At 58.7% G+C, this 57,671-nt stretch carries 46 protein-coding genes and 1 riboswitch (2 of these 47 only partly in view); of the genes, 27 read left to right on the top strand and 19 right to left on the bottom strand.

Features of this window, described 5'->3' with window-relative positions:
• Positions 1 to 478 carry the 3' portion of an NUDIX hydrolase gene (locus F2P67_RS03855; protein WP_166217520.1) on the top strand. Its footprint begins 86 nt before the window's first position, so only the last 478 of its 564 coding nucleotides appear in the window; its start codon lies beyond the left edge, outside the window; its stop codon occupies positions 476 to 478.
• Between the two features lie 109 nt (positions 479 to 587).
• On the opposite strand, the gene F2P67_RS03850 is transcribed toward F2P67_RS03855, so the two are convergent.
• Complete coding sequence (locus F2P67_RS03850) at positions 588 to 887, bottom strand: DUF1330 domain-containing protein (protein ID WP_166217517.1); 300 nt, start codon at positions 885 to 887, stop codon at positions 588 to 590.
• A 68-nt stretch (positions 888 to 955) separates the two neighbouring features.
• Between F2P67_RS03850 and ribBA the strand changes: the two genes are divergently transcribed.
• The 5 genes from ribBA (at position 956) to F2P67_RS03825 (ending at position 6,396) form a co-directional block, all read left to right on the top strand.
• Positions 956 to 2,065 (top strand): bifunctional 3,4-dihydroxy-2-butanone-4-phosphate synthase/GTP cyclohydrolase II, encoded by a 1,110-nt coding sequence (gene ribBA, locus F2P67_RS03845; protein ID WP_166217514.1) that lies wholly within the window; start codon positions 956 to 958, stop codon positions 2,063 to 2,065.
• 373 nt (positions 2,066 to 2,438) lie between these two features.
• Positions 2,439 to 3,464 carry an ABC transporter substrate-binding protein gene (locus tag F2P67_RS03840; protein ID WP_166217511.1) on the top strand — a complete coding sequence of 342 codons (1,026 nt, stop codon included), beginning with the start codon at positions 2,439 to 2,441 and terminating at the stop codon, positions 3,462 to 3,464.
• The gene (locus tag F2P67_RS03835) at positions 3,461 to 4,408 is read left to right on the top strand and encodes an ABC transporter permease (protein WP_166217645.1); all 948 of its coding nucleotides are present in this window, start codon (positions 3,461 to 3,463) and stop codon (positions 4,406 to 4,408) included. The genes F2P67_RS03840 and F2P67_RS03835 overlap by 4 nt, the downstream gene beginning before the upstream one ends.
• A gap of 6 nt (positions 4,409 to 4,414) precedes the next feature.
• Complete coding sequence (locus tag F2P67_RS03830; protein ID WP_007918021.1) at positions 4,415 to 5,224, top strand: ABC transporter permease; 810 nt, start codon at positions 4,415 to 4,417, stop codon at positions 5,222 to 5,224.
• A gap of 17 nt (positions 5,225 to 5,241) precedes the next feature.
• Entirely contained in the window at positions 5,242 to 6,396 is a 1,155-nt protein-coding gene (locus F2P67_RS03825; protein WP_166217508.1) for an ABC transporter ATP-binding protein, read from the top strand.
• Positions 6,397 to 6,607: 211 nt separating this feature from the next.
• On the opposite strand, the gene map is transcribed toward F2P67_RS03825, so the two are convergent.
• Genes map through F2P67_RS03810 form a run of 3 tightly spaced genes read right to left on the bottom strand, consistent with a single transcriptional unit; the run spans position 6,608 to position 7,921 of the window.
• Entirely contained in the window at positions 6,608 to 7,399 is a 792-nt protein-coding gene (gene map, locus F2P67_RS03820) for a type I methionyl aminopeptidase (protein ID WP_166217505.1), read from the bottom strand.
• Complete coding sequence (locus tag F2P67_RS03815) at positions 7,396 to 7,623, bottom strand: ParD-like family protein (RefSeq protein WP_166217502.1); 228 nt, start codon at positions 7,621 to 7,623, stop codon at positions 7,396 to 7,398. Before F2P67_RS03815 ends, map begins: the two co-directional genes overlap by 4 nt.
• Positions 7,624 to 7,660: 37 nt before the next feature.
• Positions 7,661 to 7,921, bottom strand: coding sequence for a hypothetical protein (locus F2P67_RS03810; RefSeq protein ID WP_166217500.1), 261 nt, complete (start codon positions 7,919 to 7,921; stop codon positions 7,661 to 7,663).
• Here F2P67_RS03810 and F2P67_RS03805 point away from each other — a divergent pair.
• The 8 genes from F2P67_RS03805 to yecR all read left to right on the top strand — a co-directional run bounded on the left by F2P67_RS03805 (position 7,920) and on the right by yecR (position 16,281).
• On the top strand, positions 7,920 to 8,855 hold the full coding sequence (locus F2P67_RS03805; RefSeq protein ID WP_166217497.1) for a Ppx/GppA family phosphatase: 936 nt from the start codon (positions 7,920 to 7,922) through the stop codon (positions 8,853 to 8,855). The two genes, F2P67_RS03810 and F2P67_RS03805, sit on opposite strands and share 2 nt — an antisense overlap.
• Positions 8,856 to 8,897: 42 nt before the next feature.
• A riboswitch (cobalamin riboswitch) is annotated at positions 8,898 to 9,091 on the top strand.
• 147 nt (positions 9,092 to 9,238) lie between these two features.
• Positions 9,239 to 10,252 carry an ABC transporter substrate-binding protein gene (locus F2P67_RS03800; RefSeq protein ID WP_166217495.1) on the top strand — a complete coding sequence of 338 codons (1,014 nt, stop codon included), beginning with the start codon at positions 9,239 to 9,241 and terminating at the stop codon, positions 10,250 to 10,252.
• Entirely contained in the window at positions 10,249 to 11,265 is a 1,017-nt protein-coding gene (locus tag F2P67_RS03795) for a FecCD family ABC transporter permease (protein ID WP_166217492.1), read from the top strand. The genes F2P67_RS03800 and F2P67_RS03795 overlap by 4 nt, the downstream gene beginning before the upstream one ends.
• A complete protein-coding gene (locus F2P67_RS03790) occupies positions 11,262 to 12,026 on the top strand; it encodes an ATP-binding cassette domain-containing protein (RefSeq protein ID WP_166217489.1) in 765 nt (254 codons plus the stop codon). Before F2P67_RS03795 ends, F2P67_RS03790 begins: the two co-directional genes overlap by 4 nt.
• Before the next feature lie 298 nt (positions 12,027 to 12,324).
• Positions 12,325 to 13,701, top strand: a complete 1,377-nt coding sequence (locus tag F2P67_RS03785) for a pyridoxal-phosphate dependent enzyme (protein ID WP_166217486.1) — start codon at positions 12,325 to 12,327, stop codon at positions 13,699 to 13,701.
• Positions 13,698 to 14,870 carry a cystathionine gamma-synthase gene (locus F2P67_RS03780; protein WP_166217483.1) on the top strand — a complete coding sequence of 391 codons (1,173 nt, stop codon included), beginning with the start codon at positions 13,698 to 13,700 and terminating at the stop codon, positions 14,868 to 14,870. Before F2P67_RS03785 ends, F2P67_RS03780 begins: the two co-directional genes overlap by 4 nt.
• Before the next feature lie 554 nt (positions 14,871 to 15,424).
• Positions 15,425 to 15,760 (top strand): hypothetical protein, encoded by a 336-nt coding sequence (locus F2P67_RS03775; RefSeq protein ID WP_178120904.1) that lies wholly within the window; start codon positions 15,425 to 15,427, stop codon positions 15,758 to 15,760.
• A 191-nt stretch (positions 15,761 to 15,951) separates the two neighbouring features.
• The gene (gene yecR, locus F2P67_RS03770; protein ID WP_166217480.1) at positions 15,952 to 16,281 is read left to right on the top strand and encodes a YecR family lipoprotein; all 330 of its coding nucleotides are present in this window, start codon (positions 15,952 to 15,954) and stop codon (positions 16,279 to 16,281) included.
• A 7-nt stretch (positions 16,282 to 16,288) separates the two neighbouring features.
• Here yecR and F2P67_RS03765 read toward each other — a convergent pair whose 3' ends face one another.
• The gene (locus tag F2P67_RS03765; protein ID WP_166217477.1) at positions 16,289 to 17,920 is read right to left on the bottom strand and encodes an ATP-binding response regulator; all 1,632 of its coding nucleotides are present in this window, start codon (positions 17,918 to 17,920) and stop codon (positions 16,289 to 16,291) included.
• A 114-nt stretch (positions 17,921 to 18,034) separates the two neighbouring features.
• On the opposite strand from F2P67_RS03765, the gene F2P67_RS03760 reads away from it, so the two are divergent.
• Positions 18,035 to 18,640 carry a LuxR C-terminal-related transcriptional regulator gene (locus F2P67_RS03760; RefSeq protein WP_166217474.1) on the top strand — a complete coding sequence of 202 codons (606 nt, stop codon included), beginning with the start codon at positions 18,035 to 18,037 and terminating at the stop codon, positions 18,638 to 18,640.
• Positions 18,641 to 18,716: 76 nt separating this feature from the next.
• Here the strand turns inward: F2P67_RS03760 and F2P67_RS03755 are convergent, their stop codons facing one another.
• Positions 18,717 to 20,957, bottom strand: coding sequence for a TonB-dependent receptor (locus F2P67_RS03755; RefSeq protein WP_166217471.1), 2,241 nt, complete (start codon positions 20,955 to 20,957; stop codon positions 18,717 to 18,719).
• 168 nt (positions 20,958 to 21,125) lie between these two features.
• On the opposite strand from F2P67_RS03755, the gene F2P67_RS03750 reads away from it, so the two are divergent.
• The 7 genes from F2P67_RS03750 (at position 21,126) to F2P67_RS03720 (ending at position 29,518) form a co-directional block, all read left to right on the top strand.
• Positions 21,126 to 22,370, top strand: a complete 1,245-nt coding sequence (locus F2P67_RS03750) for an MFS transporter (RefSeq protein ID WP_166217468.1) — start codon at positions 21,126 to 21,128, stop codon at positions 22,368 to 22,370.
• A gap of 88 nt (positions 22,371 to 22,458) precedes the next feature.
• A complete protein-coding gene (locus F2P67_RS03745) occupies positions 22,459 to 22,974 on the top strand; it encodes a sigma-70 family RNA polymerase sigma factor (protein WP_166217465.1) in 516 nt (171 codons plus the stop codon).
• Positions 22,975 to 23,952 (top strand): FecR domain-containing protein, encoded by a 978-nt coding sequence (locus tag F2P67_RS03740; protein WP_166217463.1) that lies wholly within the window; start codon positions 22,975 to 22,977, stop codon positions 23,950 to 23,952.
• 97 nt (positions 23,953 to 24,049) lie between these two features.
• Positions 24,050 to 26,470, top strand: a complete 2,421-nt coding sequence (locus F2P67_RS03735; protein ID WP_166217460.1) for a TonB-dependent receptor — start codon at positions 24,050 to 24,052, stop codon at positions 26,468 to 26,470.
• A 62-nt stretch (positions 26,471 to 26,532) separates the two neighbouring features.
• Positions 26,533 to 27,711: an ABC transporter substrate-binding protein gene (locus tag F2P67_RS03730; protein WP_166217458.1), complete on the top strand. Its 1,179-nt coding sequence runs from the start codon at positions 26,533 to 26,535 to the stop codon at positions 27,709 to 27,711.
• The gene (locus tag F2P67_RS03725; RefSeq protein ID WP_166217455.1) at positions 27,708 to 28,769 is read left to right on the top strand and encodes a FecCD family ABC transporter permease; all 1,062 of its coding nucleotides are present in this window, start codon (positions 27,708 to 27,710) and stop codon (positions 28,767 to 28,769) included. The genes F2P67_RS03730 and F2P67_RS03725 overlap by 4 nt, the downstream gene beginning before the upstream one ends.
• A complete protein-coding gene (locus tag F2P67_RS03720) occupies positions 28,763 to 29,518 on the top strand; it encodes an ABC transporter ATP-binding protein (protein ID WP_166217453.1) in 756 nt (251 codons plus the stop codon). Before F2P67_RS03725 ends, F2P67_RS03720 begins: the two co-directional genes overlap by 7 nt.
• Positions 29,519 to 29,528: 10 nt before the next feature.
• Here F2P67_RS03720 and F2P67_RS03715 read toward each other — a convergent pair whose 3' ends face one another.
• Positions 29,529 to 30,527: a bile acid:sodium symporter family protein gene (locus F2P67_RS03715; protein ID WP_166217450.1), complete on the bottom strand. Its 999-nt coding sequence runs from the start codon at positions 30,525 to 30,527 to the stop codon at positions 29,529 to 29,531.
• Between the two features lie 84 nt (positions 30,528 to 30,611).
• Here F2P67_RS03715 and F2P67_RS03710 point away from each other — a divergent pair, with 84 nt between their 5' ends.
• On the top strand, positions 30,612 to 31,400 hold the full coding sequence (locus F2P67_RS03710; RefSeq protein ID WP_166217448.1) for an AraC family transcriptional regulator: 789 nt from the start codon (positions 30,612 to 30,614) through the stop codon (positions 31,398 to 31,400).
• Between the two features lie 138 nt (positions 31,401 to 31,538).
• Positions 31,539 to 33,251, top strand: coding sequence for an amidase (locus F2P67_RS03705; protein ID WP_166217445.1), 1,713 nt, complete (start codon positions 31,539 to 31,541; stop codon positions 33,249 to 33,251).
• A 36-nt stretch (positions 33,252 to 33,287) separates the two neighbouring features.
• On the opposite strand, the gene F2P67_RS03700 is transcribed toward F2P67_RS03705, so the two are convergent.
• Positions 33,288 to 34,232, bottom strand: coding sequence for a Dyp-type peroxidase (locus tag F2P67_RS03700; RefSeq protein WP_166217443.1), 945 nt, complete (start codon positions 34,230 to 34,232; stop codon positions 33,288 to 33,290).
• 174 nt (positions 34,233 to 34,406) lie between these two features.
• Here F2P67_RS03700 and F2P67_RS03695 point away from each other — a divergent pair, with 174 nt between their 5' ends.
• Complete coding sequence (locus F2P67_RS03695; protein ID WP_166217440.1) at positions 34,407 to 35,381, top strand: TerC family protein; 975 nt, start codon at positions 34,407 to 34,409, stop codon at positions 35,379 to 35,381.
• 121 nt (positions 35,382 to 35,502) lie between these two features.
• Here F2P67_RS03695 and F2P67_RS03690 read toward each other — a convergent pair whose 3' ends face one another.
• Together F2P67_RS03690 and F2P67_RS03685 are read right to left on the bottom strand one after the other, a co-directional pair.
• Positions 35,503 to 36,603, bottom strand: coding sequence for a polyamine ABC transporter substrate-binding protein (locus F2P67_RS03690; protein WP_166217438.1), 1,101 nt, complete (start codon positions 36,601 to 36,603; stop codon positions 35,503 to 35,505).
• 295 nt (positions 36,604 to 36,898) lie between these two features.
• Entirely contained in the window at positions 36,899 to 38,320 is a 1,422-nt protein-coding gene (locus F2P67_RS03685) for a purine-cytosine permease family protein (RefSeq protein ID WP_166217436.1), read from the bottom strand.
• A 324-nt stretch (positions 38,321 to 38,644) separates the two neighbouring features.
• On the opposite strand from F2P67_RS03685, the gene F2P67_RS03680 reads away from it, so the two are divergent.
• Positions 38,645 to 39,130 carry a flavin reductase family protein gene (locus F2P67_RS03680; RefSeq protein ID WP_016987069.1) on the top strand — a complete coding sequence of 162 codons (486 nt, stop codon included), beginning with the start codon at positions 38,645 to 38,647 and terminating at the stop codon, positions 39,128 to 39,130.
• A 160-nt stretch (positions 39,131 to 39,290) separates the two neighbouring features.
• Positions 39,291 to 40,334 (top strand): LLM class flavin-dependent oxidoreductase, encoded by a 1,044-nt coding sequence (locus tag F2P67_RS03675; RefSeq protein ID WP_166217433.1) that lies wholly within the window; start codon positions 39,291 to 39,293, stop codon positions 40,332 to 40,334.
• Positions 40,335 to 40,419: 85 nt separating this feature from the next.
• Here the strand turns inward: F2P67_RS03675 and F2P67_RS03670 are convergent, their stop codons facing one another.
• The 9 genes from F2P67_RS03670 to F2P67_RS03630 form a co-directional block, all read right to left on the bottom strand.
• Complete coding sequence (locus F2P67_RS03670; RefSeq protein ID WP_166217431.1) at positions 40,420 to 41,427, bottom strand: glycosyltransferase; 1,008 nt, start codon at positions 41,425 to 41,427, stop codon at positions 40,420 to 40,422.
• Positions 41,428 to 41,709: 282 nt separating this feature from the next.
• Entirely contained in the window at positions 41,710 to 42,192 is a 483-nt protein-coding gene (locus F2P67_RS03665; protein ID WP_166217428.1) for a hypothetical protein, read from the bottom strand.
• A 165-nt stretch (positions 42,193 to 42,357) separates the two neighbouring features.
• On the bottom strand, positions 42,358 to 42,891 hold the full coding sequence (locus tag F2P67_RS03660; RefSeq protein WP_166217426.1) for a hypothetical protein: 534 nt from the start codon (positions 42,889 to 42,891) through the stop codon (positions 42,358 to 42,360).
• Positions 42,892 to 42,997: 106 nt separating this feature from the next.
• The gene (locus tag F2P67_RS03655; protein WP_166217423.1) at positions 42,998 to 43,531 is read right to left on the bottom strand and encodes a hypothetical protein; all 534 of its coding nucleotides are present in this window, start codon (positions 43,529 to 43,531) and stop codon (positions 42,998 to 43,000) included.
• A 73-nt stretch (positions 43,532 to 43,604) separates the two neighbouring features.
• Complete coding sequence (locus tag F2P67_RS03650) at positions 43,605 to 44,297, bottom strand: transposase (protein ID WP_166217421.1); 693 nt, start codon at positions 44,295 to 44,297, stop codon at positions 43,605 to 43,607.
• A gap of 434 nt (positions 44,298 to 44,731) precedes the next feature.
• Positions 44,732 to 45,265: a hypothetical protein gene (locus F2P67_RS03645; protein WP_166217418.1), complete on the bottom strand. Its 534-nt coding sequence runs from the start codon at positions 45,263 to 45,265 to the stop codon at positions 44,732 to 44,734.
• 682 nt (positions 45,266 to 45,947) lie between these two features.
• On the bottom strand, positions 45,948 to 46,409 hold the full coding sequence (locus tag F2P67_RS03640; protein ID WP_166217416.1) for a hypothetical protein: 462 nt from the start codon (positions 46,407 to 46,409) through the stop codon (positions 45,948 to 45,950).
• On the bottom strand, positions 46,409 to 56,566 hold the full coding sequence (locus F2P67_RS03635) for a two-partner secretion domain-containing protein (protein WP_166217414.1): 10,158 nt from the start codon (positions 56,564 to 56,566) through the stop codon (positions 46,409 to 46,411). Before F2P67_RS03635 ends, F2P67_RS03640 begins: the two co-directional genes overlap by 1 nt.
• Positions 56,567 to 56,590: 24 nt before the next feature.
• Positions 56,591 to 57,671, bottom strand: partial view of a ShlB/FhaC/HecB family hemolysin secretion/activation protein gene (locus tag F2P67_RS03630; RefSeq protein WP_166217411.1) — the 3' portion only. Its footprint extends 626 nt past the window's final position; only the last 1,081 of its 1,707 coding nucleotides appear in the window; its start codon lies off the right edge, out of view; it ends in the stop codon at positions 56,591 to 56,593.

The raw sequence follows: 57,671 nt of genomic DNA, 5'->3' as shown, positions 1-57,671 counted from the left end.
GTGCCGCGGCTGCGGCTACATCCATTACGTTAATCCGAAGATCATCGCCGGCTGCATCATCGAGCAGGATGGCAAATACCTCTTGTGCCAACGGGCAATCCCTCCCCGCCCCGGCACCTGGACCCTGCCCGCAGGCTTCATGGAAAGCGGCGAGACCACCGAGCAGGCGGCGCTGCGCGAAGTCTGGGAAGAAAGCGGCGTGCGCGCGGAAATCGTCTCGCCGTATTCGATCTTCAGCGTGCCGAAGATCAGCGAGGTCTACATCATCTTCCGCGCCCTCGCGCTGGAGATCACCGGGCAGTACGGGCCGGAAACGCTGGACTACAAATTCTTCGCCCCTGAAGACATCCCGTGGGAGCAGATCTATTACCCGGCGATCCGGCAAATCCTCGAACGCTACATCGAGGAACGCCAGGCTGGGGTTTACGGGATCTACATGGGCAATGACGACAGCGGCAAGATCCACTTCATGCGCTGATGTCTTGTGGGAGGGGGCTTGCTCCCGAATGAGGTGTGTCAGTCGACATTGATTTACCTGACCCACCGCTTTCGGGAGCAAGCCCTCTCCCACAGGAGTCAGGCGGTGCTTATGAAATCGGGGCGATGCCTTCGACGATGATGATTTCAGCCCGCGCCCATTCTTCGCGATAACGTTTCGCTTCCTGATACGCCGCCGAGTGGTAGCACGCCACGGCGTTTTCGTAGCTTTCAAACTCGATCACCACGCTGCGTTGCGGTGTCTCGCGCCCTTCCATCGCCTCGCTGCGCCCGCCTCTCGCCAAGAACTTTGCACCGAACGCGGCGAATGCCGCCGGCGCACGCTGGGTGTATTGGCTGTAGTGGTCGGCATCGGTGATGTCTACGTGGGCAATCCAGTAAGCCTTCATAGTGACCTCTTTGTTTAAATTGTATTATGGTATACCAATATATTTCCAACAAACCCTGAGAGTCCAGCATGGCCTTCAACAGCATCGAAGAAATCATCGAAGATTATCGCCTCGGCAAAATGGTTCTGCTGGTCGATGACGAGGACCGCGAAAACGAAGGCGACCTGCTGCTGGCCGCCGACCGTTGCACGCCCGAGGCGATCAGCTTCATGGCTCGTGAGGCCCGGGGGCTGATCTGCCTGACGCTGACGGACGATCATTGCCAGCGCCTGGGGTTGGAGCAGATGGTGCCAAGCAATGGCAGCGTGTTCAGCACTGCGTTCACGGTATCGATTGAAGCCGCCGTTGGCGTGACCACCGGCATTTCCGCTGCTGACCGCGCCCGCACCGTTGCCGCAGCGGTAGCGCCAAACGCACGCGCCGAAGATTTGGTGCAGCCCGGACATATCTTCCCGCTGCGCGCCAAGGAAGGGGGCGTGCTGACCCGTGCCGGTCACACCGAAGCTGGTTGCGATCTTGCGCGTCTGGCGGGTTTCACGCCCGCCTCGGTGATCGTCGAGGTAATGAACGACGACGGCACCATGGCCCGGCGCCCTGATCTGGAAGTCTTCGCGCGCAAGCACGGGATCAAGATCGGCACCATTGCTGACCTCATTCACTATCGTTTGAGCACCGAACACACCATCGAGCGTATCGGCGAACGCGAGTTGCCGACGGTGCATGGCACCTTCCGTTTGATCACTTTCGAAGATCGCATCGAGGGTGGCGTGCACATGGCGATGGTCATGGGCGAATTGCGCCGTGAAGAGCCGACGCTGGTGCGCGTGCACGTGATCGATCCGCTGCGCGATCTGGTCGGCGCCGAGTACAGCGGGCCGACAAACTGGACGTTGTGGGCGGCGCTGCAACGGGTCGCGACCGAAGGGCATGGGGTTGTGGTGGTGCTGGCCAATCATGAGTCGTCACAGGCGTTGCTGGAGCGCATTCCGCAACTGACTCAACCGCCACGGCAGTTCAGCCGTTCGCAATCGCGGATTTATTCAGAGGTCGGCACCGGGGCGCAGATTCTGCAGAACCTGGGCGTTGGCAAACTGCGCCACCTCGGCCCGCCGTTGAAATACGCCGGCCTGACCGGCTATGACCTGGAAGTGGTGGAGAGCATTCCCTTCACCGATTAAAGCTGCCCTCACCCCAGCCCTCTCCCGGGGGGAGAGGGAGCCGACCGCGTTGTTTAGTAGCGACACATCGACCTGAGACCCCGAGTCGAACTCAGGTTTTGAACGGCATAGAGATCGGCTCCCTTTCCCCTCTCCCATTGGGAGAGGGCTGGGGTGAGGGGCTGGATCTAAAATTTTCCACATCTCTCAAAACAAACACCTCAAAAACCCGATTCGCCAGATAACCGGTAAGGCAAAGTGCTTGCACAAAGCTTGGAATACCATAATATGATATTCCATAGACCGGGCGACCTGAAAAACCGTCCAGCTACTGCTCCCGTCAGGCGGGCAACAACGCAAGCCCGCTCAAAAACACAACAATGAGGGCGTAAAAATGGTGTTGAATAAAGCTGCAACCGCGATCTTTCTTGCGGGACTGCTCAGCGTCACCGGCCAGGCTGCAATGGCTGCCGAAAGCGTGAACTTCGTCAGCTGGGGCGGAAGCACCCAGGATGCGCAGAAACAGGCCTGGGCCGATCCGTTCAGCAAGGCCAGCGGCATCACCGTCGTACAGGACGGCCCGACCGACTACGGCAAACTCAAAGCCATGGTCGAAAGCGGCAACGTTCAATGGGACGTGGTCGATGTCGAAGCCGACTTCGCCCTGCGTGCCGCCGCTGAAGGCCTGCTCGAACCCCTCGATTTCAAACAGATCCAGCGCGACAAGATCGACCCGCGTTTCGTCAGCGATTACGGCGTCGGCTCGTTCTTTTTCTCCTTCGTCCTCGGCTACAACGAGGGCAAGCTCGGCGCCAACAAACCGCAGGACTGGAGCGCGCTGTTCGACACCAAGACCTTCCCCGGCAAACGCGCCCTGTACAAATGGCCAAGCCCGGGCGTGCTCGAACTGGCACTGCTCGCCGACGGCGTGCCTGCCGATAAGCTCTACCCGCTGGATCTGGACCGCGCCTTCAAGAAACTCGACACCATCAAGAAAGACATCGTCTGGTGGGGCGGCGGCGCACAGTCGCAGCAACTGCTGGCGTCCGGTGAAGCGAGCATGGGCCAGTTCTGGAACGGTCGTATTCATGCCCTGCAAGAAGACGGCGCGCCGGTTGGCGTGAGCTGGAAGCAAAACCTGGTCATGGCCGATATTCTGGTCATCCCCAAAGGCTCGAAAAACAAGGACGCAGCGATGAAGTTCCTGGCCAGCGCCAGCAGCGCCAAAGGCCAGGCCGACTTCTCCAACCTGACCGCCTACGCCCCGGTCAACGTCGACAGTGTGCAGCGTCTGGACTCGACGCTGGCCCCGAACCTGCCGACTGCCTACGCTAAGGATCAGATCACTCTCGATTTCGCGTACTGGGCCAAAAACGGCCAGGCCATCGCGACACGGTGGAACGAATGGCTGGTCAAATGAAAATGGCGGCCACCGCGTCCCGTCCCTCCACTGCCACCGGGAGCGCCCAAAGCGCTGCCGGTTCGGCCCACGGAACCCAGGCGGTTACGATGCAGCAAGCCCCGTCCCTCCGACAACGCTGGCGTGGTGCCGGCAACCTCGCGCCGGCGCTGCTGTTCATCGGCCTGTTTTTTCTCGCGCCGTTGATTGGTCTGTTACTGCGCGGCGTGCTGGAACCGGTGCCGGGCCTTGGCAACTACGAACAACTGTTCGCCAACTCGGCCTATGCCCGAGTGCTGCTCAACACCTTTTCGGTGGCCGGGCTGGTGACGCTGTTCAGCCTGCTGCTCGGCTTTCCGCTGGCCTGGGCGATCACCCTGGTGCCGCGTGGCTGGGGTCGCTGGATCCTCAACATCGTGCTGCTGTCGATGTGGACCAGCCTGCTCGCCCGCACCTATTCGTGGCTGGTGCTGCTGCAAGCGTCGGGGGTGATCAACAAGGCGCTGATGGCGCTGGGCATCATCGATCAGCCGCTGGAAATGGTGCATAACCTGACCGGCGTGGTGATCGGCATGAGCTACATCATGATCCCGTTCATCGTGCTGCCACTGCAGGCGACGATGCAGGCCATCGATCCAATGATCCTGCAGGCCGGTTCGATCTGTGGCGCAAGTCCCTGGACCAACTTCTTCCGGGTGTTCCTGCCGCTGTGCCGGCCGGGGCTCGCGTCCGGCGGGTTGATGGTGTTCGTGATGTCGCTCGGGTACTACGTGACCCCGGCGCTGCTCGGCGGCGCACAGAACATGATGCTGCCTGAATTCATCATTCAGCAGGTGCAATCGTTCCTCAACTGGGGGTTGGCCAGCGCCGGCGCCGCGTTGCTGATCGCGATCACGCTGGTGCTGTTCTACTTCTACCTGAAGCTTCAGCCGGAATCCCCGGTTGGCGCCAGTAACGCGAGGTAAGCCGACATGCTCCTGACTCCCAATGCCATGAGCCGGCGCATGCGTTTCGGCCTCTACGCCACCACCGGGCTGATCGGTCTGTTTCTGCTGTTGCCGATCGTCTTCATCGTGTTGCTGTCGTTCGGCTCCTCGCAGTGGCTGGTGTTTCCGCCACCGGGCTGGACGCTGAAATGGTACGGCCAGTTCTTCTCCAACCCCGACTGGATGAACGCGGCTGCGGCCAGCCTCAAGGTTGCCGTGCTGACCACGATCTGCGCCGTCGCTCTCGGATTGCCGACAGCCTTTGCGCTGGTGCGCGGGCGGTTTCCCGGCCGGGAAATGCTCTACGGCCTGTTCACCCTGCCGATGATCGTGCCTTTGGTGATCATCGCCGTGGCGGTGTACGCGCTGTTTCTCAAACTCGGCTACACCGGGACGATGTTCGCCTTCGTCGTCAGCCATGTAATCGTCGCGCTGCCGTTCACCATCATCTCGATCATCAACTCGCTGAAGCTGTTCGACCAGTCGATTGAAGACGCGGCGGTGATCTGCGGTGCCTCGCGCCTGCAAGCGGTGTTCAAGGTGACGTTCCCGGCGATTCGTCCGGGCATGGTCGCCGGCGCCCTCTTCGCCTTCCTCGTTTCGTGGGACGAAGTGGTGCTCAGCGTGATGATGGCCAGCCCGACCCTGCAAACCCTTCCCGTGAAAATGTGGACCACCTTGCGCCAGGACCTGACCCCGGTAATCGCCGTCGCTTCGACGCTGCTGATCGGCTTGTCGGTGTTGGTCATGGTCATCGCCGCCGCGCTGCGCCGGCGCAACGAAATCAGCGCCTGAGCGCCCAGGAGTACGACATGAGTGCCGTGATCAAAGACGCCTCCCAGCAGAACGACAAACCCCTGGTCAGCCTGCGCAACCTGAACAAGCACTACGGCGACTTTGCTGCCGTCGACAACATCTCGCTGGACATCAAGGACGGCGAGTTCCTGACCTTTCTCGGCTCCAGCGGCTCGGGCAAGAGTACGACACTGTCGATGCTCGCCGGTTTTGAAACGCCGAGCAGCGGCGAGATCCTGGTCAACGGCCAGTCGCTGGTCAACGTGCCGCCGCACAAGCGCGATATCGGCATGGTGTTCCAGCGCTACTCGTTGTTCCCGCACCTGTCGGTGCGCGACAACATCGCGTTTCCGTTGGCGATTCGCAAACTCGCGGCGACTGAGCGTGACAAGCGTGTCGATGCCATGTTGAAACTGGTGCAACTCGAGCAGTTCGCTCATCGCCGTCCTTCGCAACTGTCCGGCGGCCAGCAGCAACGTGTGGCCATTGCTCGGGCGTTGGTGTACGAACCACGCATTCTGTTGATGGACGAACCGCTCGGTGCGCTGGACAAGAAACTGCGTGAAGACTTGCAGGATGAACTGCGCCAGTTGCACCGCCGCCTCGGCATCACCATCGTCTACGTGACCCACGACCAGGAAGAAGCCATGCGCCTGTCCCAGCGCATCGCGATTTTCAGTCACGGCAAGATTGTTGGCCTCGGCAGCGGATATGACCTTTACCAGAATCCGCCGAATGCGTTTGTGGCGTCGTTCCTCGGCAACTCGAACTTCCTCAAGCTCAAGGCTCAAGGCAATGCGGCGGCGAGTTTCGAGGGGCAGTCGTTGTCGATACGGCTGACCGCCGGGTTACACACCGATCAGGATGTGTTGCTGATGGTGCGGCCGGAAAAAGCGCTGGCGTTGAGCGTGACGCAGGCCATCAGCGAACCGCTGGCTGCCGGTTGGAACGAGGTGGCTGCGAAGGTGGTAGAAGTGCTGTTCCTCGGCGAAAGCCAGACCTGCAGCGTGGTGACGTCGGGCGGAACTTCGATGACGGTGAAAGCATTGTCGGCAGCGGGGATGCCGCTCAAGGCCGGTGACCCTGTGCGAGTGCGTTGGGCGACGGCCGATGCGTGCGTCTACACCGAGTGGACCGACAGCGACCTGAACAAAGCGGCCGGTTCTCACTGAGAACGAGTCGTCTGCTCCCCTCACCCCAGCCCTCTCCCGGAGGGAGAGGGAGTCGACCGAGGGTGTCTTGCGTCTGACATCGACCTGAAAGATCAGTGGCGATTATGGAATCACTGAGCAGTTTCAGGTCGGCATACCTCTCCAACATCCCCCAATCAGTCCCCTCTCCCTCCGGGAGAGGGCTAGGGTGAGGGAAACAGACGACGCGGTATCAAACTATCGCACAATAGCCTTCGATCTGATCCGGCCACGCCGTGAGGATTTCGAAGCCGGTTTCAGTCACCGCGACCATATGCTCCCACTGCGCCGACAGCGAGCCGTCCTTGGTCAGCACGGTCCAGCCGTCCGGCATGTTTTTCACATGACGCTTGCCGGCATTGAGCATCGGCTCCACGGTAAAAATCATCCCGGCCTTGAGCTTCATGCCCTGGTTCGGAAAGCCATAATGCAGAATCTGCGGCTCATCGTGATAGACCTTGCCGATGCCGTGGCCGCAATACTCGCGCACCACGCTGAAGCCTTCCTTCTCCGCCAGCGTTTGAATCGCGTGACCGATATCGCCCAGCGTGGCGCCCGGTTTGACCACGCGAATGCCGGCACACATCGCCTCGTAAGTCGTCTTGATCAGGTGCTGCGCCTCAGCCGAGGCCTCACCGACCACGTACATGCGGCTGGTGTCGCCGAACCAGCCGTCCTTGATCACCGCGATGTCGAGGTTGACGATGTCGCCATCCTTCAACGGCGTGCCCGACGGAATCCCGTGGCAGACCACGTCGTTGACCGAGGCACAGACCGTTTTCGGAAACCCGTGATAACCGACGTTGGCTGGCACGGCTTTTTGCACATTGACGATGTAGTCGTTGCACAACCGATCCAGCTCGTCGGTGGTCACACCAGCCTTGACGTGCGGCACCAGCATCGCCAGCACTTCGGCGGCGAGTTTGCCGGCGGCGCGCGATTGTGCGATGTCGGCCGGGGTGTTGATCTTGATCTGGTTTCTCATGCGGTGACTGCTTCCTGAGTCAGTTGTTGCAGATCCAGCCCACCGTTCTGCTCGGCGCGGATCAGCAAGCGGCAAATGGCACTGTGGTCGAGGTTGGGGTGCAGCTCGGCGAGCATGCCGATGCGCATCCAGTGCTCGGCCTGCGCGTTGATCGAGCGGCTGAGTGCATTGCTGGAAATGCGCAGATTCTCGTGCATGTCTTCTGAAATCTTTACGATGCCCATGGGCCAAATCCGATACGAAGTGTATATGGATCGTATATTAGCCAAGCAGGGACGCCGATTGCAAACTTTGCCCGGCCGGCCAAATCGCAGGCAAAAAAAAGCTGCCGAAAATGGCAGCCGAAACTTTAAGAACACGCGATGTATTGAGCTCAATATAGACGCCGGATAATGACAGTGTCATGACAGCCAGAAATTCATCGAAGCATCCCTGCCCCGTCATCAGGATGTCATCAACCGAGCGGCAGAATCCTCGCAAACCGTCTTGAGCCTTCGACGGATGATTTGCAAGGATTCCCATGAAAGAAGACGCCCCGCTGTTTGCCGCCATCGACCTGGGTTCGAACGCGTTTCGCCTGATGATCGGTCAGTCGGTGCGCAGCCGGAAGGGCTTGCTGATTCATGAAGTGAAAACCCTGCGTGAGCCGGTGCGGCTGGCCGAAGGTTTTGACGGTGGCGCACTGGATGCGCTGGCACTGGATCGCGGCTGGCAGGCCTTGGCGCGATTCGGCAAAAAACTGCGCGGTTTCGAAGCCGGCAGAGTGCGCGCGGTGGCAACCAGCGCGGTGCGCGAGGCAGACAATGCGCAGTTGTTTCTCGACAGTGCGCAAAGGCATCTGGGCTTTCGCATTGATGTCATCGACGGCCATGAAGAGGCGCGGCTGGTCTACGCCGGCGTCGCGCACACGTTGCCCGACGTCGCGGACATGCGCCTGGTGGTCGATATTGGTGGCGGCTCCACCGAGTTGATTCTCGGCCAGGGCTCGCAACCGCTGCTCACCGAAAGCATCGCCATCGGCAGCGGCACGTTGAGCACACGCTTTTTTCGCGGCGGCGACGTTTCCCCCGGTGCGCTGCAGGAAGCCGAGCGCGTCGCCATCCTGCAATTTGAAAAGGTCGCCCGGCGTTATCGCGCGCAAGGCTGGCAGCAAACCATCGGCTCGTCCGGCACCGCGCGCATGTTGGCCAAAGTGCTTAAGGCCAATCGACTCAACGACTACGGCCAGGACGGCATCACTTACGGCGGCCTGCTGCGCCTGTCGTTGTTGCTGCTGAAGGTGAACAACGTCCAGCAGCTCAAACTGGCCGGCCTGCAGCCACATCGCCAGAACATCCTCCCCGGCGGCCTGGTGCTGATGCTGGCCGCCTTCAAAGTGTTTGGCATTTCACAGATGGCGCCCTCCGAACCGGGCCTGCGTTTAGGCGTTTTGCACGGTTTGATGAGCCAGCACTAACGCCCTCCCCGGCAGATTCGTCTCCCCTTCAGCGGCTCGATCGACTACCATGCCGCCGCCGGTTCCCGCACGGGACTAATAGGGAATCCGAGGTGCTCACGCAGCATCAATCGGAACTGCCCCCGCAACTGTAGGTGCTGAGCCTGCTCCCTGACTGCCACTGGGTGTTTCCCGGGAAGGCCGGAGCATGGCGATGACGCATCAGTCAGGAGACCTGCCGGCCAAGCAAATCACTAACCGGCGGGGTGTCCGGGAAGGACATCGTGCCGTGCGCGTCTTTGTAAGATGACCGGCCTTGCGCTGTTTTCCGTGACCGCGCTCGAGGGTGTATTTCCGATCCGTACCTTGCCGCTCCCCGTACGGTTCCATCGGAGATACGACTCATGTTGCTGCCTCGCGTTGCCACCCTCATCACCGGTTTGAGCCTCTGCGCGTTCGCCCAAGCGACGCCCACCAACTATCCGCTGACCCTTGAAAACTGCGGCAGCAGCCTGACCTTTCAGCACGCCCCCGCCCGTACGGTGACCATCGGCCAGGCCGGCACGGAAATGCTCTACGCCCTCGGGCTGGGCGACAAGGTGGTCGGCACCTCGCTGTGGTTCAACGATGTGCTGGCTGAATACAAGGCGCAGAACGACAAGATCGAGCGCCTGGCCGACAACGAACCGAGTTTCGAAGCGGTGATCGGCAAGCGCCCGGAACTGGTTGCCGTAGAGCTGGAATGGATGGTCGGCCCGCAAGGTGCGGTGGGCACCCGCGAGCAGTTTCATGAGCTGAAGATTCCGACTTACCTGCTGCCCTCCGATTGCGAAGCCAAGGACAATCTCGTCGGCGCCGACGGCACGCGGCTGGAGCCTTTTCGCATCGACAGCATTTACAAGAGCGTGAGCCAACTGGCGCAGATCTTCGATGTGCAGGCACGCGGTCAGCAACTCAACGACGAACTCAAGGCCAGCCTCGCCCGCTCGATTGCCAAGGCGAAACACCAGCAGCGCAAGGACGTCAGCGCACTCGTGTGGTTCTCCAGTGCGCAAATGGACATCGAGCCCTTCGTCGCCGGACACAAAGGCATTCCCGATTTCATGCTCAGCACCCTCGGCGTGCGCAACGTCGTCGAATCCGCTGAAGAATGGCCAACCGTCGGTTGGGAAACCATCGCCAAGGCCAACCCGACCTTTCTGGTGATCGCCCGCATGGATCGCCGGCGTTTCCCCGCAGACGACTACGAAAAGAAACTCGCGTTTCTGCGCAGTGACCCGGTGACCCGTAACATGGCAGCGGTGAAGAACAACCGCATCATCATTCTTGACGCCATGGCGATGCAGGCCAGCCTGCGAATGTTTGACGGACTGGAACAATTGGCCACGGCCATCAACGGCTACGACCTGTCGAAATGACCCGACGCCTGACGCAACTGATGCTGGCCCTGACTACGCTGTCGATTGCGCTGATCGCCGGTGTGGCCATCGGCGAAACCCAAATCGAACCGGGCGTAGTGCTGCAAGTGCTGGCCAACAAACTGTGGGCCGCCGGGTACGCGCTCGACCCCATCGATGAAGGCATTGTCTGGAATTATCGCCTGACCCGCGCACTGGTCGCGGCCGCTTGCGGCGCCGGTCTGGCGACCTGCGGCGTGATTCTGCAATCGCTGCTGCGCAATCCGCTGGCCGACCCATATCTGCTGGGCATTTCCGCTGGCGCCTCGACCGGCGCGGTGATGGTGGCATTGCTCGGTGTCGGTGCCGGAGTGATTTCACTGTCGGTCGGTGCGTTCGCCGGCGCGGTGACCGCGTTCGTTCTGGTGATTCTGCTGGCGCGGGTCAGCGGTTCGGCCAACGGCACCGGGCAGATCATTCTTGCCGGGATCGCCGGTTCGCAGTTGTTCAACGCGCTCACGGCGTTTCTGATTACCCGTTCGGCGAGTTCCGAACAGGCGCGCGGCATCATGTTCTGGCTGCTGGGCAATCTCGGCGGCGTGCGTTGGCCGTCGGTGTGGCTGGCCGTGCCGGTGGCCGTGGCAGGTCTGGTCGTTTGCCTGTGGCATCGGCGGGCGCTGGATGCGTTCACCTTCGGTGCCGATTCGGCGGCGTCCCTCGGCATTGCGGTGCGGCGGGTGCAGATTCTGCTGATCGGCTGCGCAGCGCTGGTGACAGCGGTGATGGTGTCGATTGTCGGCTCGATCGGTTTTGTCGGTTTGGTGATTCCCCATGCTGCGCGCTTGCTGTTGGGCACCGGCCATGCGCGCCTGCTGCCGGCCAGCGCGTTGGGCGGCGCGGTGTTTCTGATTGCCGCCGATGTGCTGTCACGAACCCTGATCAAGGGCCAGGTGATTCCGGTCGGAGTGATTACCGCACTGGTCGGCGCGCCGGTGTTTGCCTTGATTCTGATTGGCCGCAGAGGTGCCCGGTGAACAGTGTATTGAGTTGTTCGGGATTGGCCTTCAAGGTGCGCGGCGCCGAGTTGCTCAACGGCGTCGGTTTTGCCGTTCAGCGAGGCGAAACCCTCGGCATCGTCGGGCCGAACGGTTCGGGCAAATCCACTTTGCTGAAGCTGCTCGCCGGTGTGCGCGAACCCAGCGCCGGCGAGGTGCTGCTGGATGGTCAACGGCTCGCCAAAATGTCTCGCCGCCACATTGCGCAGACACTCGCGGTGGTTGAACAACAGGCTGACACCGACGATGGCATTCGCGTGTTCGACGCCGTTGCATTGGGGCGCACGCCGTGGCTGTCAGCGCTGAAGCCGTGGTCGGCCACAGACACCGCTATCGTCGAGCAGGCATTGCTCGATGTCGACGCGATGCACCTGCGCAATCGTCTGTGGCGCGGTCTGTCCGGCGGTGAACGGCAACGGGTGCACATCGCCCGGGCACTGGCCCAGCGCCCGCAAATCCTGCTGCTCGACGAACCGGCCAACCACCTCGACATCCAGCATCAATTGAGCATTCTGAACGTGGTGCAGACGCTGCCGGTGACCACAGTGATCGCCCTGCACGACCTTAATCAGGCGCTCAATTGCGATCGTCTGGCGGTGCTCGAACGTGGCCGATTGGTGACGCTGGGCAAACCGCTGGATGTGCTCACACCTGAGCGCTTGCACGAGACTTTCGGGGTCAGGGCGCACTACCTGACGGATCCGTTCGACGGGGCACAGATCCTTCGATTCCATTCCTGACGGCGCGCATCTGCGTCGCCTGCCCTGCCCGCCACAAAATCCGTTTGCGCTGCAGGAATTCTTTGCAGAGATCAAGCGTTGAGCGACCGTAAAGACGCCCTTTGGAAACTCAATGGCGCCTCCCTGTAAACGTGGCAAAAACCTGTCCTGCAAGTCTTTGATTTCGATCTATCGTTAGATCGAAATGGCAGCATTTACGGCCCGTTAAAGGTTGCGACAGACCCTGTCTGAGCCTATGTTGCACCCGAGCTTTTCCCCCGCGACTGGAACGCGATCAACACCACTATGAGGTGAAGAAATGTCAAAGGAATCACGCCCTGCCGTACTTGGGCTGATAGGCAATACCCCACTGGTGCGCGTCACCCGCTTTGATACCGGGCCGTGCACACTGTTTCTCAAACTCGAATCACAGAACCCCGGCGGTTCGATCAAAGATCGCATCGGCCTGGCAATGATCGACGCGGCCGAGCGTGACGGCCGCCTGCAACCGGGCGGCACGATTGTCGAAGCCACCGCCGGCAATACCGGCCTGGGCCTCGCCCTGGTCGGCCGCGCCAAGGGTTACCGGGTGGTGCTGGTGGTGCCGGACAAAATGTCCACCGAGAAAGTCCTGCACTTGAAGGCTATGGGCGCCGAGGTGCACATCACCCGCTCCGATGTCGGCAAGGGCCACCCCGAGTACTACCAGGATGTCGCCGCGCGATTGGCGAAAGACATTCCCGGCGCATTCTTCGCCGACCAGTTCAACAACCCTGCCAACCCGCTGGCCCACGAATGCAGCACCGCGCCGGAAATCTGGGCGCAGACCGAGCATGATCTGGACGCCATCGTCGTCGGCGTCGGTTCGGCCGGCACCCTGACCGGCCTGAGCCGGTTCTTCAAACGCGTGCAGCCGGATCTGGAAATGGTACTCGCCGATCCGGTCGGCTCGGTGATGGCGCAATACAGCCGCGACGGCACGCTGACCCAACCCGGCTCATGGGCGGTGGAAGGCATCGGCGAAGACTTCATTCCATCGATCACCGATCTCTCCAGCGTGCGTCACGCCTACTCGATCAGTGATGAAGAAAGCTTCGATCACGCTCGTCAATTGCTCAAGGCCGAAGGCATTCTCGGTGGTTCCTCCACCGGCACCCTGCTCGCCGCTGCGCTGCGTTACTGCCGCGAACAGACCGAGCCGAAACGTGTGGTCAGCTTTGTCTGCGACACCGGTACTCGCTACTTGTCGAAGGTCTACAACGACCAGTGGATGACCGATCAGGGCCTGTTGCAGCGCAAAGGTTATGGCGACCTGCGCGACCTGATCGCCCGCCGCTTCGAGGACGGCCGCGTCATCAGCGTCGGACCCGATGACACCCTGCTGACCGCGTTCCAGCGCATGCGTCTGGCGGACGTTTCGCAACTGCCAGTGCTGGTGGAAGGCAAAACACTCGTCGGGGTGATCGATGAATCGGACATTCTGCTGGCCGTTCATGAGGACGCCGCACGTTTCAGCCAATCGGTCTCCAGTGTGATGACTGACAAACTGCAAACCCTCGCGCCCGGTGCCACGCTTGCCGAGCTGGAGTCGGTGCTCAGCCGTGGCCTCGTCGCCATTATTGCTGACGCCTCGGGCTTCCATGGCCTGATCACCCGCACCGACATGCTCAACCAATTACGGAGATCCCTCGCATGAGTCAGCACGACGATAAATCCCAAGGCTTCGCGACCCGGGTGATCCACGCCGGGCAGGCGCCGGACCCGACCACCGGCGCGCTGATGCCGCCGATCTACGCCAACTCCACTTACCTGCAAGACAGCCCCGGCGTGCACAAGGGTTTCGACTACGGGCGCTCGCACAACCCGACGCGCTTTGCCCTAGAGCGTTGCGTGGCGGATCTTGAAGGCGGCACCCAGGCGTTTGCTTTCGCCTCCGGGCTGGCGACGATTTCCACGGTGCTCGAACTGATCGATGCCGGTTCACACATCATTTCCGGCAATGATCTGTACGGCGGCACCTTCCGTCTGTTCGACAAGGTGCGCCAGCGCAGTGCCGGGCACCGTTACAGCTACGTCGACCTGACCGATCTATCGGCGTTCGAAGCAGCACTGCAGGACGACACGCGCCTGGTGATCGTCGAATCGCCGACCAATCCGCTGCTGAGCCTGTCCGATCTGGCCGCGATTGCGCGCATCTGCCGTGCACGCGGGATCATCAGCGTGGCCGACAACACCTTTGCCAGCCCCTATATCCAGCGGCCGCTGGAGCTGGGTTTCGACATCGTGCTGCACTCGACCACTAAATATCTGAACGGCCACTCCGACGTCATCGGTGGTATTGCCGTGGTCGGGCAGAACGTCGAACTGGCTGAGCGCCTGGGCTTTTTGCAGAACGCCGTCGGCGCGATTTCCGGGCCATTCGATGCGTTTCTCACGCTACGCGGCGTGAAAACCCTGGCCCTGCGCATGGAGCGCCATTGCAGCAACGCCCTGGACCTGGCGCAGTGGCTGGAGCAGCAACCGCAAGTCAAACGCGTCTACTACCCGGGCCTGGCGTCGCATCCGCAACATGAATTGGCGAAGCGGCAAATGCGCGGTTTCGGCGGAATGATTTCGGTGGATCTGAACACTGATCTGGCCGGCGCACGACGTTTTCTCGAGAACGTGAAGATATTCGCACTGGCGGAAAGCCTCGGCGGTGTGGAAAGCCTGATCGAGCATCCGGCGATCATGACCCACGCGACCATTCCACCTGAAACCCGCGCGAAATTGGGTATCGGCGATGGTCTGGTGCGGCTGTCGGTCGGCGTCGAAGACATCGAAGACCTGCGCGCCGATCTGGCGCACGCCTTGACGAAAATCTAACCCTGCAAGAACGACAAAGCCCGCACGAAGCGGGCTTTGGTGTTCGAGTAGGCGGCCAGTGCTGGTCTCTGGCTTACAAGGTTTCTCAGGCTTCCCACAGTACCGGACCAAAGTGAAAAGATACGGCCTCGGCTGCTTCACACGGCGTAAGGGCTGGATCTCAGCGCGGAGATCTTTCTAACCGTGTACCCTTCGGAACGCGCCCCACGTCCCCTTGCTATCCGCTTGCGCATCAGTCTGCGTCTTCGCCTACATCTTTGAGCCTAGCAAAGGGTTCGGCAGCCGCCCCGCTGTTTTTAGACTGATTTCAACTGTGCCGACCCGCTGAAGGAAATAAATCGCCTGACAGCCGTCGATCCCCTCGCCGCGCCCCGTCCTGACAGCGACCTATACTTATCCAGTTCGATAATGATTACGTCGACACCCGTGCGCCTGAGGGTGCGCCCGTGCCTTTCGCCAACCAGATCAACCCCGAGCCAATGCGTCGTAGCGTCAGCCATTGTGCAGCGCGCGACGGGTTATCGCGTTGTGGCTGTCGGGTCGTGGAGAAAATCATGAAATACAAGCTTTTGTCAGGCGTGGTTCTGGCCATTGCGGCAGCCGTCGTGGTGCCAGGAGTCTGGGCTGCACAACCGCAGGCACTGGCTTCGGACGGAGCTGATCATGTGGGCGCCGGGGCCGTGGCTTCTGACGGCTCCGATCACGTCGGCGCCGGGGCCGTGGCCTCTGACGGCTCCGATCACGTCGGCGCCGGGGCACTCGCAGCTGATGGTGCTGATCGAATCGGCATCAATCGCGTTGCCTATTCGCGTGTCGGCGTCGGCTCTGATCGGGTCGCCTCGGCCCTGATGACCGGCAGCTATTCCGACCAGTTCAACAACCCTCAATAACGTGTCCTGAAGAGCGGCGGCTCCCATCGAGCCGCCTCTGCGCCAGCGCACTAGCACATTTGTGCTAATCGACCGTCCCGCCGCGCGGCGCTATATTCCCCTGCAACCCCCCGATGTTCCCCAACGCTGCCCTTTCGCAGCCTGCGGGATCGTTGTGCCCGGAAAAAGAACAACACCAAGGAAGAGACACCATGAAACCCAGCTCGAACATCAAAAAAATCGCTTGCTGCAGCGCCCTGCTCAGCGCCCTGTTGCTCACCGGCTGTGCCACGCCAAAACAATGGGAAGCCACCGGCGGCAGTAAAAACGATGGCGTCGTCCAGGTCTCCTATGAACTGGGCCAGTTCGAAAGCGGCCAGACCAGTGCCGAACAAGGCCTGACTGTCGCCGCGCAACGCTGCAAGACCTGGGGCTACAAAAATGCCGAGGTCACCGGCTCGGAGAAAAACATCTGCCGCACCATGGGTCAGTACAACTGCCTGCAGACCACCATCACGCAGGACTACCTGTGCAAACGCTGATGCGGAGTTAAGTCACTGCACCTTCGGCGGGCTCGTGCACGCGGTCACGCAAGGCCCGCAAGGTTGCGCGCAGCTCGGCCGGGCGCACCGGTTTCGATAGAATGGCAATCTGGCGGTCGTGCAGGGCCGCCTGAATTTTTTCGATGTCATGCCCGGTGATGATCATGGCCGGAACCGCCCGGCCACGTTGCCGGCGCACAGCATCGATGCACTCGATACCGGTGGCGTGGGTGCCGAGGTCATAGTCGGCAACGATGATGTCGCAATCGGTGACCAGATCCTCAGCCGTCAACTCGGCCTGCACCTCGCATCCCCAGCGCTCCAGCAGGGCCGACGTTGCTGACAGCACGTTGCGGTCATCCTCCACCAGACACACCTTCAGACCCGTCAACAGCCCGACCTGACGCGCCTCATCACGGTTGACCACCACCGCTGGCGGCGCGGCGATAGGCAGACCCTGCAAGGTGACTGCCGTGCCTCTGCCAGGCTGCGACCGCAGGGCAACGTCCACCCCGATCAGCTCGCCGAGACGCTTGACGATCGACAAGCCCAGCCCCACGCCTTCGACGTCTTTGTCGCGCACCTGACGCACGCGATAGAACTCCTCGAATACCTTCGGTAAATGCTCTTCGGCGATACCGTTGCCACGGTCATAAATCATGATCGCCAGCCCTGGCCCACGGCGGCGCACGCCAATCAATACGGGGCGATGCGCGCCGTATTTGAAGCAATTGGAAAGCACGTTTTGCACCATGGTCGCCAACAGCGTCGGATCGGTCTGAACCCAGAACCGGCAGGGACGCAAACGCAATTCCACTCCCGCCCAGCGCGCAGCCTCGGCATTCTGGCGAACCAGATCCGCCAGCCATTCACCCAGGTTGATGAGTTGCAGCTTCGGCAAAATCCGCCCGTTATCGAGGGTGTACAGGTCAAGAATCGAACGGAACAACTGCGACACGTTCAGCAGCGAACGGTCGATATTGTCGACCAATCGACGCTCCTCCTGGCCCAGGCGCGACTCGCGCAGGCAGGCGGTAAACAGGCCAATGGAATGAATCGGCTGGCGCAAATCGTGACTGGCCTGAGCGAGAAACCGCGACTTCTCCAGATTCGCCGCCACCGCCTCTTCGGAAGCCTTGCGCGTACGCTCCAGCAACAAGTGCGCATAAAACGGGATCACCGTGCTGGTGATCATCAGCATCAGCACCATGAACGGCTGCGCCTGCCATACCGGCGTCAACCGATAAACACACAACAACGCGAGCAGCGCCAGCGCCGTGGCAATCGCCAGATAACGCGAACCGTAGCGCATGCCGTTGCCGAGGTTGACCCAGATGATCACCGCGTACAGCGGCAACGCCGCCTCGCCCCCCACCACCAGCCCGAAACAGGTGCCGGTGTAGTCGTGGATCATGGCGAAAATCCGCCGTGCCGGATAATGCCCCGGCCAACGTGCAATCGCCTGGCGCAGCCCGATCGAGGCCAGCAAAAACAGGATGATGTAGGTGATGACCGGCAGGTAAGTATCGAAGCGCTGCCCCGGCAGAAAACCGAGGATGAGCATGTAAACAACGGCAATACTGGCGATGATAATGCGCAGATTGGCCTGGTCGAGCTCGGTGTTTTTTTCGAACTTCATCGTCAACGTCCTTGTGCGGCAATCGTCAGATTGCGAATCCGCCTGCAGGCAATTTTCTCGCCCGGTGATAAGGTGCAGGCCTTGAGCAACGCCTGACCCAGGGAGGGTCACGCCATGACATGCCGAATTATCATAGCCGACGATCACCCGTTGTTTCGCGAGGCAATGCTGCGCACGGTGCAGCGTTTGCTGCCCGAAGCCGACATCGAAGAAGCAGGCGATCTCGATGCGGTGCTGGCTCTGCTGCCGTTGGGTGACGAACCGGACACGTTGATTCTCGATCTGCGCTTTCCGGGGCTCACCTGCGTCAGCCAGCTCGCCGACCTGCGCCGGCGTTTGCCGCGCACCACGCTGATTGTGGTGTCGATGGTCGATGATGAGTCACTGATCGGCGAAGTGATGACCGCCGGTATCGACGGCTTCATCGGCAAGAACATCGCCCCCGATGAAATCGGTCAGGCGATTCTGGCAATCCGTGAGGGTGAAGTGCTGGTGAGGTTTGCGCCGTCGGGCTTGTTGCCACTGGAAACCGGCGCCGCCCTCACACCGCGTCAACAGGACGTGCTGAGGCTGATCGCCCAAGGCAAGACCAACAAGGAGATCGCCCGTGAACTGGATATTTCACCGTTCACGGTGCGCATTCATGTGTCTTCGTTGCTGCGCACCCTGAACGTGCCCTCGCGCGCGGCCGCCGCAGTGAAGTATTCGGGGGGCTTCTGATGCCGGCGGGCCGTAACTGCCTCCCGCCGGCCGGATCACACGTTGGGGAGCAATGCCAGTGCGCTCCCCACCCGCGTCAGAAATCGACCGTGGCCGACAACTGCAAGGTGCGTGGATAGCCCGGAGAGAAGGCACCGTAGGAAGCAACACCCGACCAGTACTCACGATCAAACACGTTTTGCACGGTGGCGCGGAATGTCGTGGGGCGGCCTTCGATCTTTGTCGCATAACGCGCGCCGGCATCGAACCGGGTCCAGGAATCCAGCTCTTGCGTATTGGCCTGGTTGACGTACTGGCTGTCGGTGTAGATCGCACCGCCAGTGAGGGTGAAGCCTTGCAGCCATGGCGTATCCCATTCGGCCCAGAGGTTGGCTTGCACGTCTGGCACGCCGACCGGTTTATTGCCACGGTTGGCTTTGGTGGCCGAGTCAGTCAGTTCGCCGTCGAGCACCGTGACGCCCCCCATCAAACGGGTACCCGGTGCGACTTCGCCGAACATGCTCAATTCAACGCCACGGTTTCGTTGTTCGGCTTGTACCGAGAACACGTTACCGGCACCGATTTCGCCACTTGGCTTCTCGATCTGAAACAACGCCAACGTGGTCATGAACGTGCCGTGTTCGTACTTGACGCCGAGTTCATGCTGCTTCGATTCGTACGGCGCGAAAGTCTCGCCGGCATTGGCTGCGGTGCCCGGCGCAATGTCACCCTTGCTCAAACCTTCGACGTAGTTGTAGTAGAGCGAAACGTCTTCCCAAGGCTTGACCACCACACCCACCAGTGGGGTCGTGGCGTTGTCTTTGTATTTCGAGCTAACGGCACCGCTCGCGTTGTAGTTGCGCGATTCGATGTCCTGGCGACGCACGCCGAGGGTCAACTGGAAGCGGTCTTCGAGCATCGACATTGTGTCGGTCAATGCCACACCGGACAGGTCCGATTCGGACACCCGCAATACTTTCGGCGCATTGATGTACTGCTGCGGCCGGTCGATCGGATGATAGATATTCGACAGGATCGGCGTGCCGTTGTTGATCCCGCGCGACAACTCATCCTGATACCGGGTGGCCATGACCGTGGTGGTGTGAGTGATCGGGCCGGTGGCGAATACGCCTCGCATACCGACGTCTGCCGTCGAGCGATCAACGTTGAATTTGTAGTAACCGGGAATGTTGCTGGTATCGCCGGCGTCGTTGAGGATTCTTGGCACCTGATCGGACAGGCGCTTGACGTCGGATCTGCCGCCACCGGCATGGGCGAACACGGTGACGTTATCCGTCAGGTCATATTCGCCGCCGAGCAACGCCGACTGCTCCTTGGTATCCGACCAGCCCCAGTCCTGCGAGTGGTTAGTGCGACCGTTTGGTGCGGACGGAACATCGACACCCGGTGCGATAGTGAACGGCCGCGAAGCACCCTCCCAACTTTCTTTCTGGCTGATGTAATCGAGGTTCAGGCGCAGTCGCTCGCCGCGATAATCCAGAGCGATTGCACCAATACCGAGATCGCGATGCTGATCATCAACCGCCGTATCGCCGCCCTGCAGATTGCCATTGAAACGCACGCCGAACTGGTTTTCCGAACCAAAACGCCGGCTCAGATCCAGATGCCCGCCCACTTGCGAATCCGAGGCATAAGTGCCGGTAAACCGTGTCAGGTCTTCATCCAGCGGACGCTTGGGCACGATGTTGATCACCCCGCCAACGCCGCTGTTCGGCGAGATGCCGTACATCAGTGCGCCCGGCCCTTTGAGCACTTCGACGCGTTCGGCGTATTCGGTAAACACGCGGTAGTTCGGCGCGACGCCGTAGACACCGTCGAATGCCAGCTCACCGAGGTTGCCTTCGCCGATCGGGAAGCCACGAATGAAAAACGAATCGACAATCCCGCCAGTCTGCCCGGTAGAACGCACCGATGGGTCGCGTTCCAGCGCATCGGCAACCGTGACGGTTTGCAGGTCGGCCAGGGTTTTGGCGGTGTAACTGGTGACGCTGAACGGTGTGTCCATGACGTCTTTGTTGCCCATCATGCCCAACCGTGCGCCGCGCGCTACCTGGCCTCCGGCGAGGGTGTCCGGCAAGGCAGTCGCGCCGTTGTAGCGGGCATTGACGTTGGTGGTATCGAGGGTCAGCGCATCCGTGCTGTCGTCGGCCAGCGTGACTGGCGCAGCGTTCGGGGTCTGGTCGGCGCCAGCGTTTTGCTGCACCGGGCTTGCAGCCCAGGCGTTGGCGCTTCCTGCGACCAGAACGAAATTCAACAGGGCGGTACGCACGGCGAGTGTTAACACCCGCTCACCGCAAGGACGACTGACAACAGGCATGACGTGAGGATCCTTTTCATCGAGGGAAAATGGTAATCACTCCTATTGCCAGTCGATCTGCGAAAAAGTATCACCGTCGAGAAAGTTTTTTTGCAGCCCTGTGATCCGGGTTTTCCCGACGCGGCAAAGCAAGTAGTCTCGCCAGCGTTCAACCATCGAGATTGCCCCATGCCCAACGCCGGAGTCGCTCAGGGTTCCTCTGCAAGAATTCTGGTTTCCCTTCTGTTCGCGATCCAGTTGGTGTCGATGGGCGCGATGGAAATGAGCGGGCCGTTCTGGCCCGTACACCTGCGTGGCATGACGTCTTCGCAAACGCTTTTGAGCTTCGCCAGCATCGCCGTGTATGTCGGGCCGATGCTGGGGATCATGCTGACCAGTGCATTCTGGGGCCGTATCGGCGACCGCTACGGGCACAAGTGGATGATGATCCGCGCCCTCGCCGGCTTGTCGCTGACCCAACTCGGACTGGCGTTGTGCAACGACATTTGGGTCATCCTGATCTTGCGTTTTCTGCAAGGGGCGTTTGCCGGCTACATCGCGCCGGCACAGGCTTATGGCGTGAGTATCGAAGCACCGTCGAGACGCGCAAGGCTGTTTGCCCTTCTGCAGATTTCGACCAATGTCGGTTCGTTGCTCGGGGCTGTCATCGGCGGTTTGATACTCGATCATGCGACGTTCTTCTGGATCAACATGGTCGCCGCCGCTCTGTGCGCGATTTGCACCGTCATCGCGGCGCTGACATTGCCCAATGTGCCGGCGGTGAAGAAACCGATGGCCAGCGACAAGACATCGACTGCGGGCGGTTCCGCCAGTGCCTGGAAAGACTCGCTTCTGCTCCCGCTGCTCTGCGTGATGGGCATTCTGCTGTTGGCCAGAATGTTGCCGCAGACCTCGTTCTCGCTGTACATCAGCGCGGTGTTCGAGGTCAGCAATTCTGTGGCCGGTCTGTGTTATGGCTTGCTGGCACTGGGTTTCATTCTGTCGGCGACGGCATGGGCGGGTTACTTCGAACATCGCAGTGCACAGCAAACCCTGCAGCGCATCAGTTGGATTGTTGTCGGCTGCATCGCCCTGACGGCGGCTGCAGGTGTAACGCGCAACCCGGTGGTGTTCATAACGGCCTACTTCATCTGGGGCGTTTTGCTGGGGGCGACCACTCCGGTGCTGATGGCACTGATCTCAAAATCTGCAGACAGCTCGCAACAGGGCCAAGTGCTGGGGATTGCCCAGAGTTCGACGCAATTTGCCTCCATTACCGGTATCTGCGCCGGCGGTTTGCTCAGCCAGATTTATGGCTTGCAATACATCTACCTGTTCGTGTGCCTGGCTTACGCTTTAGCACTGATCCCGCTGCTCGCCTTGCGTTACTGGCCGAACCTTGTGCCCACCCGCCAGGCAGGTCAGGGCGATTGACCGCGGCAAACAGATTCGGCGCTTGCGTGTTGGCATCTGAGTAAACTAGCATTGGGAATACTTCTCAATTGCATGAAAATCTGCAGCCATGAGCGAAACCCTTCCCGCGAATAATGACAATCACCTGCGCGCGATCGAAGCCCTGTACAGCGGCCATCACGGCTGGCTGTATGCGACGCTGAGAAAAAAACTGGGTAACGCCATGGATGCGGCGGATCTGGCGCAGGACACCTTTACCCGGATCCTCGCTTCCCGGGTGACCGTCATCGAACAGCCACGCGCCTATCTGAGCTGCGTGGCCAAGGGCATTCTGGTCAACTGGTATCAGCGCAAGGCGCTGGAACGTGCTTATCTGGATGCCCTCGCCCATGTCCCCGCGCAGGAAGTGCCGTCGCCGGAACTGCGTTTCATGGTGCTGGAAACCCTGCACGAAATCGACGCGATGCTCGACGCCCTGCCACCCCTGGTCAAACGTGCGTTCCTGCTGTCGCAGATCACCGGGCTGAAATACGACGACATCGCCGAGCAACTGGGCGTGTCGTTGATCACCGTCAAGCGCTACATGAAGCAAGCCTTCGTGCAGTGCCTGCTGCTGGTGGAGTGAATGCTCGCATCACGCGATGAATCGCAGTTCGATTACCAGGCGCTCGAAGAGGCAGCCGACTGGTTGATCCGCATGAGCGAAGGCGAACTCAGCGGCACCGAACAAGCGCAATGGGAAGTCTGGAAAATCAGCACGCCCGAGCGCTCCAAAGCGTGGGCTCGCGCACAGTTGCTGCAGACCAAACTGGGTGGCTTGCCACCGTCGCTGGCAATGTCGGCACTTGATCGTCCAAGCAGTCCTGAACGACGTGCGGCCTTGGGCAAACTGGCGATGATTCTGGCGATTCTCCCGGCCGGTTGGGGCAGCTGGAAACTCGCAGAGTCGCAGCAATGGTCGGCCGACTATCGCACCGCCGTTGGCCAGCAACGCGAGCTGACGCTGGCCGACGGCTCGAAAATCACCTTGAACACCGACACCGCCATCGACGTGCTGTTTGACGCCAATCAGCGACTCATTCATCTGCGCGAAGGCGAAATACTGGTGCAAACCGCGCCGGACGTTTCCCCACTGCCCCGCCCCTTCCTGGTCAGCACCCGTCAGGGTCGCATGCAGGCGCTGGGCACCCGTTTTACCGTCAGGGAGCTGCAACCGCGCACTCACCTTGCGGTGCTCGAAGGGGCGGTAAAAGTTGAACTGGCAGAGAATCGCCAGGGCGCGTCGCTGATCATCAACGCCGGGCAACGCACGGATTTTTCAGCCAACACTTTCGGTCAGTTGGCCGTCGCCGACCGCAACGCCGGCGCCTGGAGCCAGGGCATGCTGATGGCCGACAACATGCGCCTGGCTGACTTCGTCGCCGAACTGACGCGTTATCGTCGGGGCTTCGTACGGCTCGATCCGGCCATTGCCGATCTGCGTATTTCCGGCGCCTATCCCATCAGCGACAGCCGGCGCACGTTGAACATGCTCGCGCAAACCTACCCGATTCTCGTCAGCGGCCATTTGAATGGCTACTGGGTCATGCTTTCCCCCGCCTGAGTCAAAAAATATTGACCGCACCGGTGATACTTTTTTCGATCTCGACTGGCTAGGAGGAAGAAGCACTTTTCCGTCCTGTTCATAGGCTCACCCATCCATGCTTGCCGCACGCCTCCTGCGCCCGGATCGTCCGTTCAAACCCGTTGTTCGCAGCGCGTTGCTAAGCCTTGTCCTGAGCGCTGCGATTTGCCCGTTGGCCTTGGCCGTGGCCGTGGCGCCGGTGCAACTGGATTCTGTCGCGGTTCGGGCCTACAACATCACCGCCGGGCCGCTCGGCGCGACCTTGTCGAGCTTCGCGGTGGATGCCGGTATCGCATTGTCGTTTCAGCCATCGTTGACCGAAGGCCTGAGCAGTCCTGCGCTGATCGGCAAGTACTCCACGCAAGAGGCGGTCAATCGTCTGCTGGAAGGCAGTGGTCTGGACATGGTCTTGCGCAGCGACGGCACTTACACATTGGTGCCACGCCGGGTAACGCTGGATGAAACCGCGGTGATCGGCACCGACAAACGCACCGATGCGCTGCCACCTGTGTACGCTGGCGGCCAGGTCGCCAACGGCGGACGACTGGGCATTCTCGGCAACACGGATGTGATGGACGCACCGTTCAGCGTCAGCACCTACACCTCGGCACTGATCAAGGATCAACAGGCCGTGACCGTCGGCGATGTGCTGGAGCGCGACTCGTCGGTACGCTCCACCGGCCAGACCGGCGGCATCGTCGACTCGTTCTTCATCCGTGGTTTTCCCGTGGGCGAAGGCAATCTCGGCGAACTGGCATTCGACGGTGTGTACGGCGTGGCGCCCAATTACCGTGTATTCACCGAATATGCCGAGCGAATCGAACTGGTCAAAGGCCCCGGCGCCCTGCTCTACGGCATGTCCCCCAACAACGCGGTCGGTGGCGTTATCAACGTGGTGCCCAAGCGCTCCCTCGATGAAGACCTGACCCGTTTCACCGCCAGTTACGCCATGGATTCACAGCTCGGCGGACACCTGGACGTCAGTCGGCGCTTTGGTGAAGAGCGCCGTTTCGGCGTGCGAATCAATGGCAGCACGCAACGGGGCGACACCGTGATCGACGATCAATCGCGCCATGTCGACATCGGCGCGATGTCCCTCGACTACCAGGGCGAACGCCTGCGCACCACGTTTGACTGGCTCAATCAGAAAGAAAGTTTCGACGCTGCCTCGCGGCCATTCCTGATCGCTTCGGGCGTAAACATTCCCTCCGCCGCCAACGGACGCACCAACGTCAGCCAGGATTGGGGCTGGTCGCAGACCCGCGACACCTCGGCGCTGCTCAGCGGCGAATACGATCTCAGTGATGCGCTGACCGTGTTCGCCCACGCCGGTGGCGGCAGATCGGATGTGGCGCGAATGTCCGACCAGACCCCGACCATCATTAACGCGGCGGGTGATACGTCATCGATCCCCGGTTATTACAAATTCGAAGTCGAGCGTTACACCGTGGACGCTGGCGCGCGCCTGCGCTTCGATACCGGGCCGATCACGCACCGCACTGCCCTGCAGGTCAGTCGTTATCGTGATGTGTTGTCGCGCGGGATCATTTCCGGCGCGCCGATTCTGTCGAACATTTATCACCCGGTAGACCGGCCAAAACCGTACATCCCCAAACCGGACACGCCGAAAGTATCGGAAAGCGAGCTGACTGGCGTCGCGCTGGCGGACACCTTGTCGGTGCTCGATGATCGAATCCAGGTGACCCTCGGTCTGCGCAAACAGAACATCAAGTCCGACAATTACAATGCGCGCGGCATCGTCACTACGTCCTACGACGACGGCCGGACCACGCCGCTGTTCGGCGCAGTGCTCAAGCCGTGGGAGCATGTTTCGCTCTACTACAACTACATTGAAGGCCTGAGCAAGGGCGACATTGCGCCCTCCACCGCGTCCAACGCCGGTGAAATTTTCTCCCCTTATGTGTCCCGCCAACACGAGTTCGGGATCAAGGCCGATTACGGCACTTTTACCTCCACGCTGAGCCTGTTCCAGATCACCAAACCCAGCGGCGAGCTGGCCGCCGGGGTGTTCTCGGTGCAAGGCGAACAACGCAATCGCGGCCTTGAGCTGAACGTTTTCGGCGAAGTCAGTCCCGGTACTCGCGTGCTCGGCGGCGTGACCTTGCTCAATGCGGAGTTGACCGAAACCGGCGTGGCCGCCAACCGTGGCAATAAACCGGTCGGCGTGCCAGAAGTCCAGGCCAACCTCTGGGCCGAATGGGACACCTCCTGGGTTGAAGGCCTGACGTTGACCGGCGGTGCGATTCACACCGGTAGCCAATACGTGAATCAGGCCAACACACAAAAACTCGATGACTGGACGCGCTTCGATGTCGGCGCGCGCTACACCACGCGCATCGACGAGCGGCCAACCACGTTCCGCGCCACCGTGCAGAACGTCTTCGACCACGAATACTGGTCGGGCGTCGCCTCTTATGGCGCGTTCTCCCAAGGTTCACCGCGCACATTACTACTCTCGGCAACTGTCGATTTCTGAAACGCTCAGGCAAGTCGCAGCGTGAGCTGTCGGCCGATCTGACCTTTGCAAAGGCTTTGACCATGGTGACTTTTGATCGACGCAGCCGCGCTTTGGCTGCTGTGTTACTGGCAGGAGTGCTGAGCCTGTGCGCCCTCGCCCCGCGCAACGCCGACGCTGCAACGGATGCGGCGCGCACCGAGGTCACCGATTTGCTCGGACGCAAGGTCAAGGTTCACCTGCCGGTCAGACGCGTCATCCTCGGTGAAGGTCGGCAGTTGTACCTGGTCGCGGCGCTCGACACACAAAACCCGATCGAGCGCATCGTCGGCTGGCGCAAAGACCTGATTCAGTCGGATCCGGACACTTACAACGCTTATCGCCGCAAATTCCCCGATATCGCCAAAATCCCTACGTTCGGCGGATTCGAAGACGGCACGTTCGACATCGAGCAGGCGATTTCGCAGCGCCCTGACGTGATCATCCTCAACATTGAGGCGCAGCACGCCACCGAGGATGCTCGCTACATCGAGAAACTGGACGCCCTCGGCATTCCCGTGGTGTACGTGGATTTTCGCAATAACCCGATCCAGAACACCGAGCCGACCATGCGCCTGTTCGGTCAGTTGTTCGGCAAAGAACAACGAGCTGAAGCCTTCATCGACTTTCGCAACCAGCAGATTCACCGCGTCACCGATGTCATCGAAAAACAGCACCCGGCTCGACCCGATGTGTTTATCGAGCGCATCGGCGGCTACACCGATGATTGCTGCCTGAGTTTCGGCAATGAAAACTTCGGCCTGTTTGTCGACATGGCCGGCGGCAACAATATCGCCCGGGACATCATTCCAACGACTTTTGGCCAGTTGAATCCCGAGCAAGTCATCGTCGCCAATCCCGCCCATGTCGTCGTGACGACCGCCAACTGGGAAGCTTTCGCCCCCGGTGGCCACTGGGTCGGCGTCGGCCCCGGTGCCGACATGAACCAGGCGCGAAAAAAAATCGCGTGGTACACCCGGCGCCCGGCCTATGCCGGGATCAAGGCGCAGGACAGGCAAGCCTTCCACGCCATCTGGCATCAGTTCTATAACAGCCCCTACCAGTTCGTGGCCATTCAGCAATTGGCAAAATGGTTTCACCCGGATCTTTTCGCCGACCTTGATCCCGAGGCGTCCTTTCGCGAACTGCACGAACGCTTCCTGCCAGTGCCGTACGAATCGGGTTACTTCGTCAGCCTGCACGATCCCGAGGTCAAGCCATGAGTTCGTTGAACGACGCGGTGGTTGTGCAGCGCGAAACCTATCGCCGACTGGTGCTGCGCAAACGCTTGATCCTTGCCGGGCTGGTGATTCTGTTGCTGTGCAGCGTACTGCTCGACCTGGCGCTGGGGCCGGCGAGCTACAGTTTCAGTGAAGTGCTCGGCGCACTGTTTTCGCCAGATACCGCGTCGCCGCAAGTGCGCGTGGTGATGTGGGACATTCGCCTGCCCGTGGCATTGATGGCGGTTGCCGTCGGCGCGGCGTTGTCGCTGGCCGGAGCGCAGATGCAGACGATCCTCAACAACCCGCTGGCCAGCCCGTTTACGTTGGGTATCTCCGCCGCCGCCAGTTTCGGGGCGGCATTGGGGCTGGCATTTGGTGTAGCGCTGTTCCCGTTGGCAGCGCAATTCATGGTGCCGCTGAACGCGTTCATCATGGCCATGCTCTCGGCGCTGTTGATCCACTTTCTGAGTATGCGCCGTGGCGTCACCGCCGAAACCATCGTTTTGCTCGGCATCGCATTGGTGTTCACCTTCAATGCACTGCTGGCGCTGGTGCAGTTCTTCGCCACCGAGCAAGCCGTCGCCGCTGTGGTGTTCTGGACCATGGGCAGCCTGACCAAAGCGACCTGGCCCAAACTCGGCATTATCTGTCTGGTGATCCTCATTACTTTGCCGGTGTTTGCCAAACGCGCGTGGGCACTGACCGCCCTGCGCCTGGGCGACGACAAGGCCGCCAGCTTCGGCATCAACGTCCGCAGCCTGCGTTTTCAGACGCTGATCATGGTCAGCCTGCTGGCTTCGTTTCCTGTGGCATTCGTAGGCACCATCGGCTTCATCGGCCTGGTCGGCCCGCACATCGCACGCATGTTGATTGGCGAGGATCAGCGCTTCTTCCTGCCCGCCTCCTTGCTCACGGGCGCGTTGATCCTGTCGGCGAGTTCGGTGGTCAGCAAAACCCTGATTCCCGGGGCGATTTTCCCCATCGGCGTGGTCACGTCGCTGATTGGCGTGCCGTTCTTCATTTCACTGATTCTCGGCGGGAAGAAAAACTCATGGTGAAGCTGCAACTGGAGAATCTTGGCGCCCGTTACGGCCAGCGCGAGATCATTCGCGGCGTCTCGACGGCGACGTTTTCTGGCGGTCAGGTGGTCGCCGTGGTCGGCCCCAATGCGGCAGGCAAATCCACGCTGTTCAAGCGCATGGCCGGGCTGATCGACGGCCCCGGGCAAGTGATTTTGCAGGACTCGAAAAAAGGCCCGACCGGCATCAGTTACATGCCCCAGGGCCTCAACGCCAGTGCGCGATTGACGGTCTACGAATCTGTGCTGCTCGCGCGCAAACAATTGACGCCCGGCTGGGTCGTGCACGATGACGAGCTGAAACTGGTCGATGAGATTCTGGCGGCGCTGGGCATTACCGAACTGTCTTTTCGCAACCTCGGAGAACTCAGCGGCGGCCAGCAACAATTGGTGTCCATTGCGCAAACGCTGGTGCGCGAGCCGGAAATCCTGCTGATGGACGAGCCCACCAGCGCCCTCGACATGCATCGACAGGTGCAGGTGCTGAACTTCATGCGCAGCCTCGCGCGCCAACGCCAGGTGATTGTATTTCTCGCCATCCACGATCTGAATCAGGCACTGCGTTTTGCCGATCAGGTGCTGGTCATTGCCGAGGGCACCGCTCAGGGTAGCGGCCCGAGCCAGGAAGTGATCACCGAACAGATGCTGCGCCACGTCTACAAGGTCGAGGCACGGATCGAACAGTGCAGCCGAGGGCTGCACCATATCCTGATCGACGATATCGTTTGATTCGCTGCGCTTACGGATCCACCTGCGCCATCAGCTCCGGCACCGACTCCGGCCGTTTCGCATAACGCTGCGCCAGCACCGCACAGACCATCAGCTGGATCTGATGGAACAGCATCAGCGGCAGAATCAGCACGCCAATCGTGCTGCCGGCAAACAACACCTGGGCCATCGGAACGCCGGTGGCCAGGCTCTTTTTCGAGCCGCAGAACAGGATCGTGATGCGGTCTTCCTGATTGAAGCCGAACGCTTTGCCGAGCACGGTCGAGGCAACCAATACCAACGCCAGCAAGATGCAGCAGACGACCACCAGACCGAGCAGTTCATAGAGCGGAATCTGATGCCAGATGCCTTCGTTGACCGCTTCGCTGAATGCGCCGTAAACCACCAGCAGAATCGAACCCTGATCGACGAATTTCAACCAGTTTTTGTTGCGCCCGACCCATGCGCCGATCCAGCGACGGGCGATCTGCCCGGCAATAAAGGGCAGGAGCAATTGCACGCTGATTTTCAGGATGGCGTCGAGGGTCGAACCGCCGTCGCCGTGGACGTTGAGCAGCAATGTGACCAGCAATGGCGTGAGGAAAATCCCGAACAGGCTCGACGCCGCCGCGCTGCAGATCGCCGCCGGAATGTTGCCACGCGCCAGCGACGTGAAGGCGATGGCCGATTGCACCGTGGCGGGCAGCGCGCAGAGGTAGAGCATGCCCATGTACAAACTGTCGCCGATCAACGGCGACAGCAGCGGCTTCAATGCCAGACCGAGGAGCGGGAACAACACAAAGGTCAGGCCGAACACCAGCAAGTGCAGGCGCCAGTGGCCGGCGCCGGCGATGATCGACTCACGAGACAGTTTCGCGCCGTGGAGGAAAAACAGCAGCGCGATGGCGATGTTGGTCAGCCAGCCGAAGCCGACCGCGACCTGGCCGCTGGCCGGTAGAAAACTGGCCAGCAGGACGACGCCGACCAGCGTCAGGGTGAAGTTGTCGGGCAAGAAGCGTGGGCGAATCATGGTTTGGTTATCCGGGGGTTGCCAGTGCGTGCCTGCGACTCTAACGTGTCAGGCAATTACCGACTAACGCCGAAGATCCTCCAGATGCCGCCAAAAGGACACGAGAAAAGCGTCAGACGCAGCATTCCCGGGCTACCCAGCCTGCCGCGTCCGCTGTACGGACGCACCGAATCGCTGCCCAATCGTGCGCTGACCCGCCGCCACAGTCATCCATGGGTGCAATTGTCGTACGCGATTCAAGGCGTGCTTGAAGTGCAGACCAGCGCCGGACGCTTTGTCGCGCCGCCGGAGCGCGCCGTGTGGATTCCGGCGGGCATGCCGCACCGGGTGTTCAGCTCGCCGCACACCGAGATGCGCAGCCTTTATATCGATTGCAGCGTGGCGGGCTGGGCGATCGAACGCTGCCATGTGCTTGGGGTAAGTGATTTATTGCGCGAACTGATTCGCGCCTTCAGCCAAGTGCCGGTGGAGTACGATCAGGACGGCGCTCATGGGCGGCTGGCACAAGTCATCCTCGATCAATTGGCCGAAGCGCCGCAGATCGACCTCATGCTGCCACTGCCCCAGGACGCGCGCTTGCGTCAGATCTATCAAAGCCTGGAGCAACATCCGGAACAACAGACCACACTCAGTCACTGGAGCGACAAGTTCGGCGTGACCGAGAAAACTCTGACTCGACTGTTCCTGCGCGACACCGGCTTGACCTTCCGCACCTGGCGTCAGCGTCTACGTCTGCTGGGTGCGCTCACACCGCTGGAACGCGGCGAACGCGTCACCGACGTGGCTTTGGCCTGTGGTTATGACTCGACGTCAGCCTTTATCGCGGCGTTTCGCCAACAGTTCGGCGAGACACCAGGAGAGTTTTTCCGATGAAATTAACCGATATTTATCGACTTTATGCATGCCATTGAGCAAATTTCAGGGTAGAGTTTCGCCCATCAAGAATCTTTGACATCTTTCGACGATAACAATGATCAACCACCCTTTAGCGAACCTGTCGGCGGTAACAGCATGATCGAAGTCACTGAAGTTTCCATTGCCCAATTGCGCGCGGCGCTCGAATCCGGCCAGACCACGGCGGTTGAACTGGTCCAGGCCTACCTGGCGCGCATCGACGCCTTTGACGGCCCGGACACCGCCACTGCCTTGAACGCAGTGATCGTGCGCAACCCCGAAGCCCTGAAAGAAGCGCAAGCTTCCGATGCCCGTCGCGCCAAGGGCGAAACCCTCGGTCCGCTCGACGGCATCCCCTACACCGCCAAGGACAGCTATCTGGTCAAAGGCCTCACGGCAGCGTCCGGCAGCCCGGCCTTCGCGGATCTGGTGGCCCAGCGCGACGCGTTCACCATCGAGCGCCTGCGTGCAGGTGGCGCGATCTGCCTGGGCAAGACCAACATGCCGCCGATGGCCAATGGCGGGATGCAGCGCGGCGTCTATGGCCGCGCCGAAAGTCCCTACAACGCTGATTACCTGACCGCGCCGTTTGCCTCCGGCTCGTCGAACGGTGCCGGCACCGCCACCGCTGCCAGCTTCTCGGCATTCGGGCTGGCGGAAGAAACCTGGTCGAGCGGTCGCGGCCCGGCGTCGAACAACGGTCTGTGCGCCTACACGCCATCCCGTGGCGTGATCTCGGTTCGCGGCAACTGGCCGCTGACGCCGACCATGGACGTGGTCGTGCCGTACGCGCGCACCATGGCCGACTTGCTGGAAGTGCTCGACGTGGTGGTGGCTGAAGACACCGATACCCGTGGCGATCTGTGGCGCCTGCAACCCTGGGTGCCGATCCCGAGCGTCGCCTCGGTGCGCCCTGCTTCTTACCTTGAACTCGCCGTGAAAAGTGATGCACTGGCCGGCAAACGCCTGGGCGTGCCGCGCATGTACATCAACGCCGACCCTGAAGCCGGCACCAGCGCAGCGCCGGGCATCGGCGGCCCGACCGGGCAGCGCATCAACACCCGCGCTTCGGTGATCGACCTTTGGAAACAGGCTCGTCAGGCCCTCGAAGCGGCCGGCGCCGAAGTGGTCGAAGTGGATTTTCCGCTGGTCTCCAATTGCGAGGGCGACCGTCCCGGTGCGCCGACCGTGTTCAATCGCGGCATCGTCTCCAAAGAGTTCATGCACCACGAACTATGGGACTTGTCGGCCTGGGCCTTCGACGATTTCCTGCGCGCCAACGGCGACCCGAAACTCAACCGCCTGGCGGACGTCGACGGGCCGAAAATCTTCCCGCACGACCCGGGCACCCTGCCCAACCGTGAAGGCGACCTCGCTGCCGGCATGGACGAATACGTGCGCATGGCCGAGCGTGGCATCACGCCGTGGGATCAGATCCCGACGCTGCCAGACGGTCTGCGCGGTCTGGAAAAAACTCGCAAGCTCGACCTCGAAGACTGGATGGATCGCCTCGGCCTCGACGCCGTGCTGTTCCCGACCAACGCCGACGTTGGCCCGGCCGACGCCGACGTCAACCCGGCCTCGGCGGACATCGCCTGGAGCAACGGCATCTGGGTCGCCAACGGCAATCTCGCGATCCGCCACCTCGGCGTGCCGACCGTCACCGTGCCGATGGGCGTGATGGCCGACATTGGTATGCCGGTGGGGCTGACGTTTGCCGGGCGGGCCTATGACGATTCGACACTGCTGCGCCTGGCAGCGGCGTTCGAGGCGACCGGTTCCAAGCGTCTGGTGCCGCCGCGTACGCCTGCGCTGGCAACAGGCAAGTAAATGCAAAACGGCGGGATCAATTGATCCCGCCGTTTTTTATCGCTCCGCCAATTCCTCAAGCAAATCCGCGGACGGCACAAAATACAGGCTGCCTGTCACGGCCGTGCTGAAATCCAGCAACTTGTCGTAGTTGCCCGGCGGTTTTCCGACAAACATGTTTTCCAGCATCTGCTCCATCGGTGCGGGCGAGCGTGCGTAGCCGATAAAGAACGTGCCGAACTCCCCCGCCCCCGGCCGGCCGAACGGCATGTTGTCGCGCAGGATCTTCACTTCCTCGCCATCGGCCGTGGTGATCGTGGTCAACGCGCTGTGGGAATTGCTCGGCTTTACCGAATCATCCAGTTCGATGTCCGACAGCTTCTGGCGACCGATGACGCGCTCCTGAGCTTCGACGCTCAACGCGTTCCAGGCCGTCATGTTGTGCAAGTACTTCTGCACCAGCACATAACTGCCGCCGCTGAAATCCGGGTCTTCATCACCGACGATGGTGAAGTTGACGGCTTTGCGGCCGAGCGGATTTTCCGTGCCGTCGACAAAACCGATGATGCTGCGCATGTCGAAATAGCGGAAACCCTGAACCTCATCGACCACGGTCACGGCGTCGCCCAGCACCAACATGATTTGCGTGGCCAGTTCAAAACACAGGTCCATTTGATCGGCGCGAATGTGCAGCAGCAGATCGCCCGGGGTGGCCGGTGCGTGGCGCCCAAGCCCGCCAAATTCGCGAAACCCGTGCAATGCCGCCGGGCGCGGATTGCCGAACAGGCGATCCCAGGCGCTGGAAGAAAATCCGCAGACACACGACAGATTGCCCGCTGGCACACGTTTGCCGACGGATCGCACCAGCCCGGAGAGGTCGCCGCACCAGCCCTTCACGGTGTCCACCGCGTCACTGCCGGCATTGAGCGTCGCGACGATAAAAATCGCGCTGCTGGTGATCGGGCTGCACACCGCTTGAGGTTCCAGAGTGTCGTTGGTCATCGCTGAAAGCGCCTTTCCGTAAGGTTTAAGCAGGAGATGTCGGCGTACTCTGCGCGCCGACACTTCGTTTTTTACGAACTCTACCCGAGAAATAAACGATTTTTCTTTGCTGCAAAACCGTCGCTAGCATGGCCTCGTCTGAACCCGATTCAAATAATAGACAGGGAGCGTGACATGTCAGCCACGAACATCAATATCGGCGAACCATGGATGTGGGGCGCCTTCATCGTCTTCGTTCTTGCCATGCTGGCATTGGACCTTTTTGTGTTCGGTGGGCGCAAGGCGCATCGGGTGTCAGTGCGCGAAGCCTTGTCCTGGGTCATTGCCTGGTGCTTGCTGGCGCTGTCCTTTGCCGCTCTGCTCTGGTGGTACCTGAACGGTGCCTTCGGCGCTGAGATCGCACGGCAGAAAACCCTCGAATTCCTCACCGGTTACTTGATCGAACAATCGCTGTCGATCGATAACATGTTCGTCTTCGTGATGATCTTCAGCTACTTCGCCGTACCGCCAGAATTGCAGCGCCGAGTGCTGTTGTACGGCGTGCTCGGGGCGATTGTAATGCGCGCTGTGATGATATTCGCCGGTGTGTGGCTGGTCTCGCAGTTCGAATGGCTGCTGTACGCTTTCGGCGTGTTCCTGATCATCACCGGGATCAAGATGCTGGTGTTCGCCGAACAGCAACCGGATCTGGACAACAACCCGCTGCTGCGCTGGGTGCGTGGGCATCTGCGCATCACCAGCGGCTTTCACGGTGAACGGTTTTTCGTCCTGCAGAACGGCGTGCGCTGGGCGACGCCAATGTTTCTGGTGCTGGTGCTGATCGAGGCCAGTGACCTGATGTTCGCTGTCGACAGCATCCCGGCGATCTTCGCCGTGACCACCGACCCGTTCATCGTGTTTACCTCGAACATCTTCGCGATCATGGGCCTGCGGGCGCTGTACTTCCTGCTGGCGGACATGGCTGACCGCTTTCATCTGCTCAAGTACGGGTTGGCGATTGTGCTGGTGTTCATCGGCGGCAAGATGACGCTGATGCCGTGGTTTCACATGCCGGTGGAGTGGTCGCTGGCGGTGGTGGGCGGCGTGATTCTGGGGTCGGTGTTGTTGAGTCTGGTGATGACCAAAGATGCCGAACGCCGCACTGAATGACACCCCACAAAACCCGTAGTAGCGAGCTTGCTCGCGAAAGCGGTGTGTCATTCAACGATGATGCTGGATGATCTGACGCCTTCGCGAGCAAGCCCGCTCCCACAAGGGGAATGTGTGAAGCTTATTTATCGGACTTGATGCTGGTCCACACCCGCGTACGCACGCGCTCAAGCTTCTGCGGCAATGGCTGAACAACGTACAGGGTTTTCAGCGCTTCGGGCGTCGGGGTCAGGTTTGGATTGCCGGTGATTTCCTTGTTGATCAGCGGCATCGAATCCTTGTTCGCGTTCGGGTAACCGAGGAAATCGCTGATCGGCGCAATCACTTTCGGATCGAGCAAGGTGTTGAGGAATTCGTGAGCCTCTTCGACGTTTTTCGCGCTCTTCGGAATGGCGAAGGTATCGAACCAGATCGGCGCGCCTTCCTTCGGCAAACGCCAGTCGACCACCACACCGTTTTTCGCCTCTTTGGCGCGGTTACCGAACTGATAGAAGCTGCCCGAGTACCCGATGGCCACGCAGATGTCGCCGTTGGCGATGTCGGTCATGTATTTGGCCGAGTTGAAGTACGTCACGTACGGGCGAACCTTGAGCATCAGCTCTTTGGCCTTTTCATAGTCGTCGGGGTTCTGGCTGTTCGGGTCGAGCCCCAAGTAATGCAGGGCCAGCGGGAGGATTTCCGACGGCGAATCGAGCATCGCCACGCCGCAGGATTTGAGTTTTTCCATGTTCTCCGGTTTGAACACCAGATCCCAACTGTCGACCGGAGCGTTGTCGCCCAGCGCAGCCTTGACCTTGGCTGGGTTGAAGCCGATCAGCACGGTGCCGACCATGTAGGGCACGCCGTACTGGTTGCCGGGATCGTTCTTGTCCAGCAGCTTCAAAAGCTGCGGATCCTGATGGCTCCAGTTCGGTAGCTTGGACTTGTCGAGTTTCTGGAACACGCCGGCCTTGATCTGCGTTTCGATGAACTGGTTGGACGGCACCACCAGGTCATACCCGGAGTTGCCGGTCAGCAATTTGGCTTCCAGTGATTCGTTGGTGTCGAAGGTATCCCAGGTCACTTTGATGCCGGTGTTGGCGGCGAAATCCTTGGGCACTGACGGCAGGATGTAGTCCGCCCAGTTGTACACCCGCAGTTCGCGCTGCTCGGCCTGAACCGCGCTGGCCAGCAGCGTCAGCCCACACACGGTGGCACCCAGAATGCGTTTCATCGTGACCATGGTTGTTTCCCCAAAATGCGGCGTGAGATCGATGGTTTTTATGTTCTGTACACGGCAGCGGCTTGAAAGGTAGCCAAGGGTAAGGCAGATCCAGCTTTTGATTGTGCGTTCGATTCTTGCCGACAGCGCCGCTGGAGCACAGTGGGTGATGGGCCAAAAGGGGATCGATATGGCCAATTTGAATGACCACCCGAATGCGGAGAGAGGATTAGAAATCCCTTATGGCGAGGGGATTTATCCCCGATGGGCTGCGAAGCGGCCCCCTCAACCTAGAGGAAAACCGCATTCGCTGATTTCACGACTGCTTCGCAGCCGAACGGGGATAAATCCCCTCGCCACAGGTCTGTTGAGCCTTGCTACGTGTCGCCAGGCAGTAATACAACGGAACGGTCACCACCAGGCCGACCAGCCACGACAGATCCGCGCCATCGACCAGATTTGCGTAAGGCCCGACGTACAGCGAAGTGTTGGCGAACGGCAGTTGCACGATGATGCCGATGAAATAGGCAACGATTGCGTGCAGATTAAAGCGCCCGTAAATCCCGCCGTCTGCACGGAAGATCGAGGTGATGTCGTAGTTACCGCGCTTGATCAGGTAGAAGTCGATCAGGTTGATCGACGCCCACGGCACCAGCACCAGCAACAGCGCGAGAATCAATCCGATGAACTCGGAAATGAAATCCGCCGAGGCGCCGAGCGCCACCAGGCAGCAACCTGCCAAGACGACACTCGAGAGCACCACACGCACCTTGATGCTCGGCGTCCACTGGCTGACGAAGGTCTGGATCGAGGTGATGATCGACAGCACCGCACCGTACAGATTCAGCGCGTTGTGACTGATGATATTCAGCAGGAACAGCACCATCAGAATCGGTCCCAACCAACCCGTCGACTGCTTGACCGCGACCATTGCCTCGGTGCCTTCCGGGGTCGCCAACACCGCGACGGCGCCGAAACTGAACGACAGAATCGTGCCCAGCGTCGCGCCCAGATAGGTCGCCCAGAACGGCTTGGCAATACCAATATCCGCCGGCAGATACCGCGAATAGTCGGACACGTACGGCGAAAAGCTGATCTGCCAAATGATCCCCAGCGACACCGTCGCCAGCCAGCCGGACAGATTGAAGCTGCCCCGGGTGAGGAAATCCGCCGGCAAGTCATGGGCAAAGATGTAGACGAAGCCCGCGAGCAATGCGCTGCCCATCACCCAGGTGCCGATCCGGTTCAGCGTGTGAATGAAGTTGTAGCCAATCACGCCGATTGCCGTAGCAGCCAACGCGCCGATCAAAATGCTCAGTGGTGCCGGCACCGACGGCGCGATGCCGACGATCGACTTACCGGCAAGCACGATGTTTGAAATGAAGAAGCCGATGTAGATGATCGCCGCAAAGAACACGATCAACAGCGCCCCATAACGCCCGAACTGACCACGGCTCTGAACCATTTGCGGAATGCCCATGCGTGGGCCTTGTGCCGACGCCAGAGCAATCACCACCCCGCCGATCAGGTGCCCCAGCGCAATCGCCAGCAGCCCCCAGAGCAAATCAAGATGGAACACCTGAATCACCATGGCGCCGGTGACGATGGGCAGTGGCGCAATGTTGGTGCTGAACCAAAGGGTGAAAAGGTCGCGGGCCTTCCCGTGGCGTTCCGCGAGTGGGACGTAGTCGACCGTGTGATTCTCGATCAACGGATCTTGCCGGGACATCTGGGACATATGCATGAACTCGAGTTTGTCTGTTCTTATCTTTGTATGAAGCCAAACCGGGAGGACTTTTGGGTCGCCCCTCAGATGCCGACCATATTATGGTATTCCAAGCAATTCACAAGACTGATCCGTCGTTTACGGTGCTATCTGATGCGCCATCCTCGCTGAAACCAAGGCTCTACGACCAGCCGAAAGCCTTATAAACACTGACTATCCGACGAACGAGGTACGTTTATCGGTTCAGCTTAAAAGCCCTTGCAAAGATAAAATACTGGTATACCATCAGACCAACAAACACATAAAAACAGCGTCACCACACCCGAGGATCGTCCAATGATCGATGCGGCCATCTACAAACAAGTCATGGGTTCGTTCCCGTCCGGCGTCACCGTGATCACCACCCTGGATGACGACGGGCAGATCGTCGGCCTGACCGCCAGCGCCTTCAGCTCGCTGTCGATGGACCCGGCCCTGGTGCTGTTCTGCCCCAACTACAGCTCCGACTCCTACCCTGTCTTGATCAAGAACAAGCGTTTTGCGATTCACGTCCTGTCCGGTGGCCAGCAGAGCGAAGCCTATGCCTTCGCCCGCAAAGGCAAGGACAAAGCGCAAGGCATCGAGTGGACGTTGAGCGAACTGGGCAACCCGATCCTGGCCAATGCAACGGCTATCATCGAGTGTGAGTTGTGGCGCGAATACGAAGGCGGCGACCACGCCATCATGGTCGGCGCGGTGAAGAACCTCATCGTTCCCGAACAGATCGCCGGGCCGCTGGTGTACTGCCACGGCAAGATGGGCGCCCTGCCCGTCCTGGCTTGATCAAAACTCCAAGCCCCGCACAAATCAACTGTGGGAGGGGGCTTGCTCCCGAAGGCGATGTGTCAGCCACCAGAGATTTTGATGGATCCACCGCTTTCGGGAGCAAGCCCCCTCCCACACAGTTTTGTAGCCTCAATAACAAAAGATCCGAGGAAGCGTCATGAAATTTTCCCTGTTCATCCACATGGAACGCTGGGACGAAAGCGTCAGCCACCGCCAACTGTTCGAAGACCTCACCGAACTGACCCTGATGGCCGAGGCCGGCGGTTTCAGCACCGTGTGGATCGGCGAACACCACGCCATGGAATACACCATCTCGCCGAGCCCGATGCCGCTGCTCGCCTACCTCGCCGCCAAAACCACCACCATCCACCTCGGCGCCGGCACCATCATCGCGCCGTTCTGGCACCCGCTGCGGGTCGCTGGCGAATGTGCATTGCTCGACGTGATCAGCAATGGCCGCATGGAAGTCGGTCTGGCCCGTGGCGCTTATCAGGTTGAATTCGATCGCATGGCCGGCGGCATGCCTGCTTCATCTGGCGGCCAAGCGCTGCGCGAGATGGTCCCGGTAGTTCGCGCCTTGTGGCAAGGCGATTACGCCCACGACGGCGACATCTGGAAATTCCCCATCTCCACCAGCGTGCCGAAGCCAATCCAGAAGCCGAACCCGCCAATGTGGATCGCCGCCCGCGACCCGGATTCGCACAACTTCGCTGTGGCCAACGGCTGCAACGTGATGGTCACGCCGCTGATGAAGGGCGACGAAGAAGTCCTCGACCTGAAGAACAAGTTTCAGACTGCGCTGGACAACAATCCGGACGTACCGCGCCCGCAACTGATGGTGCTGCGCCATACCCACGTGCACACCGCTGATAACCCGGACGGCTGGAAAATCGGCGCGAAAGCCATCTCCCGTTTCTATCGCACCTTCGACGCGTGGTTCGGCAACAAGCAAACCCCGGTGAACGGCTTCCTCGCGCCAAGCCCGGAAGAGAAGTTCGCCGGGCGTCCGGAGTTTGAGCTTGAGAGTCTGCATAAGACGGCGATGATTGGTACGCCGGAAGAGATCATTCCGCGCATCAAGTACTATCAGGAACTGGGGGTGGATGAGTTCAGTTTCTGGTGTGACAACAGCTTGCCGCATGAGGAAAAGAAGAAGTCGCTGGAGCTGTTCATCAAGCATGTGGTGCCGGCGTTTCGTTAAGAACACTCACATGTTGCGCAATAAAAAAGGGGCGAATTCATTGAAATGAATTCGCCCCTTTTTGGCGTAGGTGAGAAAGTTGAAACTATCCCTGAACCGGGCCTTTTCGACTCCTGCGCATCTGCTTCAGATTGAAACGCAATTTACGCATCCCGTGAGCAATGCGCGGAAACAGCAGTGTCCAGCGAGGATGCACCACCACCCCACAATCACGGCTGTCTTGCCGAGTCATCGAAGTGATCTGTTGTGGCAACGGCACACCGTACTTGATGCACTTGGTGATCAGTGCATCGACATTGCGCTCCATGAAATTCAGCGCAACTTCACGCCCGGCATTGAACGAACCAATGTGTTTCTTCAACGCCGCCAGGGTGTCGCGATACGCGGCATAACTGCCCATCACGTACTCGACATCCTTGTGGCTCTGCGTCAGCGAGCCGTTCCTGACCCGTTGAAAGTAATAGTCCGCCGCAGTGGCAAACGTGGTCTGGCTGTGCAGATAAATGTTCATGCTGAACACATGATCTTCGTGAGCGCGCCCTTCCAGCCGCACCGCGAAACGCTCGCACACCGAGCGCTTGAAAATGTATTGCCACGTCGCCGCGTGATACTTGCCGGACAGAATCAGGTCCTCCAGCAAGTCGCGTCCGGCATCGAACCAGCCATTACGACTGGCGGCGGTGTTACGTCTCAGGAAATGTTTCCTGCCGTCCACTTCAGTGTACGAACGCTTGGAAAAATAAAACAGCTCAAGCGCGGAGTTGGCCTGCACCTGCTCCACCAGCGTACTGAACAGCTCAGGGCTGACGACATCGTCCGGATCGCAGAAAAACACATACTCCCCGCTCGCCAACGCCAGCCCGTTACGCCGCGCTGCGCCCACACCCTGATTATCCTGGGTCACCACTTTTACTTCCGCACGATGGCCAAAGCCTTTCTCGATGACGCCAAGTGTGCCATCGGTCGAACCGTCGTTGATCAGGATGATTTCATGCAACGGCACGGGCTGATTGATCAGCGAATCGAGCGTTTCAGCGATGTAGGACTCAACGTTGTACGTGGGGATGACGACGGAAATTTTCGGAACAGACACGTTGTTGAGCACCTGAAATGACGGCGTAGGCCGATAACGGGAATTATTGAGGCAACGTTGACGTGCAAAGAACGCTGGAAGGCACGTTTTTTTACGACCCACAGCAAAGCGATGCCAAAATGATGGCGCATCATAAAGGGTCACCGTTGGGGCGTCAAAGAGCGGGGGCAGCGTTACTGCGACATTTCGTTACTGAGGTCGTCGTTTGCGTCTAAATGACAAGCGATAAACGAAGTGCCGGTTATGTTGTAAAATACCGACTATGTGAATCGCACCTAACTGTTAATAACGGATCCACTTTCCTGTAGGAATTAATTGCGGAGCATTCGGATCAACCAAATAAAGCCATTCTGGCTCATGCCCTACCGTACCGATCAAAACACCTAGCGTATCTGGATGATCGGGCATTGCGCCGGAATGTATGTCACCTATGTAACTGTTCTCTCCATAAGGATTGTGCACCTGAAATCGCAGAGTACCATCCGCATTAAAAATCGCTGCATTGCCAGGATATCCGAAAAACCAGGGATTCTCTGAGCCACTAAAGTTGTAAGGCTCTTTTTCAAAAACCACAAAAACCCCCGTTCTATCTGGCAATATATGTAGCGCTTCATGTATTGAAACATCAACCTCCACACCATTATGCAGCACAAAATACTGCCGACGGCTTACTACACAACGTCCTTTTGAATCGTGAATATATTGTTTTATATCTTCAAAACTAGTGCGCCCTCCATCCCAGGTAACAAAGCGCTCAAAAATCACACCATTGTCCAACTACAACCGTTACAACCTTATCTATTACGGCTTTCACTTTAGCGTACTCACTGCGATCTAGTCTCCCTCACAAAGCCCTTACAAAAAATTAAAATAGGGAGAATTTTATTTTTTCAGAAAAATATAAAAACCCATTCATGCTTCACTCGACATTCAATAACGAATCCACTTCCCTGTAGGAATCAATTTCGGAGTTTCAGAATCAACCAGATAAAGCCATTCTGGTTCATGTCCTACCGTACCGATTAATACACCTAACGTATCTGGATGCTCGGGCATTGCACCTGAATGTATAGCGCCTATGTAGCTGCCTTTTCCATTGGGGTTGTATAACTGAAAACGCAGTGTTCCATCAACGTTGAAGATAGCAGCATTGTGAGGGTACGCAAAAAACCAAGGTGCGTCAGGCGAGTCGAGACTGGATGGTTTTTCATCAAACACTACCAGCACTCCCGTCCTATCTGGCAGTATGCAAGGGATACCAGCAGCAGAAAACAAAACCTCCGAGCCTTTATCAGACACTATATATGTTCTCAGCTCTACAACCTTGCTCACATGCCCATACTTAAACTGCGCCATTTCAACTTCAAAATCTGTACTATTTCCCTGCCAATCGTAAAAACTCTCAAAAACTGTACCATCAGCATGCACTACCACATTTTTTATGCGAACAACTAGATCGATCATTTCCAAAACCTCAAACCATTCAAAACCAGAGCCGCATTTAAATGACAAATCGGGACAATTTTATTTTCAGATAACCTCCGAAATCAATTCATCTTTCACTCGATAGTTAATAGCGAATCCACTTCCCTGTAGCAATCAATTTCGACGCATCAGGATCAACCAAATAAAGCCACTCTGGTTCATGTCCTACCGTACCCATTAATACACCTAACGTATCTGTATGCTCGGGCATCACACCTGTATGTATAGCGCCTATGTAACTGCCTTCCCCTTCAGGGTTATACAGCTGGAAACGCAATGTACCATCACCGTTGTAGATAGCAGCATTGTGAGGGTACGAAAAGAACCAAGGAGCTTCAGCAGAGCTAAACCTGTGCGGCTTTTCCTTAAACACCACCAGTACCCCAGTCCTGTCAGGCAGTATGTATGGAATACCAGCAGCGAAAAATAAAACCTCTGAACCACTATCTGAAACTATATAAGTTTTTTTCTCTACAACCTCACTCACATCCACATGTTTAGCTTGCGCCATTTCGACTTCAAAAGCGGTTCTCCCCCCTTGCCAATCATAGTAGCGTTCAAAAACTGTTCCATCAGCATGCATCACTTCAGTTCTTACACATGCTACAAGATCAATCATTTTAACGACCTCAAACTATCAGGAAAAACGGGGACACAGGAAAAACGGAAAACCGGGGACAGACCACGTTTCATCAGATTGTCGATTTTTTCGGCCTTCCCGGGCTACCTCGCTGCACGCGACGACCGATCATTGTCTCGACCTCAACAGCAAATTTTGAACCGCCAAAAACATTATTTCCATTGGTCGCATCACGAATCTGCTCAACCAACTCTGACTCTAAGTCATTTTTGAACAGCTCGCGGTAAGCATCTGCCGGCTGCCCGCCCTCCCCTCCAAGCGCCAAATACTGAGCATGAGGGGTAACGATGTGCGAGTGCTCTGATTGTGCGTTAATACGGTAACTTGACCAGCGATATTGTGACGGATGAGCTACCATTTTCGCTCTGACTGGATTCATTTCGATGTATCGATAGCAGCACAACAAATATCGTTCACTCTCAACAAGACATGAGCGATATCGGCCTTCCCACAAACTTCCGCTGCGACGATACGTACGATTTACATATTGGACGTATCTCTGGCCGACACCTTTCATCAGCAGGCTTGCGCTGTTGGCATTATGAGGACTTACTAACAAATGAACGTGATTAGTCATCAAGCACCACGCGTGAATATCACAATCATTTTTAGAGGCCTGCTCGGCCAAAAGCTCCAAATAAAAAAGGTAGTCTTCCTCGGTAAAAAAACAGGCAGTTCTATTGTTTCCTCGCTGAATCAAATGCAGTGGCACACCTGGAATCAAAACTCGAGATCTACGCGGCATCGTTGAATCCTTTCAATTGGTCGAACTGAAAGCTTAGCGGGCCGCATGGCTAAAATTACGGAGAAATTTTACGTGTTGTTTCAGCCAATTAATTAAACGTGGTCTGTCCCCATTTACGTGCCCATTTGTTCCTACCCTTCTTTCAATTGGTCGAGCTGAAAGCTTAGCGGGCCGCATGGCTAAAATTACGCAGAAATTTTACGTATTGTTTCAGCCAATTACATTAACGTGGTCTGTCCCCATTTACGCGCCCCAGCCACAGTACTCGCCAGCAGTGATTATCCCCTTTCGAATTCCTGACATTTTCTTAATCCACGCATGGAACATAGTTGTTAAAAAGCGGACATATTTAAAGGGGGACAGACCATGCTTTCGGAGTACTGTCTAAATGTGGTCTGCCCCCATTTCCTCCTCCCCATTTCCTCCTTTGATCGTCAATAGCGAACCCACCTTCCTGTAGGAATTAATAACGGGGCATCAGGATCAACCAGATATAGCCATTCCGGATCATGCCCCACTGTTCCTATCAAAACACCTAACGCATTTGGGTTTTCGGGCATTGACGTATACTGCACTGCGCCTATATAGCTTCCCACACCATGAGCGTTTTTTATTTGGAAGCGTAAGGAACTATCAGAATTGTAGATCGCCGCGTTATTAGGATAGTTAAAAAACCAAGGAAATTCAGGAATATCAAACTTTGAGGGCGCCTCATCAAAAACCACCAAAACCCCTGTTCTGTCAGCAAGAATATAGGGCATGTTACTGACGGGAATACGTAGTTCAACTCCACCTTCGAGAACCAAATACCGTTCAAAACGTACAACTGAGTGCTTTTGAGCATATAGGATATTATTTTTTTTATCGTCAAAACTGGTACCGGCACCGTCCCAGCGGACAAACTGCTCAAAGAGCAGCCCATCATCAAACTCCCACTTTGTTCTAATTTCACTAATTAACTGACTCACTGCAACGACCTCACCGACCCCATATTCACCTCATACAATTCTGGATTAGTTCGAGGTGACTTATCCATAAAATTTACCTGATGTCCACCACCAGGTAAGCGAGCGCCGTTCTTCGCATCCCACATATCGCCTACAGTTCCTTCACGAATTCCGACGCCTGGCTTTACCGTGAACTCGACTTGAAATAACGGCCCCTGTTTGAACTCTTCAGAAACTGCGAGCTTATTTCGAACGTCCACCACAGAATTTATGGGAGTATCCGTGGCCCAACCTCCAAGGTTGGAGGACGGACTCTCGCCCACAGCTACTGCCCTCTCCATCCGCTCACGAGAACCCGGGGACAGACCACGTTTTCGGAGTGCTTTCTAAAAGTCGTCCGCCCTCATTTACCCTTCTTTCAATTGGTCGAGCTGAAAGCTTAGCGGGCCGCATGGCTAAAATTACGGAGAAATTTTACGTGTTGTTTCAGCCAATTAATTAAACGTGGTCTGTCCCCATTTGTTCCGGCATCGTTGAATCCTTTCCATTGGTCGAACTGAAAGCTTAGCGGGCTGCATGGCTAAAATTACGCAGAAATTTTACGTATTGTTTCAGCCAATTAGATTAAACGTGGTCTGTCCCCATTTACGTCGCCCCCATTTACGCCGCCCCCCTTTTCAGCCCTCGTTCCATAAATCCAACTTTAAGACTTCGCCACCAAGGTCACTTTCCACAAACGACCGTCTTCAGAAAACTCCATTCTCAAGTCATGCGTAGGTAGCTCATATTTACACCACTGCTGAATCTGGCCAATCAACATATCAACTTTGGCTGGTCCACCTTTGTCGGCAGGACCTAACTCTCTCGCGACATCTTGGGCTACCCAAGTTTGAGCCACGCGATCAAGCACGTCTGCGCTATACGCTGAATAACCCTCGTGAGGCTGCACAAAAAAATGGATATGGTTTAATTTCCCTGAGCGGAACCCAAACTCCAAACCAGATCTTATAAATTTATAAAATATCGTTTTCCCATCCGGATCATTATAGCTGTCCGGCGTTTCCAAAATAGTTGGCCGCTCTTGAACTTTGCGCCAGAGATCCACAACAACCGGCCCATGCTCATCCTGCCCAAGAGATTGAATACAGTCAGACCAGAATTTCATTACTTAATAACTCCCGTTGCACGATTTCGATCCACGATTTTCTGAATTGTCTCATCTACGAGTTTTGAGTCATATCCTCGACTATTGAGATTTTCTCGCAGTACATTTGTGTCGCGGCACACTGCTCCGCACAGATCCGCCGCATCCTGTTGAATCTGCTCCCGAGTATTTTTACCCCCATACGTACGGCCTGCAATGTGCACGTCCCGCGGAATCTCCACGGCAGTGGCGTTTTGGTAGAGTGCTTTGGATTCCACCTCCGTGAGAGGGCGGCCCAACTCATTTTCCTTTGCGGTGCGCAACGCAGCATATGACGGGATATGGTCATGTTCCAGACCGTCTCTCACCACTTCCCTCGCCTTAAGATTTTTATAGGCGTCAACCTCAAGCTCTTGGACGGGCGATTTCGAAGATCCGGTTCCTTTTACTTCAGCCGGTTCCTTCCCGTCTGCCACATGTGTAGCAGTTGTACCTTTTCCAGTAATCCTGCTTGGGAAAAGTCCGGCACCCATCTCGATTACTATGTCACCCAATTTTGCAAAGAGGCCACCCTCCTGTGCTTTCACAACAGAAGCCATTGATCCGGCAGAGTTTAAATTCCCTGTTTGAATGGAACCTACCCAATAGGCCTCTGCCCCCTTGCCCTCACTCCTCAGTTTCGTTACGAGTTCCGAGAATTTTGCGTCATCGTCGGCCAAATCGCGCGAGATTTTACGGCAAGTGTCAGCTGCTCCTTTACAAAACTCGTCTCGCTCCAACTCTCGTTGCTTGTCGAGCGCTTCGTATTTGTCTCTGACCGCCAGCTTTTCCTCTTCGGTGGATTTGCTGTCGATTTCGGCCAGCATCTCTTTCACCTCACGGTGATAAAGATAGTTATATGTCGTAGCACTCCCCGCAATGGTGGCCCCTAGCTGGGTGTTTCCATCCACTGCGGCAGCCGCTAACACTCCTGTTAACTGCGACAGCATCACCTGCATCTGGTCGTTACCACCGGCGAACGTCACCAACGCTTTCATCGCCGCTTCGTTCAATCCGGCTGCCGCCGCACCTGTCGCAAAATCCCCGCCCGTTGCCTGGGAAAGCAAGCCACCCATCAACGCATGCGCTACAACTTTTACTACGCCGCCTTCCGGAAATTTGATCGTGTTATCGCCAACAAAATTGAACCCGGTTGCCATGGCGACGCTGCTTGCCTCACCCATTAACGCCGCTCCAAGGTTGGAGCCAAAGCTACCGCCACCAATAGTGGTGGAAACACCACTGGATATAATCGCGCGACCAGTCGTACGGATGGCGACGTCGGTAAAGTTGCTACTGGTCAGAATATTTGCAGTTTTGCTGCCTCCAGCCGCAAACCAATTCGCATCAGCGTAATTGAGGAAGTCCGCCGTAAATCCTGCGATGGCAGCGTTCTTCAAGCTGCTGGCGCTGAAGGTCTCCTTAAATGCGGCGCCCAAATCCCCCTTATTGCTAATCGTGCTGGTAACACCTGTAGTTGCCAGGCTCGTAGCAACCGCACCACCGAAGCCGCCGCCCACCAAGCCCAGACCAGCTGGTCCCATGACAAAAGACATCATGATCGCGATTGCTATTTGCGCAGCAGGGCCGACTCCTGAGTTTTCATACTTGAACGACTCATGGATTTCCTTCACCCGCCGCCAATCGACATCACCGCGAGCCTCAGCATCCTTCAGCCAAGCCAGTTGCGGATCAGCCTCGACCATAGCGTCGATGGTCTGGCTTACGGATTGCTGATTAACTTCCTTGATGTCGATTTTCAGGCCATCGACTGCCTTGATAACAATGTTGCCTTTGGCGACCATCTGGGTTTGACGCAGGGTTTCGTCGGTGTTACCGCGACCTTTCGAGGACACCCATCCAGCGTTGTTGTTGGTCTTGGTATGGTTCTCATCATGCAGATCCTTCACCCCTTCAAAGGTAATGGAGCCGCCACTGTCGAGAAGGATGTCCTTGCCGCTGTCGAGCTTTGCCACTTGATAAAGCTGGTCACCTTTGCTGACCAACGAGAGGTTGCCACCGGTCTTGATCTCGCTGCCGACGTACTTGGTGTCGGTCACCTCATCGTGCTGCATCTTCAGCTTGCCGAAGCTGCCCTTTTTCTTCATGTCGTACAGTGTGTAATCGGTGTCCTGCAAAGCGAGAATCTGCAGATTATCGCCAGCCACCAGATAGGCTTCATCGCCAGCACTAACCCGACTGGAAATCACACTGAGGTCTTTACCTGCATCCAGCTTGACGTCACCGCCCGCCGTAATACCGGACATGACCTGACTGACATGATCCTCCTGGCGCTTCTCTTTTTTGTTCCTGGATTTAGAGTGTTCTTCATCCGCCGCCGAGGTGATGACCAGATTTTCAGTGGCCGTCATCGCCACATCGCGCTTGGCGTCAATCTCACTGGCAATGACATTGATATCGCGTTTGGCATCAGCCTTGAAATCACGCCCGGCATCGATATCAGCCGCCAGTTGGGTGATGTCGCTTTTGCTCGACCTTGAGCCCAACGAAACGCTGTTATTGACCTGCACAGACGACACATTGACGTCGCGCCCCGCGTTCAAGACCATGTCCTGGCCGCTCTTCATCACGCCGCCGACGATGTTGATGTCCTTGGCAGCGTTGACGGTCAGGTCGTTGGCGGCCTCGATTCGTGCGGCGTTGTCAGCGTAGTCATGGTGTTGGGTGACCTGTCCGTACTGGTCGTCCACCGAGGTGATGGTTCGCTCGTTGATCACATCGCCTGTGCGGGTAGTCAGGCTCACATCGCGTCCGGCGATGATGCCGCCGGACTTGTTGACGATGTTGTTGGTGGCGAGCACATCCAGACGATTGCCCACCTCGACCAAACCGCTATTCACCAGATCCTTGCCCGCCGTTGCCGACAGGTTGTTGGTCGCTTTTAGAGTCCCGACGTTCTCGAGGTTTTCACCGGCAATCAGCGTCACATCGTTACCGGCGATCAACGCGCCGGTCGGGCCGAGGCGGCCGTTGGCCTGCGCCAGATACACCACCGGCACCAGGACTTTTTCGCCACTGACTTCGTGTTCTTCGAGCCAGACGATGTCGTGGGTTAGCGCCGCGACTTGTTGCGCCGTGAGACCGACGCCGACCGAAAGGTTGAGCGCGTCCTTGCTGGCGATGGCGTTGTTCATCAAGTACTTGAACATACCCTCGTTGGAGGTCTGGCCGTCGAGGAAGGCCTGACCGGTGCGTGCGGTGACGGCTTGCTGGATCAGGCGCTGTTCGTAGAGACCGTCGCCCAGGCGTTTAGCGCTCTGGTCGGGGTCGTAGCCGAGTTTGGCGAGCAGGTAATCGGAACTCATGAACGACTTGAGGTCGGTCAGTACCGGGTTGGTTTCGATCAGGTATTTGTGCGGATTGGACGGTGCCTTGGTGTCCGGCAAACCGGTTACGCGGGTGACCGGGCGGGTAGCGGCGTCGTTGCCGGCACTCGGCGTGCGATGGAATGTATCGACGGCGCGCGTGCTGTCGGAGATGGCCACCGGGGCGTCGTCCAACAGATTGCGCGGGCCGCCACTGGTGCCGGCGACCACGTGGTTCTGGGCACTGATGGTTTCATTGCCGACCGTCCAGGTCGGCGCCGGCCCGGCATTACCGGACGCTGCAGCGCTGGCGCCCTGCCCGCTCAAACGGAACAGACCGTTTTCACCCGTCGGCAGCGAGAAGCCCGGCAGACTCAGTGGGTTGACTTGCTGCTGAGCGAGATCAGGCGGCAGTTGGCTGTTAATGCGGATGACCGCAGTGCTTTTATCGCCGACGCTGGCGTCGGCCACTTTGTTGGCGCCAAGCGTCGAACCGTAGTCCTCGCGAACGACGTCGTTTGCAACTTCCCTGGTGGCGGTGATCGCAACTTTACCGCCCGCCTGAATGACCGCGTTGCGGCTGGTGGCAGTACCTGCGGCGTCGGTGCTGTTGACGGGTTTTTCAATAGCAATGCCTTTTTGGAACTGCGCCAGTTCGCTCGGTATTGCCAGCAGGTTGTCGGGGTCGTACAGCGAAGACGTTGACGTCTCAAAACCCGCGCTCAATCCCGTTATCGCCCGGCCATACTTGCGATTGCCAACGTTTTCGCCCGTCTCGCTGTCGACGATTAAAAGGCCCCCTCCCACCGTCTTCACAGTCGCTTTGCGAATCAGACCTTCGGGAGCGATGACGTAATACACGTAAGGAAAGTCAGGATTGTTGCGCAGGTTGTAGGGCAACACGACGTCGCTCATAAACCTGGCCGTGCTGCCAGTGCCCATTTCAAAGTTGTACTGGCGTGTAACTTCGATGGTTCCGCTTTGGGCCCCGATATTCTTCAGGGTGTCAGCGTTGATGGTGATGTTGCCACCCGCTGCCACCGTGCTTTTGCTGTTGAAAAACGTACCGCCCTGGAACACCAGATCCTTGCCGACATTCAACACAGCAGAGGCGCTGGTATCACTGTCGACCATTTGATACGTCTCGCGGGTTGCGAGAAAGTTGTTGAACGTGCCGCCAACACAGTCACCGCAGCTCGCCGCGATTAACCCGGATATCAGCTTGCGCTCGACCGACGCCGCCGGGCCTTCCGTACGGTTCTCGTACACATCGGCATTGAGCGTGAAGCCACCGACGCTCTCCATCGAACCGGAAATGTTATAGACACCGGCCGCCCGTGCCGCGCCGCCGTACCCACCGATAACAATATTGCCCAGGCCGTAGAGATCACCGTGCTGGTTGGTCAGGTTGGAGACGTTCAGCGTCATGTTGTTGCCGCTGAAAATCAGCCCGCGATCATTGAGCAATGAAGGCGTGTTGACGATCAGGTTCTGTGCCGCGCCCAGCGTGCCGTAGTTGGCAACGCTCCCGGCGTTGAGGGTCAGATCGCTAGTGGAGGTCACGCGCCCGGCGTTGATCAATTGGCCGCCGATGCCGAGGGTCGACGCTGCACCTGCAGCAAAACTGCCGCCCGCACCGACGTTCATCTGTGCAGCGGTGAGGTAAGTGCCGCCCTGGCTGGTCAAGCGGCCGGCGCCGCCGTAGGCACCGCCCAACTGCATATCGATCGAACCATCACTGGCGATCAAACCATCATTGATCCAGTTACCACCCCGCGCCTGCAGGTGCTCGGAGGCGAGCAATTTGCCGCTGGCCGTCTGGCTGAACTGCCCGACATTGACGTTCAAACGACCGGCCTGAATCACGCTGGAGTTGTTCCAGGTATCCGCATTGAGTTCCAGTAGTCCACCGGTGGTGATGCTGCCACCGGCGCCCAGCACGTTGGCCGTGGCGATATCGAATTTTCCGCGCCCGACGTGGTTGAGTTGCCCGCCACCATTGAGGAAGCTGCCGACAGCGAGGGTCATGTCAGCGTTGGCGGTTTCCAGCACGCCGTTGCGGTTGTCGAGCAGGCCGCCGATGCGAAACTCGGTCTTGCCCGAGTTGCCCAGCGAGCGCAGCCGGCCGTTCTGGTTGTCGACAGAGCCGGCTCTGACGCTCAGTTGAGTGTTGCTTTCGATGACGCCCGCGCCATTGCGCAACGCGCCGCTGAGGCCAAAATCGATACGCTCGGCGGCGATCTGTCCGTCACTGTTATCCAGGCTCGCGCCATTAACGCCCAGCAATCCTTTCGCGTAGAGCACGCCGTTGCCGTTATCCAGCGCTGCCGTGGTAATGCTGCTGTCTGCCGCTTGTGCCGAGATCTGCCCGCCGCTGTTGCTCAGGCCTGCCAGCGCCGAGAGTGTCAGGCTCTGTGCCTGAATGATGCCGCGTTGACGGTTGTTGTTCAGGTCGAAGCCATTGCGCAGAACGCCGACCGTGCGCGCCTCCAATGCACCCTTGATGCTGGAGAGCGTGCCGCCACGGTTATCGATGTTGGCCGCTTTGATCAGCACATTGCCGTTCTGGGCGATGACTTTACCGCTCTGGTTGTCGAAATCGCCGCTGATCTCCAGCGTCAGCGCGCTGTCGCTCTGGATCTTGCCCTGGCCGTTGAGCAGGCGCGCTGCGTTCAGTTGCACATCGGCTTTCTGGCTGTAGATCAGGCCGTCGGCATTGTTGCTGACGGTGCCCGTGGCGGTGATCAGCAACTGCTCATTGGCGGCAAGCGTGCCTTTGTTGCTGTTGTCCAGAGAACCCGTGCGCACATCCAGTGTGTTCTGGCTGGCGAGCTGACCGTTCTGGTTACGCAGATCGGTCACGCCCTTGATCAGCATCGGGCCGGTTGCCGCGAGTTTGCCGGCGTTGTTGTTGAGGTCGCCGCTCAGGTTAAGGGTGATCGCGCCGTTACCGGCCAACTGCCCGGTGCTGTTGTCGAATCGCGATGCGCTGACATTGATCGCCTGTTGCGCATTGACGCCGCCACCGACGTTGGTGAATGCCGTGCTGACGATATCCAGCGCCGCACCACTGGCGATCAGGCCATTCAAATTGTTGTTGAGTGCGCCATCCAGTGTCAGCGTCTGCCCCGCCCCGCTGCTGAGATTGCCTTTGTTGCTGTTGTCCAGACTGCCGGCCTTGATGCTCAGATTATTCTGCGCGACCACCGCACCGGCGGCGCTGTTGAGCAGCGCGTCCTTGAGATCCACCGATACGTCGGCAAACTTGCTGGACAGCGTACCGCCATCACGGTTGTCGAGGCTGTCGCCGTTGACTGTCAGTCCTTGCCAGCCGGAGACCAGACCTTTCTGATTGGTCAGGTCAGTGCCGCGCAGCAGCAGTTTTTCGCCGCTGATGATTTTGCCGGAGGCGTTATTCACTGCTTGGGCGATGAGGTCGAAACCGAGCTGGCTGGAGACTTCACCACCCTGGTTGTTCAAGTCACGCAAGCGCTTGAAGGTCAGTGGGCCTTTGGCGGTGAGCAAGCCGTTGCGGTTGTCGAAATCGCCGTTGGCCAGATCCACCGTGACGGCTTTTTCCCCGAGCAGACGACCGCCATTTTGGGTCAACGAGGTCAGCTTCAGATCAATGTCACCGACCGCAGAAACTTCGCCGTCGTTGCTGGAATCGAGAGCGCTGGCGGTCAGCGTCAGGTTGCCTTTGCTGTTGATCAAACCAGCGTCGCGATTGTTGAGTTCGCCGCTGTCGATTTGCAGGGTTTGCGCCGCGCTGATCAGACCTTTGGCGTCGTTGCGCAGAAGGCCGTCGACGGTCAGTTCCAGGTCGCCCCGGCTGGTCAGGCTGCCGCTGCTGTTGTTCACTTTCGCGCCGTGCACGTCGATGGACGCTGCGCCAATCAGACCTTTGACGTTATCCAGTGCAGCAGCAATGCGCAGGGTCAGGGCCTGGTTGCTCAAGAGCTTGCCATTGCCGTTATCGAGATGTTGCGCGGTCAGGGTGAACGCTTCATCACTGGAAATCGTGCCGTGGTTATTCACCCCCTTGAGTTGTTTGAGCAGCAGTTCTCCGGGGGTGTTGATCACACCACCGTTGTTCAACTGGCCGTGATTCAAATCCAGGCTCAGACGCGTGTTGCTGAACAGCTTGCCGCCCTGTTGATCGAGCCCTTTGACCGAGGCCGTCAGCGCTCCCTGACTGCCGATACTGCCGTCGGCATTATTGGTGACTTGGTCGGCGACGAGGTTCAGTGTCTGCGCGCTGCTGAGTTGCCCGTCGCTGTTATCAAATGCGCCGGTGGTGACGGTGACCGCACCTTTACCGCTGAGTGCACCCTGCTGACGATTGTCGAGGCTGCCACTTTGAATGACGAGTGCGCCATCGGTGACCACTTTGCCGCCTTGGTTATCGACGCCACCAAGGCTTTCGAGCGTCAGACCGGCAGCACTGGACAGGCTGCCCTGAGCGTTGGCCATCTGCGCGGTGTTGACCGTCAATGTGCCTTCACTGCTGACGTTGCCCTTGGCGTTGTCGAGCACGCCATCCAGGTTCAAGTGCATGGCTTGCTGGCTACGCAATTCACCACCGTTGTTGCTCAGGTTCTGCCCTTGCAGCTTGAACAGCGTGGCGGCGTCGATCAGGCCTTTGTTGCGGTTGAGCACTTCTTCGACCGTCAGCGTCAGGGACTTGCCGGTGAAGACCTTGCCGCCATCGCTGTTGTCGAGTTTGTTGCCGGCGAGCAACAAATCGCTGTTGGTGCTGATTTCGCCGCCACGGTTGTCCAGCGCTTCGACCGTCAGGGTCATGGCGTTGGTCGATCCGAGCAGACCGCTCTGGCGGTTATCCAGTTGATCGGCATTGAGTTTGAGTACGCCGGTCGCGATCACCTGGCCTTTCTGGTTGTTGAGGTTTTTCGCCTCGACACTGATATCCGACTTGCCGACGATGTTGCCGGCACGGTTGTCCAGTCCATTGGCGACAAGCTTCAGATGCCCATCGGCGATGACTGTGCCGAGCTGGTTAGCGAGGGTCTCGTCGGTGCTCAACTGCAACGCAGTGCGGCTGCTGATCAGACCTTCGTGGTTGTCGAGACTGCCGCTGTGGCTGTCCAGCGACGTGCCGGAGATGACGCCGTTGACGTTGTTCAAGGCGTGCGTCGTGCGCAGCGTCAATTTCTGCTGGCTGAGCAGTTTGCCGTTACTGTTGTCGAGGCTGCCGGTCTCTACAAGACTGCTGTCCTTGCCGGAAATCAGGCCCTTTTGGCTGTTGTCGACACGGGTACTTTTTAGGGTCAGCACACTGTCGGTGCCAATCGATCCGGCGCGGTTGAACAACGCACCCGTGCTGGTCAACTGCAATTTACCGGCACTGCTCAGGCTGCCGCTGCTGTTATCGATCTGGCCCGCGTTCAGCGTCAGCGCGCCTTCACTGCTGATGACGCCGAGCGCGTTGGTCAATGCCCCGCTCAGATCAATGTTCAGACCCAGATTGCCCAGAATCTTGCCGCTGCGGTTATCCAGTGTTCCACCGGCGATGGCGATGGTTTGCGCGCTGAGCTTGCCGTTCTGGTTATTCAGCGTTGCGGCGTTGACCGTCAGGTTGCGGCTTGCTGTCAGGCTTTTACCGCTGTTGTCGAGGGTCTGCGCAGTCAGGCTCAGATCACCGCTGGTGTTGCGGCTGCCGTCGGCATTGACGCCGGCATCGATGGCGCCGGCGTTGGTCAGTTGACCGCCAGCGCTGAGGGTGATGCTGTCGCGGGCGGCGAGGGTCTGGCGGTTGGTCAGGTTGCCCTGAGTTTGTACGTTGAGAGCGGTGCCGGCGTAGACCGGGCCGCGTGCATCAAGACTGGCGGCTTTGACGTTGACCGCGCCGGTGGCCGAGGTGTCGGCCAGGCTCAGTTGGCCATTGGCATCCAGTTGAATATCACCGCCGCTGGCGATCAGCTTGCCGTCGAGTTTCACCCCGACCCCGGCCTCGGTGCCGACCAGTTTGATCGCCCCGGCGTACATGCCGCCCAGTGCCGAGGAGTCGATGGCCAGTTGCGGCTTGGCGCTGCCGTCATCGGCGCGGGCGGTGGCGTTCAAGGTCTGTGCGTTGACGTCGTTGCGCCCGGCGACAATCGTCAGGTTCTGTGCCTGGATCTCGGCGTTGATCTTCGCGCTGCGGGTGATGATTTCAAAACGGTCGACGTTGGTCGCGTTGATTCCCGCGCCTTCGATGGCCACCGAACCCTGATCGACCTGAAAGCGATCCAGGCGACCGTTGTCGAGCACCGGTTTGCCGGTGGTCAGCGTCACGCGCGGCGAGTTGATGAACCCGCAACCGTTGCAGGTGATGCCGTACGGGTTGGCGACGATGACCCGCGCCGACTGCCCTGCCACTTCGGTGTAACCGCGCAACTGGCTCGGGTTGCCGCTGATGACTTCGTTGAGAATCGCCTGCGCCGAACCGCTGTTTTTCAGGTTCGGGTTGTCAATGATGTGCCCGCCCAGCTGGGTGAGATTGTTCTGCGTCGAGCCGTTGTTGAGGATGACGCCCTGCGATCCGACGTTGTAATCATGGAACTGGTTGTGCGACAGCCCGCTGGCATTGGGCGTGGCGATGTTGATGATCGGCACGCCATTGCCGGCGCGATCCAGCGAGGTATTCGGGTTGGCCACCACGATGCCGTCGGCCTGCGCCCACATCGGTTGCCAGAACATGACGTTCGCCAACAGCAAAGCCAGCCCGCGTTTTGGCATGCCGAGAAAGTGTTCGCGGTTTTTTACGGCAGCAGTTGGCTGACCAGCCAGGAAGGCCAGTTGACGAATGTCCATTTCAGAATCTCGGGGCAGGCAGTTTTAGAGGAAGAATTCCAGGCGGAAATAAATCGGTGCTTCGCGCTCGGTGAGCGCATCCGGTCGTTCCAGCGAATGCGCGAAGGTCACGCCGGCGGAGACGTGCTGGCCACGGGCGAACAGGTCCAGCGAATTGCTCGACATGCGGCCGTGCTGTTCACCGTTGTAGCGACCGTTCTGGATCACGCCCTGGTCATAGCCGAGGCTGGTGCCGTATTCGCTGAACACCGGACGCAGCCACTCGACATTGATCGATCGGCTCCAGCGCAGATCGTTACGCCAGTAACCGCCGCTGTCGCCCGCCAGTGACTGATCCTTGTAGCCACGGATCGACGACGAGCCGCCGAGGCTGGTGCGCTGCGAACTGAACAGCACGTCCTCACTGTGCTGGCCGGTCATCAGGCTGCTGAAGCTGAATGACTCGCCCCAGAGTTTGAACGGCTGCAAGTAGCTCAGGGTCGCGGTGTATTTGCGGTAGCGGGCATCGGGCTCGCCTGGTCCCGGATCGTGACTGCCTTGCGCATCAAACGCGCCGATGCCTTGCTGCATGCCGGCGTCGAAGTTGACGAAGGCACTGCCGATGCGACGACCGTGGTTGAAGCCGAACTGCGCTTCGCTGATGCGGTTGCTGCTCAGCTTGAGCTTGCTGTCTTCGATGAAGTTGTTGGTGCGCAGATACGACAGACCAGCGCTGAGAGACGTCTTGCTGACCGAATCGCGGTGGATCACGCGTTCGGCGCGAAACTGATGGTTTTCGCTGTCGCCGGTCTGCTTGAAGTTGTAGAGGTTGGCGGCGATTTGCGAGCGGTACTCGCTCTGGCTGTAGGTGTAGTTGAAGTTCCACCAGCCCCACGGCACGTTGTAGCTGAGCATGGCGTTGTTGGAAGTGTGCTGGTGATCGGTCATCGCGTCGTGACCGCCACGCAGACTCAACTGATCGGCCAGACCCAGCGGGCTGTCCCAATCGAAGGTGGTGCCCCACTGCTGTTCGCCGGTACTGCGTTGGCCGTCGTTATTGCGCGACAACCCGACACGCCATGGTTTTTGTGGCGTGTTGGTGACCAGCACTTCGCTGCCACCGACG

It is taken from the genome of Pseudomonas atagonensis, assembly GCF_011369485.1.
Taxonomy (GTDB): Bacteria; Pseudomonadota; Gammaproteobacteria; order Pseudomonadales; family Pseudomonadaceae; genus Aquipseudomonas; species Aquipseudomonas atagonensis.
Note: the sequence above shows the minus strand (reverse complement) of the source record. Positions and strands in the feature narration are given on the sequence as shown.

What these genes read in the sequence shown, in the direction of transcription:
- F2P67_RS03780 (WP_166217483.1), top strand. Translation starts at nt 13,698, where the DNA reads ATGAGTCAGCACGACGATAAATCCCAAGGCTTCGCGACCCGGGTGATC.
- F2P67_RS03735 (WP_166217460.1), top strand. Translation starts at nt 24,050, where the DNA reads ATGCTTGCCGCACGCCTCCTGCGCCCGGATCGTCCGTTCAAACCCGTT.
- F2P67_RS03745 (WP_166217465.1), top strand. Translation starts at nt 22,459, where the DNA reads ATGAGCGAAACCCTTCCCGCGAATAATGACAATCACCTGCGCGCGATC.
- F2P67_RS03655 (WP_166217423.1), bottom strand. Translation starts at nt 43,531, where the DNA reads ATGATTGATCTTGTAGCATGTGTAAGAACTGAAGTGATGCATGCTGAT.
- F2P67_RS03810 (WP_166217500.1), bottom strand. Translation starts at nt 7,921, where the DNA reads ATGGGAATCCTTGCAAATCATCCGTCGAAGGCTCAAGACGGTTTGCGA.
- F2P67_RS03835 (WP_166217645.1), top strand. Translation starts at nt 3,461, where the DNA reads ATGAAAATGGCGGCCACCGCGTCCCGTCCCTCCACTGCCACCGGGAGC.
- F2P67_RS03800 (WP_166217495.1), top strand. Translation starts at nt 9,239, where the DNA reads ATGTTGCTGCCTCGCGTTGCCACCCTCATCACCGGTTTGAGCCTCTGC.
- ribBA (WP_166217514.1), top strand. Translation starts at nt 956, where the DNA reads ATGGCCTTCAACAGCATCGAAGAAATCATCGAAGATTATCGCCTCGGC.
- F2P67_RS03635 (WP_166217414.1), bottom strand. Translation starts at nt 56,566, where the DNA reads ATGGACATTCGTCAACTGGCCTTCCTGGCTGGTCAGCCAACTGCTGCC.
- F2P67_RS03825 (WP_166217508.1), top strand. Translation starts at nt 5,242, where the DNA reads ATGAGTGCCGTGATCAAAGACGCCTCCCAGCAGAACGACAAACCCCTG.
- F2P67_RS03850 (WP_166217517.1), bottom strand. Translation starts at nt 887, where the DNA reads ATGAAGGCTTACTGGATTGCCCACGTAGACATCACCGATGCCGACCAC.
- F2P67_RS03805 (WP_166217497.1), top strand. Translation starts at nt 7,920, where the DNA reads ATGAAAGAAGACGCCCCGCTGTTTGCCGCCATCGACCTGGGTTCGAAC.
- F2P67_RS03830 (WP_007918021.1), top strand. Translation starts at nt 4,415, where the DNA reads ATGCTCCTGACTCCCAATGCCATGAGCCGGCGCATGCGTTTCGGCCTC.
- F2P67_RS03725 (WP_166217455.1), top strand. Translation starts at nt 27,708, where the DNA reads ATGAGTTCGTTGAACGACGCGGTGGTTGTGCAGCGCGAAACCTATCGC.
- F2P67_RS03795 (WP_166217492.1), top strand. Translation starts at nt 10,249, where the DNA reads ATGACCCGACGCCTGACGCAACTGATGCTGGCCCTGACTACGCTGTCG.
- F2P67_RS03785 (WP_166217486.1), top strand. Translation starts at nt 12,325, where the DNA reads ATGTCAAAGGAATCACGCCCTGCCGTACTTGGGCTGATAGGCAATACC.
- F2P67_RS03680 (WP_016987069.1), top strand. Translation starts at nt 38,645, where the DNA reads ATGATCGATGCGGCCATCTACAAACAAGTCATGGGTTCGTTCCCGTCC.
- F2P67_RS03660 (WP_166217426.1), bottom strand. Translation starts at nt 42,891, where the DNA reads ATGATCGATCTAGTTGTTCGCATAAAAAATGTGGTAGTGCATGCTGAT.
- F2P67_RS03730 (WP_166217458.1), top strand. Translation starts at nt 26,533, where the DNA reads ATGGTGACTTTTGATCGACGCAGCCGCGCTTTGGCTGCTGTGTTACTG.
- F2P67_RS03765 (WP_166217477.1), bottom strand. Translation starts at nt 17,920, where the DNA reads ATGAAGTTCGAAAAAAACACCGAGCTCGACCAGGCCAATCTGCGCATT.
- F2P67_RS03690 (WP_166217438.1), bottom strand. Translation starts at nt 36,603, where the DNA reads ATGGTCACGATGAAACGCATTCTGGGTGCCACCGTGTGTGGGCTGACG.
- F2P67_RS03685 (WP_166217436.1), bottom strand. Translation starts at nt 38,320, where the DNA reads ATGTCCCAGATGTCCCGGCAAGATCCGTTGATCGAGAATCACACGGTC.
- F2P67_RS03740 (WP_166217463.1), top strand. Translation starts at nt 22,975, where the DNA reads ATGCTCGCATCACGCGATGAATCGCAGTTCGATTACCAGGCGCTCGAA.
- F2P67_RS03750 (WP_166217468.1), top strand. Translation starts at nt 21,126, where the DNA reads ATGCCCAACGCCGGAGTCGCTCAGGGTTCCTCTGCAAGAATTCTGGTT.
- F2P67_RS03695 (WP_166217440.1), top strand. Translation starts at nt 34,407, where the DNA reads ATGTCAGCCACGAACATCAATATCGGCGAACCATGGATGTGGGGCGCC.
- F2P67_RS03840 (WP_166217511.1), top strand. Translation starts at nt 2,439, where the DNA reads ATGGTGTTGAATAAAGCTGCAACCGCGATCTTTCTTGCGGGACTGCTC.
- F2P67_RS03675 (WP_166217433.1), top strand. Translation starts at nt 39,291, where the DNA reads ATGAAATTTTCCCTGTTCATCCACATGGAACGCTGGGACGAAAGCGTC.
- F2P67_RS03700 (WP_166217443.1), bottom strand. Translation starts at nt 34,232, where the DNA reads ATGACCAACGACACTCTGGAACCTCAAGCGGTGTGCAGCCCGATCACC.
- F2P67_RS03650 (WP_166217421.1), bottom strand. Translation starts at nt 44,297, where the DNA reads ATGCCGCGTAGATCTCGAGTTTTGATTCCAGGTGTGCCACTGCATTTG.
- F2P67_RS03775 (WP_178120904.1), top strand. Translation starts at nt 15,425, where the DNA reads ATGAAATACAAGCTTTTGTCAGGCGTGGTTCTGGCCATTGCGGCAGCC.
- F2P67_RS03815 (WP_166217502.1), bottom strand. Translation starts at nt 7,623, where the DNA reads ATGGGCATCGTAAAGATTTCAGAAGACATGCACGAGAATCTGCGCATT.
- map (WP_166217505.1), bottom strand. Translation starts at nt 7,399, where the DNA reads ATGAGAAACCAGATCAAGATCAACACCCCGGCCGACATCGCACAATCG.
- yecR (WP_166217480.1), top strand. Translation starts at nt 15,952, where the DNA reads ATGAAACCCAGCTCGAACATCAAAAAAATCGCTTGCTGCAGCGCCCTG.
- F2P67_RS03715 (WP_166217450.1), bottom strand. Translation starts at nt 30,527, where the DNA reads ATGATTCGCCCACGCTTCTTGCCCGACAACTTCACCCTGACGCTGGTC.
- F2P67_RS03760 (WP_166217474.1), top strand. Translation starts at nt 18,035, where the DNA reads ATGACATGCCGAATTATCATAGCCGACGATCACCCGTTGTTTCGCGAG.
- F2P67_RS03720 (WP_166217453.1), top strand. Translation starts at nt 28,763, where the DNA reads ATGGTGAAGCTGCAACTGGAGAATCTTGGCGCCCGTTACGGCCAGCGC.
- F2P67_RS03710 (WP_166217448.1), top strand. Translation starts at nt 30,612, where the DNA reads ATGCCGCCAAAAGGACACGAGAAAAGCGTCAGACGCAGCATTCCCGGG.
- F2P67_RS03755 (WP_166217471.1), bottom strand. Translation starts at nt 20,957, where the DNA reads ATGCCTGTTGTCAGTCGTCCTTGCGGTGAGCGGGTGTTAACACTCGCC.
- F2P67_RS03640 (WP_166217416.1), bottom strand. Translation starts at nt 46,409, where the DNA reads ATGAAATTCTGGTCTGACTGTATTCAATCTCTTGGGCAGGATGAGCAT.
- F2P67_RS03705 (WP_166217445.1), top strand. Translation starts at nt 31,539, where the DNA reads ATGATCGAAGTCACTGAAGTTTCCATTGCCCAATTGCGCGCGGCGCTC.